Origin of the sequence: Pseudomonas mucoides (assembly GCF_015461845.1) — a bacterium.
Taxonomy (GTDB): Bacteria; Pseudomonadota; Gammaproteobacteria; order Pseudomonadales; family Pseudomonadaceae; genus Aquipseudomonas; species Aquipseudomonas mucoides.
This window is the reverse complement of record NZ_JACOPW010000006.1, coordinates 113,472-169,461: the sequence shown is the minus strand read 5'-3', so window position 1 is coordinate 169,461 and position 55,990 is coordinate 113,472. Positions and strand designations below refer to the sequence as shown.

At 60.1% G+C, this 55,990-nt stretch carries 55 protein-coding genes and 1 pseudogene (2 of these 56 only partly in view); 32 read left to right on the top strand and 24 right to left on the bottom strand.

Features of this window, described 5'->3' with window-relative positions; translation table 11 throughout:
* From H8F22_RS24085 to H8F22_RS24070, 4 genes are all read left to right on the top strand, one after another.
* Positions 1-1,325: the 3' portion of a hybrid sensor histidine kinase/response regulator gene (locus H8F22_RS24085; RefSeq protein WP_027924275.1), read on the top strand. 1,060 nt of this gene lie to the left of the window's left edge; only the last 1,325 of its 2,385 coding nucleotides appear in the window; the start codon falls outside the window, past its left edge; the stop codon is at positions 1,323-1,325.
* Positions 1,326-1,399: 74 nt separating this feature from the next.
* Positions 1,400-3,049: an acyl-CoA dehydrogenase family protein gene (locus tag H8F22_RS24080; protein ID WP_027924274.1), complete on the top strand. Its 1,650-nt coding sequence runs from the start codon at positions 1,400-1,402 to the stop codon at positions 3,047-3,049.
* A 104-nt stretch (positions 3,050-3,153) separates the two neighbouring features.
* Complete coding sequence (gene amn / locus H8F22_RS24075; RefSeq protein ID WP_172825928.1) at positions 3,154-4,653, top strand: AMP nucleosidase; 1,500 nt, start codon at positions 3,154-3,156, stop codon at positions 4,651-4,653.
* 68 nt (positions 4,654-4,721) lie between these two features.
* Positions 4,722-5,357: a pseudouridine synthase gene (locus H8F22_RS24070; protein WP_027924272.1), complete on the top strand. Its 636-nt coding sequence runs from the start codon at positions 4,722-4,724 to the stop codon at positions 5,355-5,357.
* On the opposite strand, the gene H8F22_RS24065 is transcribed toward H8F22_RS24070, so the two are convergent.
* On the bottom strand, positions 5,352-5,561 hold the full coding sequence (locus H8F22_RS24065) for a DUF2788 domain-containing protein (RefSeq protein ID WP_027924271.1): 210 nt from the start codon (positions 5,559-5,561) through the stop codon (positions 5,352-5,354). The genes H8F22_RS24070 and H8F22_RS24065 overlap by 6 nt on opposite strands.
* A gap of 200 nt (positions 5,562-5,761) precedes the next feature.
* Positions 5,762-6,241 carry an Lrp/AsnC family transcriptional regulator gene (locus H8F22_RS24060; protein ID WP_007894448.1) on the bottom strand — a complete coding sequence of 160 codons (480 nt, stop codon included), beginning with the start codon at positions 6,239-6,241 and terminating at the stop codon, positions 5,762-5,764.
* A gap of 435 nt (positions 6,242-6,676) precedes the next feature.
* Between H8F22_RS24060 and H8F22_RS24055 the strand changes: the two genes are divergently transcribed.
* Positions 6,677-7,741: a DUF6515 family protein gene (locus tag H8F22_RS24055; RefSeq protein ID WP_027924270.1), complete on the top strand. Its 1,065-nt coding sequence runs from the start codon at positions 6,677-6,679 to the stop codon at positions 7,739-7,741.
* On the opposite strand, the gene H8F22_RS24050 is transcribed toward H8F22_RS24055, so the two are convergent.
* Positions 7,726-8,631: a cation diffusion facilitator family transporter gene (locus H8F22_RS24050; RefSeq protein ID WP_027924269.1), complete on the bottom strand. Its 906-nt coding sequence runs from the start codon at positions 8,629-8,631 to the stop codon at positions 7,726-7,728. The two genes, H8F22_RS24055 and H8F22_RS24050, sit on opposite strands and share 16 nt — an antisense overlap.
* A gap of 29 nt (positions 8,632-8,660) precedes the next feature.
* Entirely contained in the window at positions 8,661-9,080 is a 420-nt protein-coding gene (locus tag H8F22_RS24045; protein ID WP_027924268.1) for a hypothetical protein, read from the bottom strand.
* Positions 9,081-9,441: 361 nt separating this feature from the next.
* On the opposite strand from H8F22_RS24045, the gene hrpB reads away from it, so the two are divergent.
* Positions 9,442-11,958, top strand: coding sequence for an ATP-dependent helicase HrpB (hrpB, locus tag H8F22_RS24040; RefSeq protein ID WP_194940766.1), 2,517 nt, complete (start codon positions 9,442-9,444; stop codon positions 11,956-11,958).
* A gap of 170 nt (positions 11,959-12,128) precedes the next feature.
* On the opposite strand, the gene H8F22_RS24035 is transcribed toward hrpB, so the two are convergent.
* Entirely contained in the window at positions 12,129-13,049 is a 921-nt protein-coding gene (locus tag H8F22_RS24035) for a LysR substrate-binding domain-containing protein (protein ID WP_027924266.1), read from the bottom strand.
* Positions 13,050-13,274: 225 nt separating this feature from the next.
* Between H8F22_RS24035 and H8F22_RS24030 the strand changes: the two genes are divergently transcribed.
* The 5 genes from H8F22_RS24030 to H8F22_RS24010 all read left to right on the top strand — a co-directional run bounded on the left by H8F22_RS24030 (position 13,275) and on the right by H8F22_RS24010 (position 19,188).
* Positions 13,275-14,768, top strand: coding sequence for an aldehyde dehydrogenase (locus tag H8F22_RS24030; protein WP_194940765.1), 1,494 nt, complete (start codon positions 13,275-13,277; stop codon positions 14,766-14,768).
* A gap of 31 nt (positions 14,769-14,799) precedes the next feature.
* Positions 14,800-16,170, top strand: coding sequence for an aspartate aminotransferase family protein (locus tag H8F22_RS24025; protein WP_059182109.1), 1,371 nt, complete (start codon positions 14,800-14,802; stop codon positions 16,168-16,170).
* A gap of 394 nt (positions 16,171-16,564) precedes the next feature.
* Positions 16,565-17,551 (top strand): ABC transporter substrate-binding protein, encoded by a 987-nt coding sequence (locus H8F22_RS24020; RefSeq protein ID WP_027924263.1) that lies wholly within the window; start codon positions 16,565-16,567, stop codon positions 17,549-17,551.
* Positions 17,552-17,560: 9 nt separating this feature from the next.
* Positions 17,561-18,364, top strand: coding sequence for an ABC transporter permease (locus H8F22_RS24015; RefSeq protein ID WP_027924262.1), 804 nt, complete (start codon positions 17,561-17,563; stop codon positions 18,362-18,364).
* Positions 18,352-19,188, top strand: a complete 837-nt coding sequence (locus H8F22_RS24010; RefSeq protein WP_027924261.1) for an ABC transporter ATP-binding protein — start codon at positions 18,352-18,354, stop codon at positions 19,186-19,188. The genes H8F22_RS24015 and H8F22_RS24010 overlap by 13 nt, the downstream gene beginning before the upstream one ends.
* Before the next feature lie 122 nt (positions 19,189-19,310).
* Here H8F22_RS24010 and H8F22_RS24005 read toward each other — a convergent pair whose 3' ends face one another.
* Together H8F22_RS24005 and H8F22_RS24000 are read right to left on the bottom strand one after the other, a co-directional pair.
* Positions 19,311-20,387, bottom strand: coding sequence for an endonuclease/exonuclease/phosphatase family protein (locus tag H8F22_RS24005; RefSeq protein ID WP_194940764.1), 1,077 nt, complete (start codon positions 20,385-20,387; stop codon positions 19,311-19,313).
* 66 nt (positions 20,388-20,453) lie between these two features.
* On the bottom strand, positions 20,454-21,128 hold the full coding sequence (locus H8F22_RS24000) for a YciC family protein (protein ID WP_194940763.1): 675 nt from the start codon (positions 21,126-21,128) through the stop codon (positions 20,454-20,456).
* A gap of 179 nt (positions 21,129-21,307) precedes the next feature.
* On the opposite strand from H8F22_RS24000, the gene H8F22_RS23995 reads away from it, so the two are divergent.
* From H8F22_RS23995 to H8F22_RS23985, 3 genes are all read left to right on the top strand, one after another.
* On the top strand, positions 21,308-22,072 hold the full coding sequence (locus H8F22_RS23995; RefSeq protein ID WP_027924258.1) for a DUF2076 domain-containing protein: 765 nt from the start codon (positions 21,308-21,310) through the stop codon (positions 22,070-22,072).
* Between the two features lie 138 nt (positions 22,073-22,210).
* The gene (locus H8F22_RS23990; protein WP_007990686.1) at positions 22,211-22,690 is read left to right on the top strand and encodes a LabA-like NYN domain-containing protein; all 480 of its coding nucleotides are present in this window, start codon (positions 22,211-22,213) and stop codon (positions 22,688-22,690) included.
* 22 nt (positions 22,691-22,712) lie between these two features.
* Positions 22,713-23,324, top strand: a complete 612-nt coding sequence (locus H8F22_RS23985; RefSeq protein WP_027924257.1) for a 3'-5' exonuclease — start codon at positions 22,713-22,715, stop codon at positions 23,322-23,324.
* Positions 23,325-23,447: 123 nt separating this feature from the next.
* Here the strand turns inward: H8F22_RS23985 and H8F22_RS23980 are convergent, their stop codons facing one another.
* Positions 23,448-23,906 (bottom strand): Lrp/AsnC family transcriptional regulator, encoded by a 459-nt coding sequence (locus H8F22_RS23980; RefSeq protein WP_027924256.1) that lies wholly within the window; start codon positions 23,904-23,906, stop codon positions 23,448-23,450.
* Between the two features lie 163 nt (positions 23,907-24,069).
* On the opposite strand from H8F22_RS23980, the gene yedA reads away from it, so the two are divergent.
* Positions 24,070-24,996 carry a drug/metabolite exporter YedA gene (yedA, locus tag H8F22_RS23975; protein ID WP_059182111.1) on the top strand — a complete coding sequence of 309 codons (927 nt, stop codon included), beginning with the start codon at positions 24,070-24,072 and terminating at the stop codon, positions 24,994-24,996.
* Positions 24,997-25,074: 78 nt separating this feature from the next.
* Complete coding sequence (locus H8F22_RS23970; protein ID WP_027924254.1) at positions 25,075-26,409, top strand: DEAD/DEAH box helicase; 1,335 nt, start codon at positions 25,075-25,077, stop codon at positions 26,407-26,409.
* A 62-nt stretch (positions 26,410-26,471) separates the two neighbouring features.
* Here the strand turns inward: H8F22_RS23970 and H8F22_RS23965 are convergent, their stop codons facing one another.
* Both H8F22_RS23965 and H8F22_RS23960 read right to left on the bottom strand, forming a co-directional pair.
* A complete protein-coding gene (locus tag H8F22_RS23965; RefSeq protein ID WP_177339171.1) occupies positions 26,472-27,719 on the bottom strand; it encodes a TIGR03862 family flavoprotein in 1,248 nt (415 codons plus the stop codon).
* A gap of 280 nt (positions 27,720-27,999) precedes the next feature.
* Entirely contained in the window at positions 28,000-28,920 is a 921-nt protein-coding gene (locus H8F22_RS23960; RefSeq protein WP_194940762.1) for a histone deacetylase family protein, read from the bottom strand.
* A 74-nt stretch (positions 28,921-28,994) separates the two neighbouring features.
* Between H8F22_RS23960 and H8F22_RS23955 the strand changes: the two genes are divergently transcribed.
* The 3 genes from H8F22_RS23955 (at position 28,995) to H8F22_RS23945 (ending at position 31,133) form a co-directional block, all read left to right on the top strand.
* Complete coding sequence (locus H8F22_RS23955; protein ID WP_027924251.1) at positions 28,995-29,564, top strand: GNAT family N-acetyltransferase; 570 nt, start codon at positions 28,995-28,997, stop codon at positions 29,562-29,564.
* A gap of 109 nt (positions 29,565-29,673) precedes the next feature.
* Positions 29,674-30,543, top strand: coding sequence for an acyl-CoA thioesterase II (tesB, locus tag H8F22_RS23950; protein ID WP_027924250.1), 870 nt, complete (start codon positions 29,674-29,676; stop codon positions 30,541-30,543).
* Complete coding sequence (locus H8F22_RS23945) at positions 30,540-31,133, top strand: HAD family hydrolase (RefSeq protein ID WP_027924249.1); 594 nt, start codon at positions 30,540-30,542, stop codon at positions 31,131-31,133. The genes tesB and H8F22_RS23945 overlap by 4 nt, the downstream gene beginning before the upstream one ends.
* Positions 31,134-31,258: 125 nt before the next feature.
* Here H8F22_RS23945 and H8F22_RS23940 read toward each other — a convergent pair whose 3' ends face one another.
* The gene (locus tag H8F22_RS23940) at positions 31,259-32,218 is read right to left on the bottom strand and encodes an alpha/beta hydrolase (protein WP_194940761.1); all 960 of its coding nucleotides are present in this window, start codon (positions 32,216-32,218) and stop codon (positions 31,259-31,261) included.
* Positions 32,219-33,112, bottom strand: coding sequence for a KPN_02809 family neutral zinc metallopeptidase (ypfJ, locus tag H8F22_RS23935; RefSeq protein ID WP_059182115.1), 894 nt, complete (start codon positions 33,110-33,112; stop codon positions 32,219-32,221). It abuts the gene before it with no gap.
* Between the two features lie 251 nt (positions 33,113-33,363).
* On the opposite strand from ypfJ, the gene H8F22_RS23930 reads away from it, so the two are divergent.
* Both H8F22_RS23930 and H8F22_RS23925 read left to right on the top strand, forming a co-directional pair.
* Positions 33,364-34,140: an IclR family transcriptional regulator gene (locus tag H8F22_RS23930; RefSeq protein ID WP_194940760.1), complete on the top strand. Its 777-nt coding sequence runs from the start codon at positions 33,364-33,366 to the stop codon at positions 34,138-34,140.
* Between the two features lie 119 nt (positions 34,141-34,259).
* Positions 34,260-35,138, top strand: coding sequence for a DMT family transporter (locus H8F22_RS23925; protein ID WP_027924245.1), 879 nt, complete (start codon positions 34,260-34,262; stop codon positions 35,136-35,138).
* A 49-nt stretch (positions 35,139-35,187) separates the two neighbouring features.
* Here H8F22_RS23925 and H8F22_RS23920 read toward each other — a convergent pair whose 3' ends face one another.
* The gene (locus tag H8F22_RS23920) at positions 35,188-36,504 is read right to left on the bottom strand and encodes an MFS transporter (RefSeq protein WP_228758936.1); all 1,317 of its coding nucleotides are present in this window, start codon (positions 36,502-36,504) and stop codon (positions 35,188-35,190) included.
* Positions 36,505-36,843: 339 nt separating this feature from the next.
* On the opposite strand from H8F22_RS23920, the gene quiC reads away from it, so the two are divergent.
* Positions 36,844-38,745 (top strand): 3-dehydroshikimate dehydratase QuiC, encoded by a 1,902-nt coding sequence (quiC, locus tag H8F22_RS23915; protein WP_194940759.1) that lies wholly within the window; start codon positions 36,844-36,846, stop codon positions 38,743-38,745.
* 102 nt (positions 38,746-38,847) lie between these two features.
* Positions 38,848-39,525 carry a TetR/AcrR family transcriptional regulator gene (locus H8F22_RS23910; RefSeq protein WP_027924242.1) on the top strand — a complete coding sequence of 226 codons (678 nt, stop codon included), beginning with the start codon at positions 38,848-38,850 and terminating at the stop codon, positions 39,523-39,525.
* A 49-nt stretch (positions 39,526-39,574) separates the two neighbouring features.
* On the opposite strand, the gene H8F22_RS23905 is transcribed toward H8F22_RS23910, so the two are convergent.
* From H8F22_RS23905 to H8F22_RS23895, 3 genes are all read right to left on the bottom strand, one after another.
* A complete protein-coding gene (locus H8F22_RS23905; protein WP_059182118.1) occupies positions 39,575-40,429 on the bottom strand; it encodes a shikimate dehydrogenase in 855 nt (284 codons plus the stop codon).
* A 5-nt stretch (positions 40,430-40,434) separates the two neighbouring features.
* The gene (aroQ, locus tag H8F22_RS23900) at positions 40,435-40,875 is read right to left on the bottom strand and encodes a type II 3-dehydroquinate dehydratase (protein ID WP_140669465.1); all 441 of its coding nucleotides are present in this window, start codon (positions 40,873-40,875) and stop codon (positions 40,435-40,437) included.
* Between the two features lie 141 nt (positions 40,876-41,016).
* A complete protein-coding gene (locus H8F22_RS23895; RefSeq protein WP_027924239.1) occupies positions 41,017-41,928 on the bottom strand; it encodes a LysR family transcriptional regulator in 912 nt (303 codons plus the stop codon).
* Between the two features lie 267 nt (positions 41,929-42,195).
* On the opposite strand from H8F22_RS23895, the gene H8F22_RS23890 reads away from it, so the two are divergent.
* Complete coding sequence (locus H8F22_RS23890) at positions 42,196-42,624, top strand: DUF4160 domain-containing protein (RefSeq protein ID WP_194940758.1); 429 nt, start codon at positions 42,196-42,198, stop codon at positions 42,622-42,624.
* Positions 42,621-43,067 (top strand): DUF2442 domain-containing protein, encoded by a 447-nt coding sequence (locus tag H8F22_RS23885; RefSeq protein WP_027924237.1) that lies wholly within the window; start codon positions 42,621-42,623, stop codon positions 43,065-43,067. Before H8F22_RS23890 ends, H8F22_RS23885 begins: the two co-directional genes overlap by 4 nt.
* A gap of 54 nt (positions 43,068-43,121) precedes the next feature.
* Here the strand turns inward: H8F22_RS23885 and trmA are convergent, their stop codons facing one another.
* Entirely contained in the window at positions 43,122-44,201 is a 1,080-nt protein-coding gene (trmA, locus tag H8F22_RS23880) for a tRNA (uridine(54)-C5)-methyltransferase TrmA (RefSeq protein ID WP_027924236.1), read from the bottom strand.
* Positions 44,198-45,493 (bottom strand): NCS2 family permease, encoded by a 1,296-nt coding sequence (locus tag H8F22_RS23875; protein ID WP_027924235.1) that lies wholly within the window; start codon positions 45,491-45,493, stop codon positions 44,198-44,200. The genes trmA and H8F22_RS23875 overlap by 4 nt, the downstream gene beginning before the upstream one ends.
* A 214-nt stretch (positions 45,494-45,707) precedes the next feature.
* On the opposite strand from H8F22_RS23875, the gene H8F22_RS23870 reads away from it, so the two are divergent.
* Positions 45,708-46,166, top strand: a complete 459-nt coding sequence (locus H8F22_RS23870; RefSeq protein ID WP_027924234.1) for a DUF4879 domain-containing protein — start codon at positions 45,708-45,710, stop codon at positions 46,164-46,166.
* Positions 46,167-46,233: 67 nt separating this feature from the next.
* Positions 46,234-46,785, top strand: a complete 552-nt coding sequence (locus tag H8F22_RS23865) for a DJ-1 family glyoxalase III (protein WP_027924233.1) — start codon at positions 46,234-46,236, stop codon at positions 46,783-46,785.
* 7 nt (positions 46,786-46,792) lie between these two features.
* On the opposite strand, the gene H8F22_RS23860 is transcribed toward H8F22_RS23865, so the two are convergent.
* The 3 genes and pseudogenes from H8F22_RS23860 to H8F22_RS23850 form a co-directional block, all read right to left on the bottom strand.
* The gene (locus H8F22_RS23860) at positions 46,793-47,080 is read right to left on the bottom strand and encodes a HigA family addiction module antitoxin (protein ID WP_059182122.1); all 288 of its coding nucleotides are present in this window, start codon (positions 47,078-47,080) and stop codon (positions 46,793-46,795) included.
* 13 nt (positions 47,081-47,093) lie between these two features.
* Positions 47,094-47,373 (bottom strand): annotated as a pseudogene (locus H8F22_RS23855) (type II toxin-antitoxin system RelE/ParE family toxin).
* Between the two features lie 84 nt (positions 47,374-47,457).
* On the bottom strand, positions 47,458-48,696 hold the full coding sequence (locus tag H8F22_RS23850) for an MFS transporter (RefSeq protein WP_027924231.1): 1,239 nt from the start codon (positions 48,694-48,696) through the stop codon (positions 47,458-47,460).
* A 484-nt stretch (positions 48,697-49,180) separates the two neighbouring features.
* On the opposite strand from H8F22_RS23850, the gene H8F22_RS23845 reads away from it, so the two are divergent.
* From H8F22_RS23845 to H8F22_RS23835, 3 genes are all read left to right on the top strand, one after another.
* A complete protein-coding gene (locus H8F22_RS23845) occupies positions 49,181-50,617 on the top strand; it encodes a cytochrome ubiquinol oxidase subunit I (protein ID WP_027924230.1) in 1,437 nt (478 codons plus the stop codon).
* Between the two features lie 3 nt (positions 50,618-50,620).
* Positions 50,621-51,628, top strand: coding sequence for a cytochrome d ubiquinol oxidase subunit II (cydB, locus tag H8F22_RS23840; protein ID WP_027924229.1), 1,008 nt, complete (start codon positions 50,621-50,623; stop codon positions 51,626-51,628).
* 70 nt (positions 51,629-51,698) lie between these two features.
* A complete protein-coding gene (locus H8F22_RS23835; protein ID WP_081743969.1) occupies positions 51,699-51,866 on the top strand; it encodes a DUF2474 domain-containing protein in 168 nt (55 codons plus the stop codon).
* A gap of 71 nt (positions 51,867-51,937) precedes the next feature.
* Here the strand turns inward: H8F22_RS23835 and H8F22_RS23830 are convergent, their stop codons facing one another.
* The gene (locus tag H8F22_RS23830; RefSeq protein ID WP_027924228.1) at positions 51,938-53,062 is read right to left on the bottom strand and encodes a methyltransferase; all 1,125 of its coding nucleotides are present in this window, start codon (positions 53,060-53,062) and stop codon (positions 51,938-51,940) included.
* A 177-nt stretch (positions 53,063-53,239) separates the two neighbouring features.
* A complete protein-coding gene (locus H8F22_RS23825; RefSeq protein ID WP_027924227.1) occupies positions 53,240-53,950 on the bottom strand; it encodes an autoinducer binding domain-containing protein in 711 nt (236 codons plus the stop codon).
* Between the two features lie 343 nt (positions 53,951-54,293).
* Between H8F22_RS23825 and H8F22_RS23820 the strand changes: the two genes are divergently transcribed.
* Positions 54,294-55,070: a ferredoxin--NADP reductase gene (locus tag H8F22_RS23820; protein WP_027924226.1), complete on the top strand. Its 777-nt coding sequence runs from the start codon at positions 54,294-54,296 to the stop codon at positions 55,068-55,070.
* 46 nt (positions 55,071-55,116) lie between these two features.
* On the opposite strand, the gene mscL is transcribed toward H8F22_RS23820, so the two are convergent.
* Positions 55,117-55,530: a large-conductance mechanosensitive channel protein MscL gene (gene mscL, locus H8F22_RS23815; protein ID WP_027924225.1), complete on the bottom strand. Its 414-nt coding sequence runs from the start codon at positions 55,528-55,530 to the stop codon at positions 55,117-55,119.
* Between the two features lie 284 nt (positions 55,531-55,814).
* On the opposite strand from mscL, the gene katB reads away from it, so the two are divergent.
* Positions 55,815-55,990, top strand: the 5' portion of a protein-coding gene (gene katB, locus H8F22_RS23810; protein ID WP_059182126.1) for a catalase KatB. Its footprint extends 1,366 nt past the window's final position; only the first 176 of its 1,542 coding nucleotides appear in the window; the start codon lies at positions 55,815-55,817; its stop codon lies off the right edge, out of view.

Genomic DNA, 55,990 nt, shown 5'->3' with positions numbered 1-55,990 from the left:
TGGGTTACCTGCCCAACGTGTTCCTGACCATGTATTCGAGCCAGATCGGTTCGGCGATTGAAGTCGCCTTGCTGTCGCTGGCCCTGGCCGACCGCATCAACGCCATGCGCGAGCAGCAGGCGCAAACGTTGTTTGATGCCGGCCAAAAGCTTGAAGTGCTGAACCAGCAACTGGCCCACAGTAACAAGCTCAAGGACGAATTCCTCGCCACCCTGACCCACGAATTGCGCACCCCCATGAACGGTGTGATCGGTTCTTTGGAGTTGATGCAGACCGTCGAGATGGACCCGGAACTGGAGCAATACCAGCAGACCGCCGCCGGTTCCGCGCGGGACATGATGCGCATGGTCAACGGCATCCTGACCCTGACCGAATTGCAGGCCGGCAAGCTCAAGGCCACGCCGGCAACGTTCAGCTTGCGCGGTGTGGTCGATGCCTTGCGGGCGCAGTTCGAGGGCAATGCCTCGAGCAAGTCGCTGGACTTCAAAGTCGACGTCACGTCGGGGCTGCCGGACCGCTTGCACGGCGACAGCACCAAGCTGGCGCAGTGCCTGGAATGCCTGCTGGACAACGCGATCAAGTTCACCCGGGTCGGCGGGCTTGCGCTGCGGGTGACCGGCAAACCGGTGGAAAACGGGCGGCTGTCGTTGTCGTTTGCGGTGATCGACACCGGCATCGGCTTCACCGATCTGGGTGAGGCGACGATGTATCAGCGTTTCTTCCAGCTCGACGGTTCGATGACTCGCGAGTACGGCGGCCTGGGCGTAGGCCTGGCGATTTGCCGGCAACTGGTCGAATTGCTCGGTGGCCGCCTGACACACCGTTCGGAGCCGGGCAGTGGCAGCCGGTTCCAGCTGGATGTCGACTTTGAAGTGCCCGTGGTAGAGCGCCCGCACGTGCCGTTGATGAGTGGTGATCCAGCGCGTTTGCGCCTGCCTCAGGATTGCAGCGTGCTGCTGGTCGACGACAACAGCGTCAACCAGTTGGTGATGCGCGGCATGTTGCTCAAGCTCGGGTTTCGGGTGCGTTCTGCGGACAACGGCGCGGCCGCGCTCGATCAGTTGCAGCGTGAAACCTTTGACGCGGTGCTGCTCGACTGCCAGCTGCCGTCTCTGAATGGCCTCTCGTTGTGCTGCCAGATCCGCGACTTGCCGGGTTGCGCCGAGTTGCCGGTGTTTGTGGTCGCACTCAGCGTCGATCGCGAACGCTGCCCGACCGGCGACATGATCGATTACCTGAACAAACCGGTGAAATTCGAAGACTTGCAGGCCGCCCTGTATCGGCGGGTGTTGTGCCCAAGGCAAGGCGAAAGCGCCGACAGTTAGGCGGATATGCCACTTTGTTCAGCCTCGGGGCAGTGCTTAACTGAATCCCTTGGCTGACCCAAAGGAGCCCCGTCATGAACCTGCATCAGTTCGCCGAAACCCACGAAGTCACCAACCAGCCACCGTCGCTGGACGGCACTAACCTCTACCGCATCGACCTGCCGTTGCAGGAGTGGTCGCGACGGTTCGGGGCCGGTTGGGCCGAGTCGCGGATCGACGCCTATGGCGCACTGGCCGGCGGGTCGCTGATGGAGGCCGGGTTCCTCGCCAATCAGAACAAACCGGTATTCGTCAGCCATGACCGTTATGGCCATCGCATCGATCTGGTGGAATTCCACCCGGCCTATCACCAATTGATGCGCACTGCCGTCGAGCACGGGCTGACGTCGTTGCCCTGGGCGCATCCACAGTCCGGTGCCCATGTGGCCCGCGCGTCCATGAGTTACTTGCACAGCCAGGCCGAGGCCGGCAGCGGTTGCCCATTGACCATGACCTTCGCCAGCGTCCCGGCGATGCGCCTGCAACCGGATCTGGCCGAGCAGTGGCTGCCGAAAATCCTCTCGACCGAATACGACCCGCGCAATGTCGGCATGGCCCACAAGGCCGGTGTGACCATCGGCATGGCCATGACTGAGAAGCAGGGCGGCACCGATGTGCGCGCTAACACCACCAAGGCCTATCCGGTCGGCGCCAGCGGCCCGGGCCAGGCTTACGAACTGGTGGGACACAAGTGGTTCTGTTCGGCGCCGATGTGCGATGCGTTCCTGACCCTGGCGCAGACCGATAAGGGTTTGACCTGTTTCCTGCTGCCGCGCCATCGCCCCGACGACACGCGCAATCAGTTCTACATCCAGCGCCTGAAAAACAAACTGGGCAATTGCTCGAACGCCTCCAGCGAAGTGGAATTCCGTGGGGCACTGGCGTGGATGATCGGCGAAGAAGGACGTGGCGTGCCGACCATCATCGAGATGGTTGCCATGACCCGCTTCGATTGCATGGTCGGTTCCAGCGCGCTGATGCGTCAGGCGCTGACCCAGGCCAGCCATCACTGCGCGCACCGCAGCGTTGGCGGCAAGCGGCTCAGCGAACAACCGTTGATGCAAAACGTGCTCGCCGATCTGGCGCTGGAAAGCGAAGCCGCCCTCGCGTTGAGCCTGCGCATGGGCAAGGCGCTGGATCATCTGGACGACAGCCATGAAGCGAAATTCGCCCGACTGGTAACGGCAGTGGGTAAATACTGGATCTGCAAACGAGCGCCCGCGATGATCAATGAAGCCGCCGAATGCATGGGCGGCGCCGGGTATGTCGAAGAAAGCATCCTGCCGCGCCTGTATAGAGAGGCGCCGGTCAATTCGACGTGGGAAGGTTCCGGCAACGTGCAGTGCCTGGATGTGTTGCGCGCTTTGTCGAAGGAACCGGGTGTGCTGGATGTGTTGTTCAGCGAACTGGGCGATGGTCATGGCGACAAACGCCTGGCCGCGCACATCAGCCAGTTGCAGGCGGCATTCAAGGACACCAGCGACATTCAGTACCGCGCGCGGCAACTCACCGAAGATATTGCATTGGGGCTCCAGGCCAAACTGTTGCTGGAGGCCGGCAATTCGGCGGTCAGTGATGCGTTTATTGCCAGTCGGCTAGGCTCGGCCGGGCGGGTGTATGGCGCGTTGCCGCGAGGGCTGGAAGTGGAAGCGATTGTCGCCCGCGCAACCCCGCAAGGTTTCTGAGCGCGATGAACACCACTGAGCCCGCTCCCACAGGTTCAGTGGTGTCTGAGAATTGCTGTACTGGCAACATTCCACTGTTCCCGTGAAGCGACGATGCAGGCAAGATGAAGGTCTGCAAGTCAGAACACAGGATGCTGATCGTGACCGAAGCTTTTATTGTCGTTCAAACCGCCGAGCAAGCCGTGGACCGGCTTGCGCTCTTGCACAATCGTGCAACCACCGCGCTGAACCAGGCGCTCAAGCGTTACCTCAAGGATCGTGTCGAGCCGGACGCCGAACAGCGTGCGATGTTTCGTTATCCTGAACTGCGTCTGACCTATCACTGCCAAGGCGAAGTCCCGCAGACCACGCGTGCCTACGCCAAGGTTCAACTGCCGGGGACCTACAGCGTCACCGTCACCCATCCGGCCGCTTTCCGTAAATACCTGCTGGAACAACTCGTGCCATTGATGCACGACTTCACCGTGACCGTCGAAGTCGGCGTCAGCCAGCAAAACATTCCTTATCCGTACGTGGTCGAGCAGGGCGATGAACTGGCCGGCTCCGGCGTGACCGCTGCGGTGCTGGCGCGGGTGTTCCCGAGCACCGATTTGTCGGCCGCCACCGATGGCATTGCCGATGGTTTGTACGATTGGGAAAACACCGACCCGCTGCCGCTGGCGCTGTTCGACGCCGCGCGGGTGGACTTTTCCCTGCGTCGACTGGTGCATTACACCGGCAGTGACTGGCGTCATGTGCAGCCGTGGATCCTGCTGACCAACTACCACCGCTACGTTGACCAGTTCATCGTCCATGGCCTGGAGCAATTGCGCAGCGACCCGCGTTTTGTGCGCATGATCTTGCCCGGTAACGTCATCATCGAAAAAAGCATGGACCACGGCGAAGCCTCGGCGATTGCTGCGGGCGTGGTCTGGCACCGTTACCAAATGCCGGCCTATCACCTGATCGCCAGCGATGGCCACGGCGTGACGCTGGTGAACATCGGCGTCGGCCCGTCCAACGCCAAGAACATCACCGACCACCTGGCGGTGTTGCGTCCGCATTGCTGGCTGATGATCGGCCACTGCGGTGGCTTGCGTCAGTCCCAGACCATTGGCGACTACGTGCTGGCGCACGCTTATATGCGCCGCGACGGGATTCTCGACCGGGTCGTGCCGCCGAACATTCCGATTCCGGCCCTGGCTGAAGTGCAGATGGCGTTGCAGCAAGCGGCGGCCAACATCACCGGCGAAAAAGGCGACGAGCTGAAGAAACGCCTGCGTACCGGCACGGTATTGACGTATGACGACCGTAACTGGGAATTGCGCTGGGCGCAGGAGCGTCCGTTGATCAACCTGTCGCGCGCTGTCGCAGTGGACATGGAAAGCGGCACTATCGCCGCCCAGGGCTATCGTTTGCGGGTGCCTTACGGCACGTTGCTGTGTGTCTCGGACAAACCGTTGCACAGCGAAATCAAGCTGCCGGGCTCGGCTAACGCCTTCTATGAGCGCGCGGTCAGCCAGCACTTGAAGATCGGCATCGAAGCGGTGGACCTGTTGCGCACCGAACTCAACTCGCTGCATTCGCGCAAACTGCGCAGCTTCGACGAGCCACCGTTCCGCTAACAGTCATGGTCATTTAACGGTCAGAGCACTAGCATTAGCAGCCCTGACCGTTAGATGTTTCTTTCCCCATGCCCCGTCCACCACGTCCCGCTCCTCGCCGTCCTGGCGCGAATACACCATCCTCAGCCCCGCGCCGTGTCGCCAAGGCGCCGCCGGCCGAGCCGAAGCTGATCCTGTTCAACAAACCGTTCGACGTGCTGACCCAATTCAGCGACGGCGAAGGGCGGGCGACGCTCAAGGATTACATCGAGATTCCCGGAATCTACCCGGCAGGACGGCTGGACCGCGACAGTGAAGGCTTGCTGCTGCTGACCAACGATGGCCAGCTCCAGGCGCGGATCGCCGACCCGAAACACAAACTGGCCAAGACCTATTGGGTGCAGGTGGAAGGCGAGCCGAGTGCCGAGCAATTGCAGCGTTTGCGTGATGGCGTTGAACTGAACGACGGCATGACGCTGCCGGCCGAGGCGCGGCAGCTTGAAGAACCGGAGCTGTGGCCACGCAACCCGCCGGTGCGCTTTCGCAAAAGCGTACCCACGAGTTGGCTGGAATTGGTGATTCGTGAGGGGCGAAACCGTCAGGTGCGGCGCATGACGGCGGCGGTCGGCTTGCCGACATTGCGGCTGGTGCGGGTCAGAATCGGCGACTGGACGATCGAAGGGCTCGATCAGGGCCAGTGGAAAGAAGTACCGGCGCGTTTATAACGTGCCGGATTCGATCAGGCCGATCACCACGCTTTTGATCACGAACGCGGCCACGCCCAGACCCAGCACAAAGAACAGAATCATCGAGCCAAAGCGCCCGGCCTTGGACTTCTTCGCCAGATCCCAGACGATGAAACCCATGAAAATGATCAGGATGCTGACAAGGCCCGTCATCATCCACTCTTCAAATACTGCAGGATCCATCGAACATCTCCAGCGCAGGCGCGGCTAAAAGGGCGCGGCGAGTATACGCCACGGGGGATTGGCGATGTATTGACCTGCGTCGGTGTGTCGCAGTCATTCGTCGCTTGTGCCGGCCCTATCGCGAGCAAGCTCGCTCCCACAGGGGATCTTTGGTGCTCAGAAGATCCCCTGTGGGAGCGAGCTTGCTCGCGATGGCGTCCTCAGCTGCGCAAATGAGTCAGCGGTAATTCAGTGCTATTGAGCACCTGATTCAATACAAAACTCGACCGCACACTCGTCACCCCTTCAATCCGGGTCAGGTGCCCCAGCAGCAGTTTCTGATAGTGATCCATATCGGGCACCACCACCTTCAACTGATAATCCGCATCCATCCCCGTCACCAGGCTGCATTCCAGCACCTGCGGCAAGGTACGAATCGCCGCTTCAAAGTTTTCGAACCGCTCGGGTGTGTGTCGGTCCATGCCGATCAGCACGTAGGCCGTCAGGCTCAAACCGAGCATTTTGCGGTCGAGCAGGGCGACCTGACGGGTGATGTAGCCGTCGTCTTCCAGCTGCTTGACCCGGCGCGAGCATGGCGAAGGCGACAGGCCAATGCGTTCGGCCAGTTCCTGGTTGGAGATGCGCGCGTCACGCTGCAATTCCGCCAAAATGCTCAGGTCGTATCGGTCGAGTTTGCTCATCAATCAGGCCTTTGTCGTAACTATTGCGGCAGATTATCTATCCAGGGTTAAAAATTGCGCAAGTGATGTTTATTTGAGCAATCTTAGCAATCCTCTGCCGGCGCCTCAGGCCTATCCTTATCACCAGAATCACTGCTCGGACAAACAGTCCACAGCGACTCGCCCAATCAGGCCAGTCGCGGCCGCCACCCCCACCGGGGATGTGCCGGCCCCCGAGCTACACACTGTCCAGAAGACGGCGTGAGGTGAGCCGGCGTCATAAGCGTCGAGCACGGACGAAGTTCTCAAAGGGAGGCCGACGGGTCTCCCTTTTCTTTTGCCCGCGATTTCTCTTCTGCCCTCAATAAATAAGTTTCGCGACTGATAACCTGTTGCAGAACCGGTCTGTGCTTTTCCAGTCTTACGTACAGGCCCTAACCCGCAGTGAGGAAAAGCATGAAGTCGCGCATCTGGCGTTTGGCCGGTGTTGGTTTGCTGTGTGTTGGTGTCGCTGCACAATCGCTGGCCGATGATCAGCAAAACCGTGGAAACGATGGCGGGCAGCATGGGCCGGATGGCCATCAGGGCAACGGTCAGGGGCATGGCAACAATCAGCAACGCCCGCAGAACAATGAGCAGAATAATCAGCCCCGTCCGCAGAACAACGAGATCATTCGTGGCGAAAACAGCCGCCAGTTTGAACATAACGGCCAAAACCAAAACAACGGTCAATGGCAGAACCAGAACCAGCCACGACCGCAGCACGACTACAACAACCCGGTTCGCTCGCCGCCACCGCCGCCGCAATTACCCGCCAATGACCTGCCGATTCAGGGCCGGCCCGATACCGTGCGCCAGACCCAGCAGCCGCAGCGTGGGTACTATCAGGACAATCCGCGCAACAACGGATACAACCAGCAGTGGCAAACCGGCGGTATGGGCGCACACCCCAATGATCATTACTGGGCAGGGCGCCCGAATGGTCACGGCAACGGTTGGGGACCCGGTCCGCAGTATCGGCCCGGTCAGGTGATCGATCGTTTCCCGGATCGCGATTACCGCGTGCCTTACGGCGGTCGGGATTACTTCTATTCCGGCGGCTACTGGTATCGCCCGCAAGGCCCGCGTTACGTGGTGGTGCAGCCGCCGCGCGGGATTCGTGTGAGTTACTTGCCCGATTACGCCCGTGAAGTATGGATTGGCGGAGCGTTGTTGTTCCTGGCCGCAGGCTCGTATTACGCCTATCAGGAAAGCACTCAGGACTACGTCGTGGTCGAACCGCCCGTGCAAGCGCAGCCTCAGCCGACGAGCAATGGTTATGACGTCACGGCCTATCCCGCCAACGGTCAGTCACCGGAGCAAGTCAGTCAGGACGGCTACGAGTGCTATCAATACGCGGTGCAGCAAAGCGGCTTCGATCCAAGAACCGCCACCTACCAACCGGATCCTTCGGTGGTGCAAGCCTACCGCCAGGCCCAGGGCAATTGCCTCAGTAGTCGCGGCTATCAGGTTTCTTTCTGAGTCCTGGTGGCCAACGCCACTTCCTGCGGGTCGGCGTGCACCAGCACTTCGGCTCGCGGGTAGGCGGCGTGGATGGCATCGGCGGCTTGATCGCTGATGCCGTGGGCAACTGAAAGCGTCAAATCCCCCGGCAATTCCAGGTGCAGTTGCACGAACCACTGGTTACCGGAAATCCGTGTACGCAAATCATGCGCCCCCAGAACACCCGGCACGCTGCACGCCAGTTCCAGCATGTGCTGACTGACATCCGGTGGCAGTTCTGCATCCATCAACACCGTGAAGCTTTCCCGAGCGATCTGAATCGCGCTCCAGAGAATGTACGCGGCAATCCCCAGACCGAACCACGGGTCGACCTGATGCCAGCCAAACCCGGCCAGCACCAGCGCCACCAGAATGCTGCCATTGAGCAGCAGGTCCGAGCGGTAATGCAGCGAGTCTGCACGCACCGCGTTGGAGCCGGTGGCCTTGACCACGCGATGCTGCACCATCAGCAACGCCAGCGTCAGCACCAGGGAAAACACGATCACCCCGATGCTGATCCATGGCGCGCCGACTGGCTCCGGGTGTTGCAGCCGGTCAATCGCCTGCATGGAAATCAACACCGCACTGCCGCCAATGAACAACGCCTGGGCCATGCCCGCCAGCGACTCGGCCTTGCCATGCCCGTAACGATGGTCGTCATCGGCCGGGCGCAAGGCGTAATGCACTGCCAGCAGGTTGAGCAGCGACGTGACGCCGTCGAGCGTCGAGTCGGTCAACCCGGCGAGCATGCTCACCGAGCCGCTCAACCACCAGGCGATGGCCTTGGCGACGATCAGCGTACACGCCACCGCCACCGAGGCACGGGTCGCCAGCCGCAGCAGGCGGGCATGTTCGGAGCTGGAAATCATAGGGGCAGCTTTTCCTTTTGGTGCACCGATTACGCGGCGGGTTGCAGGCCGAGCAGGGCCAGTTGCTGGGTGCTGCCTTTGTGTTGGATCAGGCGTGGGTCGTCCAGCGGGAAGCTGCGGCCCAGTTCAGTTTCGAGAATAGTCTGCAACTTGTGGTTATCGACCTTGCCGTCCGCTCCGATCGCTTCCTTGAGCTTCTCCGGATCGACCTGAGCCGTCTTGCCAGGCTCGAAGTAAATCGCGCCGGTGGCGAAGTCGACCGCAAACGCGATCAGGCCGGGGATGATGTAGAACAACAGGCCCACGGCATCCAGCGCGGCGATGGCCGGGTCAATCTTGCCGTCGATTTGCCCACGGCGGTCGGGGTAGAAAATCGAGCCGCAAGCGGTCACTTGGGTGAGCAGGGTTGCAACCAACACACCGCCAATCAGGCGAAAGGGAACACGCATATGAAATCTCCTGGGTAATTTCAAAACGAAAAGGCGTCGGTATGAATTAGGACCCTTACGAACGCCTGGCAGTTCGCCGTTATACTCGCGCCGGCAGGGCGTGCCCACAGTAAATTGCGGCCGCGTCTCACCCCCATTGGGATAGTTGAGGATTGATGTTGTTTTTTTCAGATCGGCAACGCGCAACGGCTGATGAAGTTTTTCGGGGTTCGGCCCTCCGGGCTGAAGCTGTGGACGCGCCATGCTGCGTTGCGGGACTTGGCAAGGAAACGACCCTTACCTGCGTCCCGCGCCTTGCCTGGAACGTCCACAGCTTCAACGTGACTCACAATTTACTGTGGGCATGCCCTGGGGAGCCAGCATGATTTCTTTGCCGATTGATGAAGTTTTACCCGCGCTGCGTGACGCCTTGGCGATACGCCACGAAGCCGTGCTCGAAGCACCGCCCGGCGCCGGTAAGACCACCCGTGTTCCATTGGCCTTGCTCAACGAAGCCTGGCTGGCCGGGCAGACCATTCTGATGCTTGAACCGCGCCGGTTGGCAGCACGGGCGGCGGCGGAGCGGCTGGCCAGTGAAATGGGTGAGAAGGTTGGCGAAACGGTCGGGTATCGCATTCGCCTCGACAGCAAAGTCGGGCCCAAGACCCGTATCGAAGTGGTCACCGAAGGCATCCTCACGCGGCGCTTGCAGGACGACCCGGCGCTGGAAGGCGTTGGCCTGCTGATCTTCGATGAATTCCACGAGCGCAGCCTCGACGCCGACCTGGCGTTGGCCCTTAGCCTGAATGGCCGGGAGCTGTTTCGCGACGATCAACCGCTGAAAATCCTGCTGATGTCGGCAACCCTGGAGGGCGAACGCCTGGCCGGGTTGCTCGACGATGCGCCAATTCTGCGCAGCGAAGGTCGCATGTACCCGGTGGCGATGCGCTGGGGGCGGCCGTTCCAGCCCGGTGAGTTCATCGAGCCGCGAGTGGTGCAGACCATCCTTGAGGCCTTGAACGATGAAACCGGCAGCCTTCTGGTGTTCCTGCCGGGACAAGCGGAAATCCGTCGGGTCCATCAACAATTGGCTGATGCCTTGGGCGATAGCCCGCAGGTGCTGCTGTGCCCGCTGCACGGCGAACTGGACCTGAATGCCCAACGCGCGGCGATTGATCCAGCGCCGGCAGGCTTTCGCAAAGTGGTGCTGGCAACCAACATCGCCGAGACCAGCCTGACCATCGATGGCGTGCGCGTGGTGATCGACGCGGGGTTGGCGCGGGTACCGCGTTTCGACCCCGGCAGCGGCATGACCCGCCTCGACACCCAACGCATCTCCAAGGCCAGCGCCACGCAACGCGCGGGCCGGGCAGGGCGCTTGGAGCCGGGGGTGTGTTATCGCTTGTGGTCACAGGATCAGCATGAACAACTGGCGGCCTACGCCAGTGCGGAAATTCTCTCGGCGGACCTCGCCGGCCTGGCGTTGCAACTCGGTCGCTGGGGCGTGACGCCGGGTCAGTTGGTTTGGCTGGATGTCCCGCCGGCCGCCGCCTATGCCCAGGCTCAGGACTTGCTGGATCGACTGGGCGCATTGGACGGTGAAGCGCTGACCCGACACGGTCAGGCCATGGCCGAACTGCCGGCGCATCCGCGTATCGCGCATTTGTTGTTACGCGGCCAGGCGCTCGGCTTGGCCGACATGGCCTGCGATGTCGCGGCATTGCTCGGTGAACGCGATATCTTGCGCGGCGCGGGTGCCGATCTGCACAGTCGCTTGGTGCTGTTGTCCGGCGAAGAACGTGCCGCGCGCGGTGCTCAAGGTGGCGTTCAACGGGCCCGGCAACTGGCGCGGCAATATCGTGGTTATTTGCGTGGCAAAGCCTCGGAGCCGGTCAGCGATCCGGATCATCCGCGCTGGCTCGGCGCACTGCTGGCGCTGGCTTATCCCGACCGTGTTGCCCAGCAGCGCCGTGCCGGGGGGGCGGAATACCGCTTGGCCAACGGCCGCGCCGCGTTGTTCGCCGAGGCTGACAGCCTGATGAAACAGGCATGGCTGGTGATTGCCGATCTCGGCAGTCGTCAGGGCCAGCGGGAGGAAAGGATTTATCTGGCGGCGGATTTCGATCCGGCGCTGTTCGACTCGGTGCTCGCCGAGCAAGTGCGCATCGTCGATCAACTGGATTGGGATGAGCGCGAAGGTGTGTTGCGCGCCGAGCGTCAGCGCAAGGTCGGTGAACTGATCCTGAGCCGCGAACCGTTGACCGGTCTCGATGAAACTGCGCGCAGTCAGGCCTTGGTCAATCTGGTCCGGCGTAAAGGGCTGGAGCTGTTGCCGTGGACTCCGGAGCTGCGTCAGTGGCAGGCGCGGGTGGCCTTGTTGCGTCAGTTGGATATGGCCGGCAAGGGCGACAGTGAATGGCCGGACGTCAGCGATGCTGCGCTGCTCAAAAGCCTTGAACATTGGCTGATGCCGTATCTGGGCAAAGTCTCGCGGCTCAGCCACTTTGCCAACCTGGACCTGTCGAGCATCGTCCATAACTTGCTGCCGTGGCCGCTGCCGCAACGGCTCGATGAGCTGGCGCCGCATCATCTGAGCGTGCCGTCGGGGTCGTCGATTCGTCTGGATTACAGCGAGCAGCCGCCGATTCTGGCGGTGCGTTTGCAGGAACTGTTCGGCCTGGCCGAGACCCCGCGCATTGCCGGTGGCCGGCAAGTGGTCAAGCTGCATCTGCTGTCACCTGCGCGGCGGCCGGTACAGGTAACTCAGGACCTGGCGAACTTCTGGCGCAGCACCTATGCCGAGGTGAAGAAGGATTTGAAGGGGCGGTACCCGAAGCATTACTGGCCGGATGATCCATTGGTGGCCGAAGCCACCGCTCGGATCAAACCCCGCAAGTAACTCTTGGGGTAGAACACAAAAACTGTGGCGAGGGAGCTTGCTCCCGTTGGGCCACGAAGCGGCCCCATAATCGGCCGCCTGAATGTGTCAGATACACCGCATGCAATGGAGATGCGACTGCTGCGCAGTCGAACGGGAGCAAGCTCCCTCGCCACAGGATTTCACTTGGCTCATGTGCTTGCGCCGGCCTTGGCAGTGAGTTGCTCCCGGCAATAGTCGGCAAACAACTGCGCGGGTTTGGTCAGTTGCCCGCGCTTCAACCATGCCGCCACCAATCCCGAACCAGTGACCTCTTCGACGATATCCACGCACACCACTTTCTGCCCGTCGTAAGTGCATTCCGAATGCGGCCGCGTCACCAGGATCGAGAAGCCGAACCCTTGCCCGACCATCCCCCGCACCATCTCGATCGACGGTGAGCTGAAGGCAATGTTCGGCGACAGGTTCAATTCCTCGAACAGGCTGACGAAGTACGTCCGGCTCGGTTGCACGTCCAGCAGAATCATCGGCTCCAGGCACAGGTCGCGCAGCGATACCTGCTTGAGTTGGGCAAAGCGATGGTCTGCCGGCAGCAACGCATAGGGTCGCTGCGCCGGCATCAACGGTTCGGTCTGGATGGTGGCGTCGAGGTCGTGTTCGTACAGGATCGCCAGGTCGAAGGTGCCCGACGTCAGGCCTTGCACCAGCTCTTGTTGCTCGCCGTCGCGAATGCGGATTTTCACCCCCGGATACAGCGCCGAGAATCCGGCAATCAATTGCGGCAAGTACAGCGGCGCGACCGTTTCGAAGCAGCCGATGTCGATCTGTCCCGATACCACGTCATTGTCGGCCAAGGCGTTCTGTTCGAACTCCTTGGCCATGCGCAACAGCTCCTGGGCCTTGCGGTAGAAGCGCGCGCCGCTCGGCGTCAAGGACACGCCTTGGGCGTGATGACGGATCAGCAGTTGCACGCCGAAGCTGTCTTCCAGGCCTTTGATCGCCGTGGAAATCGCCGGCTGGGCGATGTACAGCTTGCGCGAAGCCTCGGCGACGCTGCCGCATTCGACGGTGGTGATGAAGTATTTCAGTTGACGCAAGTTGTAGGCAGCCACGGCAAACCTCGGGGTGGATGATCCAGACATCCAGGCAATATTCGCGCCGACTGCGTCCGTTCTGACGACGGTGTTGTTGTGCTTGAACAATAACCACATACCGCGCCACGGGGGAGGTTGGCTGCCCAGTTTTTTCATGGTCTGCGAAAACATTTTTACTATTTTTCGTGGACACGGGGCTGGGCCACCATCCAATCACAAGAAAAGCCCTTGGAGCATCTGAACGTGTTCGAGCTTGCATATTGGCAAAACAAAGCCGCAGCGCTGCAGTTTCCCGACCAGGCCGTGATCGACGGTAAACGCCGTTCGGCGCAGTCCGGCCAGACATTCGCCGCGATCAACCCGGCCACCGGGCAATGCCTGGCCAACGTGACTGCGTGTGGCGATGAAGAGGTCAACGCTGCCGTCAGCAATGCGCGGCAGGTATTTGAAGCCGGCACCTGGTCGGCGCGTTCGCCCGGTGAGCGCAAACAGGTGCTGCTGCGCCTGGCTGACCTGATCATGGTCAATCGTGAAGAACTGGCTCTGCTTGATTCGCTGAACATGGGCAAACCGGTGATGGACGCCTACAACATCGACGTGCCGGGCGCGGCCGGGGTGTTTCGCTGGTACGCCGAAAGCCTCGACAAACTCTACGACCAGATCGCCCCCAGCGCGCAAAACGTACTGGCGACCATCACCCGTGAAGCCCTCGGTGTGGTCGCGGCCGTGGTGCCGTGGAATTTCCCGCTGGACATGGCCGCGTGGAAACTCGCACCGGCCCTGGCCGCCGGCAACTCGGTGATTCTGAAGCCCGCCGAACAATCACCGTTTTCCGCCCTGCGTCTGGCTGAACTGGCGCTGGAAGCGGGTTTGCCGGCAGGTGTATTGAACGTGCTGCCGGGCCTCGGCGAGCAGACCGGCAAAGCCCTCGGTTTGCACCCGGATGTGGATTGTCTGGTGTTCACCGGCTCTACCGAAGTCGGCAAATACTTCATGCAATATTCTGCGCAGTCGAACCTCAAGCAGGTATGGCTGGAGTGCGGCGGCAAGAGCGCGAACCTGGTGTTCGCCGATTGTCAGGACCTCGATCTGGCCGCTGAAAAAGCCGCGTTCGGGATCTTCTTCAATCAGGGCGAAGTCTGCTCGGCGAATTCGCGATTGCTGGTGCAACGCTCGATTCATGGTGAGTTCGTCGAACGCCTCATGGCGCACGCGGAACGCTGGCTGCCGGGCGATCCACTGGACCCGTCGAGCGGCGCCGGGGCGATTGTCGACAGCCGCCAGACCGCGCGCATCATGAAGTTCATCCAGCAAGCGGAACGCCAGGGCGCGACAAAAGTGTGCGGTGGCCGGCAGTCGATTTTCAACGGCTCTGACAACTTCATTCAGCCGACGATTTTCACCGGCGTGACCCCGGACATGCCGCTGTTTCGCGACGAAGTATTCGGCCCGGTGCTGGCGGTTACCGCATTCGATGACGAGGCCAACGCTTTGCAACTGGCCAACGACAGCGTCTACGGTTTGGCTGCGTCGCTGTGGACCGATGACCTCAATCGCGCCCACCGTGTGGCGCGGCAATTGCGAGCGGGGACCGTATCGGTCAACAGCGTTGATGCACTCGACGTGACCGTGCCTTTCGGCGGCGGCAAACAGTCCGGTTTCGGCCGTGACTTGTCGCTGCATTCATTCGATAAATACACCCAGTTGAAGACCACCTGGTTTCAGCTGCGCTCATAACAGCCGCTAACAACAAAACGGAGAACTGGCGATGACCACACCACGTGAAACCCGCGACTACCAGGCCGCCGACGCTGCGCACCACATCCATGCATTCGTCGATCAGAAGGCACTCAATGACGAAGGACCCCGGGTGATGGTTCGTGGCGAACGCCTGCATCTGTGGGACAACGACGGTCGGCGCTACCTCGACGGCATGTCCGGGTTGTGGTGCACCAACCTCGGTTACGGTCGCAAAGACCTGGCGGCGGCAGCGACTCGGCAACTTGAGCAACTGCCGTACTACAACATGTTTTTCCACACCACTCACCCGCAGGTGATTGAGCTGTCGGAGCTGTTGTTCAGCCTGCTGCCGGGGCACTACAGCCACGCGATCTACACCAACTCCGGGTCTGAGGCCAATGAGGTGCTGATCCGCACCGTGCGGCGTTACTGGACGATTCTCGGCAAGCCCGAGAAGAAAATCATGATCGGTCGCTGGAACGGTTACCACGGCTCGACCCTGGCCGCGACGGCGCTCGGTGGCATGAAGTTCATGCACGAAATGGGCGGCATGATTCCCGATATCGAGCACATCGACGAGCCGTACTTTTTCGCCCACGAAGGCGACCTGACCCCGGCCGAATTTGGCCTGCGGGCAGCGCAGCAACTGGAAGCAAAGATTCTCGAACTGGGCGCGGACAAGGTCGCCGGCTTCATTGCCGAACCGTTCCAGGGGGCGGGCGGGATGATCTTTCCGCCAGAGAGTTACTGGCCGCAAATCCAGCGAATCTGCCGCAAGTACGACGTGCTGCTGTGCGCTGATGAAGTGATCGGCGGCTTCGGTCGCACTGGCGAATGGTTCGCCCACGAATACTTCGGTTTCGAGCCGGACACGCTGTCGATTGCCAAGGGTTTGACCTCCGGTTACATCCCGATGGGCGGGCTGATTCTGTCGAAGAAAATGGCCACCGTGCTGGTGGAACAAGGCGGGGTGTTTGCCCACGGCCTGACGTATTCCGGGCACCCGGTAGCGGCGGCGGTGGCGATTGCCAATCTCAAGGCGTTGCGTGATGAGGGCGTGGTGACGCGGGTCAAGGATGATATCGGCCCGTACCTGCAACAGTGCTTGCGCGAGGTGTTCGGCAACCACCCGTTGGTGGGGGATATTCAGGGTGTCGGCATGGTCGCGGCGCTGCAATTGGCCGAGGACAAAACCAGCCGCAAGCGCTTTGCCAACGAGAACGACATTGCGTGGCGTTGCCGCACGATTGGCTTTGAAGAGGGGGTGATTATTCGTTCGACGCTGGGGCGGATGATCATGGCGCCGGCGTTGATTGCCAGTCGTGAGGAGATTGATGAGCTGGTGGGCAAGACCCTGAAAGCAGTGGATCGTACTGCTCAGGAATACGGCCGACTCTAAGAGTGTCGGAAGGTCCTTCGGACCTTATCGCGGGCAAGCCCGTTCCCACAGGAATTGTGTCGGCCTCGTAATCCGGGCATGACACGGGACCTGTGGGCGCGGGCTTGCCCGCGATAGCTATCGTCCATTCACTACCGTTTTCCAATCGTGCACCCACCTCGGGCATCCCCGCCCACAGCGCTCTTTCGCGGTGCGCGCTACACAGCTTTTTCATCATTCGCCTCGACATATTTCCTAATTTTCCTTCTCCCCGCACTGGGCCAACATCGACTTCGCCAGTCAGCCCGATGCTGCCCGCCACAAGGTCCATCAGAGACCTGAGGTGACAGCTGATGTCCAGGGCCGCTGGCCGTACTGCCCATCAAAACTAAATCAACAGCTTTGGGAGTGCTCCATGATCAAGTCCTTGCTAACCCGCATCGCTCATCCATTGGCGATCACCGCCATCGCCGCCACGGTCGCCACCAGCGCCCAGGCCGGCACCCTCTCTATCGGTCACACCACCTGGGTCGGCTACGGCACCCTCTACCTGGCTCAGGACCTGGGCTACTTCAAGGAAAACGGCTTGACCGTCGAATTGCCCGTCGTCGAAGAGGCTTCGATGTACATGGCCGCGCAGGCCTCGGGCGAGTTGTCGGGCTCGGCGTCGACCATCGACGAAGTGCTGAAATACCGTCCGCAATTCTGCTTCAAGGCTGTGGCCGCGCTGGATGACAGCCATGGTGGCGACGGCGTGCTGGTGGGCAAGGACGTCAAGAGTCTGCAGGAGCTCAAAGGCAAAGCGGTGGCGGTGAACGAAGGGTCGACCTCGCAGTTCTGGTTGTCGTATTTGCTGAAGAAACACGGCATGACCATGAGCGACATCACCGTGCAGAACATGACAGCCGACGACGCGGCTACCGCGTTCATCGCCGGTCGGGTGCCGGCCGCCGTGACATGGGAGCCGCATCTGTCGATGGTGCGTGACAAGAAACAGGGCAAGGTGCTGATCGACAGTAGCAGCACGCCGGGTGTGATTGTCGATGTGGTCGCACTCAACTGCGCCGTCATCGAAAAGCAGCCGGAAGACGTCAAGGCCCTGGTCGCCGGTCTGTACAAAGCGGTCCAGTACACCAAGGACCATCCGCAGGAAGCCTACAAAATCATGGCCAAAGGCGTTGGTGGTTACCTCGCCGATCCGAAGGAACTGGCCGCCGCCGCGCAAGGCGTGCGCTTCTACGATCAGGCCATGAGCGAAAAACTCCTCGGCTCGCCAGGCAAGCCGGGCGACAGCGAACCGCTGATCAAACTGGCCAATGAAACCGCCAGTGAATTGCAGGGCAAACCCTACAACGTCAGCAATGACGATTTGATCGACAACCGTTTCGTCACCCCGCTGTAGGAGGTTTGCATGTTCAAGCGCAATTCATGGCTGAGCCGCTGCATCACGCCCAAGACCGGCCTGCCGGTGCAGGTGATCTGGAGCGCAAGCGGCTTGGCCTGGGTATTGTTGATCGGCCTGTGGGCGGGATTGTCCTATGGCGGCGTGGTGCCGGGCATGTTCCTGCCGACACCGGGTGCGGTGGCCGAAGCCGCCGTACGCCTGGGCCGCGACGGCACCCTTGGCCTGCATGTGTGGGCCAGTCTCGAAGTGGTGATGGTCGGTTTCATTGTCTCGTCGCTGGTGGCGGTGCCGCTGGGGTTGCTGATGGGCAGCTTCCGTATCGTCCAGGCGTTCCTTGAGCCGATGGTCAATTTCATCCGCTACCTGCCGGTCACCTCGTTCGTGCCGCTGTTCATTCTGTGGATCGGGATCGGCCTGGAGCAGCGGGTCTCGGTGATCATCTTCGGTGTGTTCTTCCAGCAACTGGTGATGATCGCGGACGTGTCCAAAGGCATCTCCAAGGATTTGATCAACGCGTCCTACACCTTGGGCTCGACCCGTCGCGACGCGGTGCTGCATGTGATCGCCCCGGCCTCTTTACCGGGTGTGCTCGACACCTTGCGCGTAACCATGGGCTGGGCCTGGACCTACCTGGTGGTTGCCGAACTGGTCGCCGCTTCCAGTGGCCTGGGTTACTTGAGCCTTAAAGCCATGCGTGGCTTTCAAGTGGATGTGATTTTCCTCGCAATCGCGATCATCGGCCTGTTGGGCCTGGTCACCGATCAACTGTTCCGTTTCCTACGTCTGAGGATCGCCGCATGGGCTCAGTAAGCGCCGTCAACCCTCGCTTCGTCACACCCTCGGCCGCCCCGGTGCAGGCCGCTCCAAGGCTGCAAGTGGACAAGGTCAGCCTGCGCTATCAGAAACCTGACGGCGGCATGTTCACTGCGCTGGAGCAGGTATCGTTCGAGGTGCCGGACCAACAATTCGCCGTGCTGGTCGGACCTTCGGGGTGCGGCAAGTCGAGTTTGCTGTACCTCACCGCCGGCCTCAACGAACCCACCGAGGGCGAGATCTACGTCGGTGGCCAGCAAGTGCAGGGGCCGGGTGCTGACCGCGGCATGGTGTTCCAGAGCTATACGCTGTTCCCGTGGCTGACCGTGCGCCAGAACGTCGAATTCGGCCTCAAGCGTCGCGGCATGGCGGCTGCCCAGCGCAAGGAGATCGTTGACTACTACGTCAATGAAGTGGGCCTGAGCGGGTTTGCCGATAACTACGCCAAGCAGCTGTCCGGCGGCATGATGCAGCGTGTGGCGATTGCCCGCGCGCTGGCCAATGATCCGCAGATCCTGCTGATGGACGAACCTTTCGGTGCGCTCGACAGCCAGACGCGCCTGCAAATGCAACAGCTGTTGTTGCGGGTCTGGGGCAACAGCAAGAAGACCGTGTTGTTCGTGACCCACGATATCGACGAGGCGGTTTTGCTCGGCGATCGGGTCTACGTGATGGGCGCCAGGCCTGGGCGGATCAAGCAGATTCTGGATGTGCCGATCGAACGCCCACGGACCCTGGACATGGTCATGGAGCGCTCGTTCATCGACATGAAGCGCAAGATCTTCGGGCTATTGCATGACGACCTGGAAGAGGTGCATTAACGCCGGCCCTGCACCCATCCCTGTAGGAGTGAGCCTGCTCGCGATTGCGGTGTTCCAGCTACATTGATCTCGACTGACACGACGTCATCGCGAGCAAGCTCGCTCTCACAGGTTTCGTATTGTCAGTTGGCAGGTAGCAGGAACCGCGCAATCACCGGCAAGTGATCAGAGATGCGCAACGTATCGTCCTGCCTCACCATCGCCTCGACCCGCTTGAGGCGCGGGCTGTAGAACAGGTAATCAACCGTGCGGTCCGGGCCGCTCAAGCTGGGGTCATTCGGGTAATGCGTCAACCACTGGGCCCGATCAGCGCCGCTGGCTTCGTTGTTGGTCGGGATCATCGGGTACTTGTCCCACAGCACATGCAGCGCGCTGTCGGCCGAGTAGGGCGTGCGTTGTTCCTCGGGCAGTCGGCGAAACTGCCCGAGCGGCAACAGATTGAAATCGCCACCGATCAACCACGGCGTGCCACGGCCTTCGAATTTGTCGAGGACCTTGGCAACAGCCGTTACTTGGGCTTGCAGGGTTTCGTCGGGCTGGATGAGGCGGTCCAGGTGGGTGTTGAGTACCGCCATCTGACCGCCGTCGTTGAGCGGCAGGTAAGACACCAACAAGGCGTTTTTCGGTTTGAACTGGCGGCTGATCAGGTTGGCCGGCGCGACTGGCAATTGCAGGCGTTCGGCATGTTCGATCTGGTAGCGGCTGAGCGTCGCCAGTTGCCGGCCGACGCTACCGAAGATATGCGGATCCGGCACGAAGTCTGCCTTCCAGTCGAAGGCGTAAGCGCTGCACGGATACAGGTCGGCGACCCGCTCTTGCAGCAGTTTGAACTGGTGTTGGTAATCGCTGGTCTTGGCGTTGTCATCGAGCTCCTGCAACAACACGATGTCGGGGTTTTCGTCGCGTATCACCCGCGCCACTTCGTCGAGGCTGAAGGCCATGTCTTCAGGGGTGGGGTTTTCATCGGCGCCCTGCGCGAGGTCGTTCCAGAACACATAGCGTTTACCCGCCAGGTACTGAACGTTCCAGGTCATCACTTTTAATGCCTGACCGGGTACCAGGGTGGGCGCTTGAGTCGTGCAACTGACCGGCAGCACTTCCTTGGGGTCGGGGCGCCAGGTCAGGTTGTAAATCAGCAATGCGATCACGCCGGTCACGATCAACAGGCTCAGCAGGGTGTAGCGCAGTAGACGGGTCATGGCTCGGCTTATAGCGTTACAAAAGGTGGCCCCGAGCATAACCGAGACCGGAGCCGAAGCCCACGGTCAGAGCGGCCCCTCAATTTTCTCGGGCGTATCGCCGATCAGCATGAACAAGCGGAACAACACCACGCTGGTGAACAGTTGCAGGAAGCTGTGGGCGCTGTCGATCAGCAGGGAAATCACCGGGTTTTGCGGGGCCGGGTACACCGCGAGGGTGGCGCCCTTGAGCACCCAAAGCGGACCCATCACACACAGGATGCACACCAGAATGCGCATGAAATGGCCGCGGGTCAGGCGCAGGCTTTCTTTCATGGCCGCCAATGGGGCCATGCCACGCAACACCAGCAGGTACTCGCCGAAGGCCAGGGTCACCATCAGATAGATACCGGGCAGGAAGTACAGCGACAGACCGAGCAGGATCAACAGGGTGTTAAGTGCCGTGAGCAGGGCGAAGCGCGGCCACAGGTACGCCGAACGTGTCAGCAGGTCACGGTTGCGCGGCGATTCACCGCGGCTGCGGGCGTCGAGAAACAGGATCAGGGCCGCGGTGTACAGCGGATAAACCAGCAAGCCGACGATGACACTGACGCCGGGAAAACTGTCCGGCTCGGTGGAGTGGTCGACAATTTGTTGCAGCAGCGCCTCGAAGATCACCAGCGGCAGGCACAGTTGCACGATCTGCCCCAGATTGCGTTTGAAGAAATACAAGGAGTCACGCAGTACATCGAACGGATTCATCAGTCGGTATCGCAGGTTGGAAGCAGTGGTCCACTTTAACCGATCAAACCCTTGGGGGCGCAAACGTAAACGTTAGGTAAAGCTCATTGAAACAACTTGTTTCAGCCTCCATTAAGGTCGAGCACCTTATCCTCTTTGGAAAAGGACAACGATTTTCCCCGGCAATCTACGAGGTCGCCATGAACAGCGAAGAACAAACCCTGATCGATGGACTGTTTTCCCGGCTGCAACAGGCCGAAACGGACTCAGCCCCGCGCGATGCCCTGGCTGAGGCGCGGATCAAGGAACACCTGACTCGCCAGCCTGCGGCCGGCTATTTCATGACCCAGGCGATCCTGGTTCAGGAAGCTGCCATCAAGAGCCTTGACGAACAGAACAAGCAACTGACCCAGCAAGTGCAGCAATTGCAGGCCGAACTGCAAGCGGCCAAGGCACAGACAGCGGCCCCGGCGCCAAGCGGTGGTGGCTTTTTGTCGAGCATCTTCGGTGGCAGTGCCCGCGATCCACAGCCCGCACCGACCCAGAGCGCCCCATCGTCCACGGGCGGCTGGCGTGAACCGGCACGGCCATCGTTCAATTCACAGCCACCGCAGCAGAATTTTGGTGCCGCGCCGCCCCAACAAAACTACGCCCCGCAGCAACAAGCTCCGGCGGCGGGCAGCAGTTTTCTCGGTGGCGCGCTGAAGACCGCGGCCGGTGTCGCGGGTGGCGTGATGCTGGCACAAGGCATCAGCAGCCTGTTCCATCACAATCAGCAGCCGGAAGTGGTTGAAGTGATCAAGGAAGAGCCGGCGCAGGTCAATGACCAGAGCAACGGCGGTTGGGGCGATGACCAGCGTATGGCTGACAACAGCACCAATGATCAGGGCGGTTTTGCCGACACTGATTACAGCGATGACAGCTCGTCATTTTTCGGCGGCGATGACGACGATTCCTTCGTCTAAGACGCCATTCGTCCGGGGCGCGACCGTGCCCCGGGGCGATTATTCGCGGAACAATCCTTCGGGCTGGCATACTGGGCGACTTTTCGGGCCAGGTGCCTGATCTCGCCTGCGCGCCTGTGCGCCAAGAGGAAACCCGCGGTGAAAAAAATCGCAGTGTTCGCCGATGTCCAAAACCTCTATTACACCGTGCGTCAGGCCTATGGTTGCCACTTCAACTACGCCGCGCTGTGGGCTGACATCAGCAAACAGGGCGAGATCGTCGAGGCCTACGCCTACGCGATTGATCGTGGCGACAGCAAACAGCAGCAGTTTCAGCAGATCCTGCGCAACCTCGGCTTCACCGTGAAGCTCAAGCCCTACATCCAGCGCAGCGACGGTTCGGCCAAGGGCGACTGGGACGTGGGCATCACCCTCGACATCATGGACGCCGCCGATCACGTCGACGAAATCGTGCTGGCCTCCGGTGACGGTGATTTCGACATGTTGCTGGAACGCATCATCAGCAAGCACGGGGTGCAAGCGGTGGCTTACGGCGTGCCGGGCCTCACGGCCAACTCGCTGATCCGCGCCGCCAGCCGCTACGTGCCGATCGAAGGCGCGTTGCTGCTCAAGAATTGATTTTTACGGAGTTGAAACAGGTTTGGAACGCATAGCAGTCATCGACTTTGAAACCACCGGGATCTCCCCGAGCAGCAGCTGCCGGGCCACGGAAATTGCCGTGGTGATTCTTGAACAGGGGCGCATCGTCGAGCGTTACCAAAGCCTGATGAACGCCGGCGTGCGCGTGCCGGCTTTCATCGAGCAACTCACCGGCATCAGCAATGCCATGCTGCGCACCGCGCCGTCGGCCGAGCAGGTGATGAACGAGGTTAATGAGTTCGTCGGCATCACGCCGTTGCTGGCGCACAACGCGGCGTTCGACCAGAAGTTCTGGGACTTTGAGCTGGGGCGGATCAAGCGCACGCGTTTGCAGAACTTCGCCTGCTCGCTGCTACTGGCCCGCCGCCTGATGCCCGCCGCGCCGAACCACAAACTCGGCACCCTCACCACGTTCGCCAACTTGCCCGATACCGGCAAGGCTCACCGGGCGATGGCTGACGCGGAGATGGCGGCGAATCTGACGACGCATTTGATGGAAGAGTTGCGGCGCAAGCATGGCTTGCGCGAGTTGTCCCATGATTTGCTGTGCGGCTTGCAGAAAGTGCCGGCGGCGAAGATCAACGAACACCTCAAGCGCCATCGCGGGTTCTAATACCACCGCAAACCCTCTGTAGGAATGAGCCTGCTCCCGATTGCGGTGTTCCAGCTACATTGATGTCGGCTGACACGACGCCATCGCGAGCAGGCTCGCTCCTGGAAGGGATCTCCTGCAGCTTTAGATTGTTTTGCCATTGCCTTCGATGTGCCCCAACGGCACGCGCTTCTCTATCGCACTCGACAGCACAATCGACGTCTTGCTGAACCCGAACTTGGCAATCCGGTTGATCAACTCCTCCAGCTCCGGCATCGAGCCCACTGCCGCTTGCATGATCACGCACGGATCGCCGGTCACCCGGTGGCATTCGGTCAATTGCGGGATTTTGATCAAGTCGTCGTAGGCCTTTTGATTGCCGTGCTGGTTCAGGCGCAGTTCGATCACGCACTGGATTGGCAAACCGAGCTTGGCCATGTCGACTTTCGCCTGGTAACCGGTAATCACGCCGCTGGCTTCCAGCTTGGCCACGCGTTCGGCCACGGCCGGGGCGGACAGGTTGACCTTGCGCGCGAGGTCGGCGTAGGACGCACGACCGTTTTCCAGCAGGGCGCTGAGGAGCATGCGGTCGTATTTATCCATCGGCGTACACCTTGAAAATGACTGACTTTCGAAAGCATGGTTTATAGCGCTGATCTCCGTGTTTTGAAAAGTGTACTGGCGCTATAAACAGGTTTTGTAACTTATTTTTAGCGTTTGGCCTTTCTAGAATAGCTGTTCACATTGTTCTGTCATCGAGCTGCCCATGCCTGGCTTACGTCGTTTTCCCTTACCCTTGATCGCTGCCTTTTTCGCGTTGTACGTGATTTGGGGCTCGACCTATCTGGTGATCCGCATCGGCGTTGAGTACTGGCCGCCGTTGCTGCTCGCCGGAATCCGTTTTGTGCTCGCCGGGACGTTGATGTACGCCTTCCTGCGCTGGCGTGGGGCGCCGGCACCGACGTGGGCGCAGTGGAAAGCGGCCGGCATGATCGGGATCTTGTTGCTCGCCTGCGGTAACGGCGGCGTCAGTGTCGCCGAACACATGGGGGTGGCCTCCGGTGTGGCGGCATTGGCGGTGGCGACGGTGCCCTTGTTTACTTTGTTGTTCGGCTATTTCTGGGGGGCGCGAAATACCCGTCTCGAATGGGCCGGGATTGCGCTCGGGCTGATCGGCATTGCCATGTTGAATCTCGGTTCGAACCTGCAGTCGAGCCCGTTGGGCGCGCTGTTGCTGGTGTTCGCGGCGGCCTCCTGGGCGTTCGGTTCGGTCTGGAGCAAACACGTGCCGTTGCCAGCGGGGGCGATGGCCAGCGCAGTGGAAATGCTGGTCGGCGGCGTGGCGCTGCTGATCGGCAGTGTCGTGAGCGGCGAGCATCTGCAAGCCATGCCGCCGATTGAAGGCTGGGCTGCCCTGGCGTATCTGACGTTCTTCGGCTCGATCATCGCGTTCAACGCTTACATGTACCTGTTGAAAAACGTGCGTCCCGCGGCGGCGACCAGTTATGCCTACGTCAACCCGGCCGTCGCGGTATTGCTGGGGATCGTGTTTGTGGGCGAGACCATAGGAATCGAAGAAGGGCTGGCGATGCTGGTGATCATCAGCGCTGTGGTGTTGATCGGATTGCCACAGTGGCGTCGGGCGCCTGTGCAGACGGCTGTAGTCGCGCCGACAGAATCCCGTGTGAATTAGGGTAAACTGCGCGCCATTGCATCTTGTTTTGCACACTTGTTTTGAAAAACCCGCGCTGAATTTTCCTACGGTAATCCCATGACTTTCGCCACCCTTGGCCTGATCGAACCCTTGCTGCGCTCTCTCGAGACGCTCGGCTACCAGACCCCGACGCCGGTTCAGGCGCAAGCCATTCCGGCGGTGCTGGCCGGTCGCGACCTGATGGCTGCGGCCCAAACCGGCACTGGCAAGACCGCCGGTTTCGCGTTGCCGCTCCTGCAATTGCTGGCCATGGAAGGGCCGAAAGTCACCGCCAACTCGGTGCGCGCACTGATTCTGGTGCCGACCCGCGAACTGGCGGAGCAAGTCCACGAAGCCGTGCGTCAGTACGCCGAGAACCTGCCACTGAGCACTTATGCGGTGTACGGCGGCGTCAGCATCAACCCGCAAATGATGAAGCTGCGCAAAGGCGTCGACCTGCTGGTGGCCACGCCGGGCCGTTTGCTCGACCTGTTTCGCCAGAACGCGCTCAAGTTCAATCAGCTGCAAACCCTGGTGCTCGACGAAGCCGATCGTATGCTCGACCTGGGCTTTTCCGAGGAACTGGGCAACATTTACAAGGCGCTGCCGAAGAAGCGCCAGACGCTGTTGTTCTCGGCGACGTTCTCCGATGCGATCCGCACCCTGGCCGGGCAGATGCTCAACGATCCGCTGAGCATCGAAGTCAGCCCGCGTAACGTGGCGGCCAACACGGTTAAGCAGTGGGTAGTGACGGTCGACAAGAAGCGCAAGCCGGAACTGTTCGTTCACTTGCTGCGTAAAAGCAAATGGAAGCAGGTGCTGGTGTTCGCCAAGACCCGCAACGGTGTCGACGCGCTGGTGGAAAAACTCCAGGGCCTGGGCATCAATGCCGACGGCATCCACGGCGACAAACCGCAGGCGACGCGTCAGCGCGCACTGGACCGTTTCAAGGCCAGTGAAGTGCAGATCCTGGTCGCCACTGACGTCGCGGCCCGTGGTCTGGACATCGAAGATTTGCCGCTGGTGGTCAACTTCGACCTGCCGATCGTGGCCGAGGATTACATCCACCGCATCGGGCGTACCGGCCGTGCGGGTAACACCGGGCAGGCGATTTCGCTGGTGTGCGCCGATGAAGTGAATCTGCTGTCGGCCATCGAGACGTTGACCCGTCAGACTTTGCCTCGGCAGATGGAGCATGACTTCGAACCTGAGCACCGCGTGCCGGACACCGATGCCAGCGGTCAGGTGGTGAAAAAACCGAAAAAGCCGAAGAAACCGAAGACTTCCAGTGGCGGTAAACGCAATTTGGGCAAGTGGGTCGAGAGCGGGGATGCTTCGGCGCCGGAGCCTTCGATCAAGCCTGTGCGTAAAGTGCCGGTGTTCAACACTGGGCCGCGCAAGCGTAAGCCTTAACAGCAGCTATAAGTTGCAAGCTACAAGCTGCAAGTTAAAAGCCATTAACTTGCAGCTTGTAGCTAAAACTTGGCGCTGCTTCTGAGCCATTCCACCATCCCCATCCCCGCCGCACGCCCACTGGCGAAACACGCGGTCAGCAGATAGCCGCCCGTCGGCGCTTCCCAATCCAGCATCTCCCCCGCGCAAAACACGCCAGGCAATTGCTTGAGCATCAAGCGTTCATCCATCGACTCGAACGTCACACCACCGGCGCTGCTGATGGCTTCGTCCAGTGGGCGGGTTTTCACCAGCGTCAGCGGCAGTGCCTTGATCGCTTTGGCCAGCAACGCCGGGTCGCTGAAGCAATCGGCCGGTGTCAGCTCGCGCAGCAACGCGGCTTTCACGCCATCAATGCCCAGCTGACTGTGCAGGTGTTTGGACATCGAGCGTGAACCGCGAGGTTTGCTCAGCGCGGCCTGCACTTTATCCACAGGCTTGCCCGGCAGCAGGTCCAGATGAATGGTCGCGGAACCGTTGAGGTTGATCGCCTCACGGATCGGAGCCGACAAGGCGTAAATCAGACTGCCTTCAATCCCGGTCGCGGTGATCACGCATTCCCCGAGCCGCGGCACGTCGTCATTGAGGCCGATAGCGATGTTTTTCAGCGGCGCGCCGGCGAATTTACTGACCATCAATTCGCTCCAGGCCTGCACCTCGAAGCCGCAATTACTCGGTTGCAACGGCGCAAGTCCTACACCGCGTTGTTCCAGCGGCAGCCTCCACGCGCCATCCGAACCGAGCCGCGACCAACTGCCGCCGCCGAGGGCCAGCAGGGTGGCGTCCGGTGTCAGGCTTTTTTCACCGTCGGGGCTCGACAGTTTCAGGCTGCCGTCGGCATTCCAGCCGAGCCAGCGGTGGCGGGTGTGGATAACTACGCCAGCGTCGCGCAGGCGTTTGAGCCAGGCACGCAGCAAGGGCGCGGCTTTCATGTCGGTCGGGAACACCCGGCCGGAACTGCCGACAAAAGTTTCGACGCCCAGGTCATGAATCCACTGGCACAGCGCGTCGGCGCCAAAGGCGCGCAGTAGCGGTGCAATCTGTGGCGCGCGCTCGGCGTAACGCGAGAGAAACGCCGGGTAGGCTTCGGAGTGGGTGATGTTCATGCCGCCAACCCCGGCCAGCAGGAATTTGCGGCCCACCGAGGGCATGCCGTCGTACAGGTCGACCTTGATCCCGGCCTGGCTCAACACTTCAGCCGCCATCAGGCCGGCGGGGCCACCACCGATGATGGCGACGTGAGGGGGGAGGGCGGTGGAGGATCGGGTCATGGAGTGCGCTGCGGTTTGGCGGGATAAGCGGCGCATTCTACCAGCACAGATCCCTGTGGGAGCGAGCTTGCTCGCGATAGCGGTGGGTCAGTCAGCGTAGTGTTTACTGATAATCCGCTATCGCGAGCAAGCTCGCTCCCAGAGGGGATTTGTTATGTGTTCAGGACCTGGTTAAAAAACAACCACCGCAGTGTAGGCTATGCGCCGTAAGGGCTGTAGGCCGTTTCACTCAGGTTATCCACAGGCAGTTCCACAGGCATTGTGGGTAAACACTCACGGTTCAATGACAACCTGATGACTGCCACACCCGTTGCGCGCTGTGATGCAGAATCCCGTGCCGCCGCGCCAACGCCTTGCGGTCCGTGCTGTAACCGCCGCCAATCACCCCGACCACTGGAATATCCCGGCCCAGGCAATGGCGCATCACGCTTTCATCACGCGCCGCCACGCCTTCGTCCGTCAGTTTCAAGTAACCCAGGGCGTCGTCCTTGTGCACATCGACCCCGGCGTCATACAACACCAGGTCCGGTTGATAGAGCGGCAGCAAATAGTTGAGCGCATCGTCGACCACTTTCAGGTAGTCGGTGTCGCCCATGCCCTTGGGCAACGGGATGTCCCAGTCACTTTCGGCTTTGCGTGCAGGAAAATTCTTTTCACAGTGCAGGGAAACGGTCACCGCGTCCGGGGTGTTGTGCAGGATCCGCGCAGTCCCGTCGCCCTGATGCACGTCGCAATCGAAGATCAACACCCGATTCACCCGGCCACTTTCCAGCAGGTAATGGCTGATCACGGCCAGGTCATTGAAGATGCAGAAGCCCGCCGGGTAGTCGTAATGCGCGTGATGGGTGCCGCCGGCCAGGTGACAGGCCAAACCGTGTTGCAGCGCCTGCTCCGCCGCCAGCAACGACCCGCCGACCGCGCGCACCGTGCGCCGGGCCAGGGCTTCGCTCCAGGGCAGGCCGAGACGCCGCTGGTCTTCACGGGACAACTCGCCACTCATATAACGTTCGATATAGGCAGCGTCATGGGCGAGGGCGAGAATCTCCGGGGGGCAGAGCTCCGGGCGCAGCAGATCGGCGTCCCGGGTCAGGCCGCTGTCCACCAGGTGATCGCGCAACAGGCGAAACTTGTCCATGGGGAAGCGGTGGTCCGCCGGAAACTCGGGGCTGTAGTCTTCGTGATAAATCAGCGGCAGCGGCATGATGATTTCATGTAGGAATGAGAGAAGGATCCTACCAGCGATGTAGACTTGCGGCATGGAAACGGGGGAACGCAATGGAGCCAATACTGCAACTCGAAAGTGCGCGACTGCTGTTGCGGCAGTGGCGCGACGAGGATTTGCCGGAATTTGCGGCGATGTGTGCCGATCCACAGGTGATGCGTTATTTTCCGGCGCCGTTGAGTCGTCTGGAAAGTGCCTCGCTGATCGGGCGCATTCGCGGGCATTTTGCCGAGCATGGTTTCGGCCTCTGGGCGCTGCAACGCAAGGACACCGGCCAGTTCATCGGGTTTACCGGGCTGGGTGTGGTGGGCTTCGATGCGCCATTCACCCCGGCGACCGAAATCGGCTGGCGCCTGGCCCGCGAGCATTGGGGCCTGGGGTATGCCAGTGAAGCCGCGTGGACCGCTCTGCGTTGCGGGTTTGACCGGTTGGGGCTGACCGAAGTCGTGTCCTTCACCACGCAATCCAACACGCCTTCCGAGAAAGTCATGCAGGCGATCGGCATGCACCATGATTCAGCCGATGACTTCGAGCATCCGAAGCTCGCCGCCGGCCATCCCCTGCGTCACCATGTGCTGTACCGCATCACCCGTGAACAATGGCTGCAAACCTTGCATGGATAAGCCGCCGCGGACGTTTACAATGGCCCCCATCTTATTGGCCCTGGCCAGAAACTGAATCGACCGTCGCAGCCAAGACTGCGCGGCAATGTTTTGCGTGAGGAGAGCCTGAATGAGCCAAGTGTTGGATGATCTGGTCGACCTGTTGACCCTGGAACCGATCGAAGAAAACCTGTTCCGTGGCCGCAGCCAGGACCTGGGTTTTCGCCAGTTGTTCGGCGGTCAGGTGATCGGTCAGTCGCTGTCGGCAGCCAGTCAGACGGTAGAAGAAGCGCGGCATGTGCATTCCATGCACGGGTATTTCCTGCGTCCGGGCGATTCAGCATTGCCTGTGGTTTATCAGGTGGATCGGGTGCGCGACGGCGGCAGTTTCAGCACGCGACGGGTGACGGCGATCCAGAAGGGCAATCCGATTTTTACCTGCAGCGCCTCGTTCCAGTACGACGAAAAAGGCTTTGAGCACCAGGCCCAAATGCCGGTTGTGGTCGGACCGGAAAACCTGCCTTCGGAACTGGAACTCACCCAGCAGCATGCGCACCTGATCCCTGAGCACATGCGCGAAAAACTGCTGTGCCCGAAACCGATCGAATTCCGCCCGGTGACCGAAAAAGATCCCTACAACCCGCTACCCTCTGACCCGGTCAAGTACGTCTGGTTTCGTGCCGACGGTGCCCTGGCCGACTCGCCGGCGCTGCACAAATACTTGCTGGCCTATGCGTCCGACTTCGGTCTGCTGGTGACTTCGATGCAGCCCCATGGCAAAACGGTCTGGAACAAGGACATGCAGGTCGCCAGCCTCGATCACGCGCTGTGGTTCCATCAGGATCTGCGCGCCGATGACTGGTTGCTCTATGCGATGGACAGCCCTTGGGCCGGTAATTCCCGTGGTTTTAACCGTGGCAGCGTGTTCAACCGTGCTGGACAACTGGTGGCCTCGGTCACTCAGGAAGGCCTGATTCGTCATCGCAAGGATTGGGCATGAGCCTGGCCGAGGTGCGTCATTGGGTGTTCGACATGGACGGCACCCTGACGGTGGCTGTGCACGACTTTGCGGCGATTCGCGTGGCATTGGCGATCCCGGCCGAAGACGACATCCTGACCCACCTCGCCGCATTGCCGGCCGATGAAGCGGCGGCTAAACATGCGTGGCTGCTGGAGCACGAACGTGATCTGGCACTGGGGTCGAAACCGGCACCCGGTGCGGTAGAGCTGGTGCGTGAGTTGGCCGGGCGCGGTTATCGCCTGGGCATTCTCACGCGCAATGCCCGGGAGCTGGCGCATGTGACGCTGGAGGCCATCGGCCTGGCCGACTGTTTCGCCGTGGAGGATGTGCTGGGGCGTGATGAAGCACCGCCCAAGCCGCATCCCGGTGGCTTGCTGAAACTGGCAGAGGCCTGGAACGTGCCGGCGAGCGAGATGGTGATGGTCGGTGATTACCGCTTTGATCTGGATTGTGGTCGCGCGGCGGGGGCGCGAACGGTGTTGGTGAATTTACCGGATAACCCGTGGCCGGAACTGACGGATTGGCATGCGGCGGACTGTGTGGCATTGCGGGAAATGTTGTTGGCTTGAGGGCCCCTTCGCGAGCAGGCTCACTCCCACAGGGGATCGCTATGGAATACAAAAACTGCGTCCGCTAGAGATCTACTGTAGGAGTTAGCCTGCTCGCGAAAGCGTCCGTTCAGGCATCAAAAAACTCACTGCCCAAACAAAGCCTTCTGCCCCTCCGGCGACGTCAACATCCCCTGCCCGTTATGCCCAACCCCCGGCACTTCCACCAGCCGCTGGTTCACCCCTCGCGGATTACGACGCAGCAAATAATCAAAGTAAAAATGCCCGCGAGCCAGCCGGTTAGTGCCTTGGGCTTCAGCCTCGCACCCCTTGTCCAGCGCCGGTTGCTGCGGGTCGCTGTCTTGCTGCCCGAGCAGATACGTCACGTCACGTTTGACGTAGTTGCCTTCAATCTGTGGTGCCGTTTGCCCACTGGCATAAAGGGGCAAATCCGTCAGGCCATATTTCCAGCGGTTGAAACCAGGGCATTTCGCGTGATCGAACGCCACGGGCCGTCGCTCATCGAAATACGCGTACGAGGAGGGGTTGGCGACCACATAAAGGACTTTCACGCCGGCAGCGCTAAGCGCGGGTTGATCGTGAGCCAGCAAGGCATAGCGTTGAACCACCTGGGCCCCCCCGGAGTGACCGGCGATGACGATTTGTTTCACGTCCGGAAACTGTTGGCGGTCGCTGACTCTCGCAATGATCTGATCCAGCGCCCCAAAGGAACTCAGTGCAAACGGGGCTGTGGATAAACCGCCGGCCATCCAATCGTCGCCCTGCCAGCGCAGGACGCTGTCCGCCACGGGGTGCAGGGCGACATCGGTTTCATTGAGAAACTGTGGGGCGATGACCAGCGTGGTCTGGCTTTGTCCTGCCAGTTCAGCCGCCTGCTCGGCGCTCTGGCGGTAGGTTCCAGCGTTGCGCAGACGGCCGTGGATGATGATCAGCACGCGTTCGATTTTGGCCGGCGCGGCGCCGAGGCTCACCGCCATCTCGCCTTCTTTGAGCAACAGCCGGCCGGGGCTGAGTTCTTTGACCGCATGTTCGGCGGCTTGGGTACTTGCGCAGGTAAACAGTACAGCTAACAGCCACTTATTCATTTACAGGTTTTTCGCCGCAAAGGTATCGCACTGGCCCACCTGGCCTTGTGCAAATCCGGTTTTAAACCAGCGCACCCTTTGCGCTGACGTTCCATGGGTAAACGAGTCCGGCACCACGCGCCCCTGACCTTGCTGTTGCAAGCGGTCGTCGCCGATGGCATTGGCGGCGTTCAGGGCTTCTTCGATGTCGCCTGGTTCCAGCCAGTTCAGACGCTTTTGTGCATTGTTGGCCCAGACTCCGGCCAGGCAATCGGCCTGAAGTTCCTGACGCACGAGTAACCCCCCGTCGCCTTCCATTTGGCGGCCTTGGGCGCGAGCGGTCTGAATTTTCGCCGATACGCCGAGTAAAGTCTGAACGTGGTGTCCGACTTCGTGAGCGATCACGTAGGCCTGGGCGAAGTCGCCGGCAGCGGAGAAACGTTGTGACATTTCCTGGAAGAATGCCATGTCCAGGTAGACTTTCTGGTCGGCCGGGCAATAGAACGGACCGGTCGCCGACGTCGCCAGACCGCAGGCGGAATTGACGCGATTGCTGAACAGCACCAGGGTCGGGTTCTTATATTGCTTACCGGCCTGCTGGAAAATCTGGCCCCAGGTGTCTTCGGTATCGCCGAGGATCGAGCGCACGAATTCGGCACCTTCATCATTGGCCGGTGGCGCCTTGCGCGTTTGATTGGTGGCGGGCGCCGACTGCTCGCTCATTTGGCCGGTGAGTTGTCCGAGGATCTGCAACGGATCCTGGCCGGTGATCCAGCCAATCCCGACAATCAGGATGATCGCGGTCAGGCTCAGGCCCTTGCCGCCACCAAAACGCATCCCGCCACCGCCGCCGCCGACATCATCACCACGGGCGTCCACCACGTTGTCGCTGCGTCGGCCTTTTTTCCATAGCATGTGGGAATCCTCTGATTGTCCGTGGGGATGAGTGTTGCTGGTGTGGCGGAGCGGCGCCAGTCCGATCGTCCGGGTTTCGGCTATTGCCGGCAATCGCCAGCCGTATTCCAGACTTGTATGAACGTGGACTCCCTATCGAATTCCGTCAGGCGCCGGGTTTTTATCGAATCAACCTGTCGATCGTCGAGTTCCAGATTTCGCATTACCGGGTTCGTCTTCTAGAATCAGGCAAATTGTATGTGGAACCTCCCATGGCCGGCAGTCAGATCGAACGTGTTTTCAGTGTGCTGGAAAGCCTTACCAGTGACCCTCGCGGTGTGCCGATGCAGGCGCTGGCGGAACAACTGGACATCCCGAAAAGCGCGACCCACCGCTTGCTTGCCGAGCTGGTACGGCTGGGCTATGTGCGACAGAATCCAGAGAACCTGCGCTATCACCTGACCACCAAACTGGTGGCGATGGGGTTTCGTTATCTCTCGGGCAGCGGCGCCGATATCGTGCAGCCAGTGCTGGATCGCCTCGCGCAGGAGACCGGCGAACTGGTGCGCCTGGGCGTCATTGAAGGCGAGCGGCAGGTCTGGATCGCCAAGTCGCAAGGTGCCCGGTCCGGCCTGCGTTACGACCCGGACATGGGCCGCGATGCGCCCTTGTTCTACACCGCGTCGGGCCACGCGTGGCTGGCGTGCATGAGCGATGCCGAGGCGTTGTCGCTGGTCGAACGCCAGGGCGGTGAGCGGCCCAAAGACCTGGGGCCGAATGCGCCGCGATCCAACATTGAGCTGCTGGAGCGTCTGCGTCTGGCGCGCGAGCAGGGTTATGCCTGGGTTGAAGAGAGTTCGGCGGTGGGCACCTCGGCGATCGCTGCCGTGGTGCGGCACCCGAGCGAGGGGCGGGTGATGGGGGTGCTGAGCATCGCCGGGCCCAGTGCGCGTATGCCGGGCGCACGGTTGCATGAATTGGCGCCGCTGTTGTTGAGGTATGCCGAAGAGTTGTCGGCGGCGAGCCTTGCTTCAGAGTTGTTCAGCTGATTTGGGATGTCTGTTCGTCCGGAAACCGTGCGATGTTCGAACACTTTCGGCCTATGCTTGTATGGGAATCTGGAACCAGGTTCTAAATTATTGGAATTCGCCAGGCACAAGGGAACCCCATGACCGTCAGCACTCCGCTCTCCGGCGTAAACCAGCCCTTCAAAGGGATTTTGCTGATCGTCGTCGCCACCTTTCTTTTCTCCAGTCACGATGCCCTGTCCAAATACCTCTCCGGTTTCTATCCGATCGTCATGGTGGTCTGGGCTCGCTATGTGGTTCACACCTTGTTGATGGCGGGAATTTTCCTGCCGCAATCCGGATTGCGCGTGCTGCGAACCAAACGGCCATGGCTGCAAGTGATGCGGGCGTTGTGCCTGTTGGGCACCAGTCTGTTTTTCACCACGGGTTTGCAATACATCCCCTTGGCTGAAGCCACGGCGGTCAACTTTCTTGCGCCGGTGCTGGTCACGGCGCTGTCGGTGCCGTTGCTGAAGGAACACGTCACCCGTGGCCAATGGATCGCGGTGATTTGCGGATTTGCCGGCGTGTTGATCATCGTCCACCCCGGCGGTGATCTGTTCACACCCGCGGTGCTGCTGCCGCTCTGCTCAGCGTTGTTTTTCTGCTTCTATCAATTGCTCACCCGCAAGCTCAGCAACATCGACAGCCCGACCACCAGCAACTTTTTCGCCGGCCTGTGCAACACCCTGGTGATGAGCGCGCTGGTGCCGTTCTTCTGGCAAGTGCCGAGCCTTGGGCATGGACTGATGATGGTGGCGCTGGGCGCGTGCGGGATGACGGCTCACTTGTTTCTGACTCAGGCGTTTCGCTACGCCGCGCCGGCGTTGCTGGCGCCGTTCGGTTATTGCCAGATTGTGTTTGCCGGTCTGCTGGGCTGGCTGCTGTTTGCCCACACGCCGACCCTGACCACGGTGGTCGGGATCGCGGTGATTTGCTGCAGCGGGTTGGCGGCGGCGTGGCAACAGAGTCGTCGGTAGGACAAACAAAAAGGCAGGCCTGGAATCAGGCCTGCCGGGGGAAGGGCTATTACTCGGTGACGGCAGGAATCTTGCGCGGTGCCATGAAGTACATCCAGGTCAGGGCAATGAAGTACATCGCCGGAATCAGGGTGAACAGCACGGTGTAGTTGTTGTGGGTGACGGTCAGGATGTGGCCGACCAACTGCGTCATGAACATCCCGCCGATGGCTGCGCACATGCCGCCAAAACCGAACACTGTGCTCATCATGTGTTTAGGCGTGTAGTCCATGACCAGGCTCCAGATGTTCGCGGTCCAGGCCTGGTGCGCGCCGATGGCCAGGGAGATGGCGAACACCGCGACCCACAGACTGCTCGAACCCGCCGCCATGATCACGCCGACGATGCAGCAGGCAAACAGGAACATCGACATCAGCCGCGCCTTGATCGGATTGACCCCGCGACCGATCAGGAACGAGGAGAGGATCCCGCCACCGACGCTGCCGAAGTCGGCGGTCAGGTAGATGATGATCAGCGGAATCCCCATCTGGGTCACGTTGATCCCCAGGTTGTATTGCTGATTGAGGAATGGCGGCAACCAGTACAGGTAGAACCAGAACACCGGCGCGGTCATTGAGTAGGCGAGGGCGAAGGCCCAGGTGCCGCGCATGCGCAGGATTTTCGAGAACGGCACGCGGGCTTGTTCCGGTTCGACTTCGTTCTGGATGTAGTCCAGTTCCGATTGTTTGACGCTCGGATGATCTTCCGGGTTGAAGTATTTCAAACCCCAGAACAGCAACCAGATCCCGCCCAGTGCCGACATGCACAGGAACGCGGCCTGCCAGCCCCATACGTGCAGGATCAGTGGCAGCAACATCGGGGTGAACATCGCGCCGACGTTGGTCCCGGCGTTGAAGATGCCGGTGGCCACGGCGCGTTCGCCGGCCGGGAACCACAGCCGCGTGGTCTTCACGCAGGCCGGGTAGTTGGCGGCTTCGGTCAAGCCAAGGATGAATCGGCAGACCATGAAGCCTACCGCCGACGTCGCGAGGCCGTGGGCACCGGTAGCGATGCTCCAGAGCAGCACGGCGCAGAAGAACACGCGCTTGACGCCGACCCGGTCGATCAACCGGCCTTGCAGCACGAAACCGATCGCGTAGCCGACCTGAAACCAGAAGTTGATGTTGGCGTAGTCCATCGCCGTCCAGCTCATTTCCTTGGCGAGGATGGGCTGCATGACGCCGAGGGCGGCGCGATCGATGTAGTTCAGGGTTGTCGCGAAAAACACCAGCGCCAGCATGCCCCAACGGGTTTTGCCGACCGCCATGGCGCCGCGGATCTTGTCGCCGATGCCGCCGCTGGCAGGAGTCATGGAGGCGTGCTCCATGGGAGAACTTTGAGAAGGAGTCATGTAGTCCACCGATTATTTTTATGTGGTGTTCTGTGTCTTTGGTAACCGAGCCCGACGATGCATGACCGGTCTCAATGTGGAGTCGATGTTGCGCAGTGGACAAAAAATCGTCAATTCACCAATGGCCATTGTGTTCGATAATCGAACACAAAACTAACCGGGTAGTACACTTTAAATTGCTGTGCGAGTTCGTCCAGCCAATAATTCCCCACAAGCTAAACGCAGACCCTGTAGCAGCTGGCGAAGCCTGCGGCGACATAAAGCGAAGCGTGCGATCTCGATAACAAGACTGTCTCCACCACCGGGAGTCGAAACATGCAGCGTTCCATTGCCACCGTGTCCTTGAGCGGTACCCTGCCGGAAAAACTCGAAGCCATTGCCGCCGCCGGTTTTGACGGGGTGGAGATTTTCGAGAACGACCTTCTCTACTACGACGGTAGCCCACGGGAAATCAAACAGATGTGCGCCGATCTCGGGATCGCGATCACGCTGTTCCAACCCTTCCGGGATTTTGAGGGATGCCGCCGTGAGCGGCTTTCGCGCAATCTGGAACGCGCCGAGCGCAAATTTGACTTGATGCAGGAACTGGGCACTGACCTGGTGCTGGTCTGCAGCAATGCATCTGCCGATTCCATCGGTGATGAACAAATCCTCGTCGATGACCTGCGCCTGCTGGCCGAAAACGCCGGTGCGCGCGGTCTGCGAATCGGTTATGAAGCGCTGGCCTGGGGCCGGCATGTGAACACTTATCAACAGGTGTGGAACATCGTCCGCCAAGCCGATCATCCGAGCCTCGGTGTCTTGCTCGATAGCTTTCACACCCTGTCGCTCAAGGGCGATCCGAGCGCCATCGCCGAGATTCCGGGCGACAAGATCTTCTTCGTGCAAATGGCCGACGCACCGATCCTCGCCATGGACGTGCTGGAGTGGAGCCGGCATTTCCGCTGCTTCCCGGGCCAGGGCGAATTTGATCTGTCGGGGTTCCTCGCGCCGATTATCAAGAGTGGCTACACCGGCCCGCTGTCGCTGGAAATCTTCAACGACGGTTTCCGTGCCGCGCCACCCCGGGCCAACGCCGCCGACGGTTTGCGTTCGTTGCTGTACCTGGAAGAGAAAACCCGCCAACGCCTGGCGCAGGAAGCTCAACCGGCACCCAGCCTCGACATCCTGTTCGAGACACCCACGGCCAGCGAATACAACGGCATCGAATTTCTCGAATTTGCCGTGGATGAAAGCCTCGGCGCCAAGCTCTCCCATTGGCTTGAGCGGCTGGGTTTCGTCAAGGCCGGGCAGCATCGCTCCAAGAGCGTAAGCCTGCTGCGTCAGGGCGATATCAACCTGATCCTCAACTCCGAACCGTATTCGTTTGCCCACAGTTTTTTCGAAGCGCATGGCCCCTCGCTGTGCGCCACCGCCGTGCGGGTCAAGGACAGCAGCAGCGCGCTAGCCCGAGCTGTGGCTTATAAAGGCCAGCCGTATCGTGGGCTGGTCGGGCCCAATGAACTGGAATTGGCGGCGGTGCGCGCACCGGACGGTAGCCTGATCTATTTGGTGGATCAGCAGGCCGACGTCTACGGCACCGACTTCAATCTGAACCCAGCGGCGGTGGCCAGCGGTGGCCTCAAGCGTATCGACCACATGGCCATGGCATTGCCGGCCGACAGCCTCGACAGTTGGGTGCTGTTCTATAAGAGCCTGCTGGATTTCGAAGCCGATGACGAAGTGGTTCTGCCCGACCCGTATGGCCTGGTAAAAAGCCGCGCACTGCGCAGCCGCGACAGCTCTATTCGCTTGCCGTTGAACATTTCCGAGAACCGCAACACCGCGATCTCACACGCGCTGTCGAGTTATCGCGGCTCCGGTGTGCATCACATCGCGTTTGATTGCGATGACATCTTTGCGCAAGTCAGCCGTGCGAAAGAGGCGGGCGTGCCGTTGCTGGACATCCCGCTCAATTACTACGATGACCTCGCCGCGCGGTTCGACTTCGATGACGAGTTCCTCAGCGAGCTGGCGTATTTCAACGTGCTGTACGACCGCGATGCCCTGGGTGGCGAACTGTTTCATGTGTACACCGAGCCGTTCGAAGGGCGGTTTTTCTTTGAAATCATTCAGCGCAAAAACGGCTATGCCGGTTATGGCGCGGCCAACGTCGCGGTTCGACTGGCAGCGATGGCCAAATCCCGCAGCGGTGCCATTCGTCAGGCCAAGTTGTAGCAAAATCGTAAACGCCGGGACAAACCGCTGCCGCGCGGCTTCCTTCACTGTGCGCAGCGGCCCATAATCGCCAGCTTGTGCAGTGATGGCCGTGAGCCCGCAATGACAATGACTTCAGAACGCTCCGCAGTGCCCGCCGAACTGATCGCCGAGCCCCGCAAGAGCCGCAAAAACAACCCGGAAAAGACCCGCGAGAATATCCTTCAAGAGGCGATTGTCGAGTTCGTCCAACAGGGGCTTTCCGGTGCTCGAGTCGATGCAATCGCCGAGCGTATCCACACCTCCAAACGCATGATCTATTACTACTTCGGCAGTAAGGAACAGCTCTACGTCGAGGTGCTGGAAAAGCTCTACGGTGATATTCGCAACACTGAAAACCGCTTGCACCTGACCGAACTGGGGCCGGTGGAGGCGATTCGTCGCCTGGTGGAGTTCACCTTCGACCACCACGATCACAACGTCGATTTCGTGCGTATCGTCAGCATCGAGAACATTCACAATGCCGAATACGTGAAGCGCTCCGATGCGATCAAGGCCATGAACAATACGATTCTCGACGCACTGGGCGAAATTCTGCGTCGCGGTGCCGAGGAGGGTTTGTTCCGTGCAGGGCTAGTGGCGCTGGATGTGCATCTGCTGATCAGTTCGTTCTGCTTCTATCGCGTGTCGAACCGTCATACCTTCGGGGAGATCTTCCAGATCGATTTGCCGGACGAAGCCATCAAGCAGAGGCATCGTGCGATGATTTGCGAGTCGGTGTTGCGTTACTTGCAAGCCTGATATCAGGTGAGGGGGCTTTCCCTTCACTGCAGCCCCTCACCGCATCCCCTCAGTCGTTCATGCTCTGAAAGTGCGCGAGCATTCGCTGCGCATCCGGCACCACGTTGCTGAACAATTCAAACGCCTTCACCGCCTGAAACACCGCCATGTTGCCGCCGTCCAGCGTGCGGCAACCGAGCGCGCGGGCGTTGCGCAGCAGTTCGGTTTCCAGCGGGAAGTAAACGATCTCCGCCACCCACAAGGCTGAGCGAAGCAACTCGACCGGCACTGGCATGCCCGGCAGTTTTTTCATGCCCATGGGCGTGGTGTTTACCAAACCATCAGCCAGGCTCAACGTGCTCGGCAGATCGTGCCCGGCCACCGCCCGGCCAGCCCCGAAGTGTTGATTGAGATTGTCTGCCAGCGCCTGCGCGCGGCTTGGTTCCACGTCAAAAATACTCAGCAGTTGTACGCCTTCGCTCAACAACGCGTGGGCCACTGCCGCGCCGGCGCCACCAGCGCCCATTTGTACGACGCGCTCACGGGCAGCGTCCTTCAAGCCACGGCGAAATCCTTCGGCAAAACCCAGGCAATCGGTGTTATGGCCGATGCGTTTACCGTCCTTCAACACCACCGTGTTCACCGCGCCGATGCCGCGGGCTTCCGGCGACAGTTCGTCAAGCAACGGGATGATGGCCTGCTTGCACGGGAAGGTGATGTTCAGCCCGGTGAAGTTCATTCGTTCGGCCGCCATCAACAGGTCGGGCAGGGCACTGCTGTCGAGCTTCAATTGATCCAGGTCGATCAGGCGATAGAGGTAGCGCATGCCCTGCGCTTCGCCTTCGTGCTCGTGCAGCGCCGGTGTGCGCGAGGCTTGAATCCCGGCGCCGATCAGCCCGGCCAATACAGTGTTGTGCTGAGCCATCGTGTTCACCCCTTCAATTTCAGACTGAAATGTTCCAGCGCCAGGCGATAGCCGTGGCTGCCGAAACCGGCCATCACCGCGGTGGCGATGGCCGAGACAAACGAGTGATGCCGGAAAGGCTCGCGAGCATGGACGTTCGACAGGTGGACTTCGATCACGGGCAGTTCGCTGGCGACGAGGGCGTCGCGAATCGCCACCGAGGTGTGGGTCCACGCGGCTGGATTGATGACAATCCCGGCGCAACGACCGCGAGCGGCGTGAATCCAGTCGAGCAATTCACCTTCGTGGTTGGTCTGGCGGAACTCCACGGCCAGGCCGAATTCTTCAGCAGCGCGTGCGCACAGCGCCGAAATGTCTGCCAGGGTTTCGTGGCCATAAGTCGCCGGTTCACGGGTGCCGAGCAGGTTCAGGTTCGGGCCGTTGAGCACCAGAACGATAGGGGGCATCGAGGGTCTCTCCACTTATTATTTTTGGAATCGGCTCTAGGTTTCAGCCTGTGGAGACAAATTGTACTAGCTGGTTAATTAGGTCAATTGAAGAGACGTCTCGAAGGGGATTTGTGTGCGGTGATCGGACGATTTCGCTGTTTATCGCGGCAGATGCTCCACCAGGAAATCGATAAAGGCGCGCAACCTCAGGGGCACATGACGGCTTTGCGGATACAGCAACGTGAACGGTCGCGAGCGGCCGCTGTAAGGCTTCAATACTTCCACCAGCGAGCCATCGGCCAGTTCGTTTTCGACGATAAACCGGTACGTCTGAAACAACCCCGCCCCGTGTTTGGCCAGGGTCACGCCACCCAGCACATCGTCAGAGCAACTGAGACTGCCCTCGGCCAGAATCTCCCGAGGTGTGCCGTTGTCATTGAACAGCCAGGCGATCCGCCGACCGCTGCTGGGCAGTTCGTATTGGATGCATTCGTGCTGCGCCAAGTCTTCGAGTGTTTGGGGGACACCTGCACGCTTGAGGTAATCGGGACTGGCAATCATCACCAGCGCGGCGTCCTCCAGATGCCGGGCGATCAGGCCGGAGTCCGGAATGGCCCGTACGCGAATCGCCATGTCGTAACCTTCGCCGACGAAATCAATATTGCGATTGCTGATGTGCGACTCGACCTTCACGTCGGGAAAACGCGCCCGAAAGGCTGGCAGCAACGGCAAGATCCGGTGGTGCGCATACGTCGTGGGAATGCTGATGCGCAAGGTGCCAGACGGTTGCTGCTGCTGGCCCATGACCTCGCGCTGAGCCTCGACCAGCTGCGCCAGAGCCTGACGACATTCTTCGTAGTAACGACGACCGCTGTCGGTCAACTTCACACTGCGGGTGGTACGCGCAAACAGCCGCACGCCCAGACGCTCTTCCATGCGCGATACCGAGCGGCTGACCGCGGCTGGTGTCACGCCCGCCACCAGTGCGGCGGCCGTAAAGCTGCCGGCCTCGGCGGCGAGGCAAAACAGCTCGATGCTGCCCAACTGAAGATCATCGAAGACACGCTGCATGATTGATTACACCGGGGATCAAATGAGGACTGAATGGCGTCACTGTAGATGAAATCGCCGTGGCAGTGCTTGACCGGCGTAGGCGGCTTTTTTTTGTGAGAGCAGTGAAAGGATTGCTTACTATTTTGCCGCCGTCATAGGCGAGTCAAAAAACGTTCAAGGGCTAGGCTCAAAACCGAGTCGATCGTCAAACGGATCAATCGCCAATTGCCGGGTTCTTCAAGGAATGGAGAATCTTTGCACTCTATAACCTAACGGATGGGTTGCATGAACGTATGTCGCTTTAAGGACTTTTCATTGGTCATCATGTTGCGCGATCAACATTGCCCGCCGCATGTCCATGTCGATGCACAGACATGGAGCGCACGCTTCAAATTCAGTTTCTGGCACAACGGCGTGGAGCTTTGGGACGTCGTTCCTCATTCGCAGCGCCCCCCTTCAGCAGTGCTGGAAGGATTGCGCCAGGCGCTGCGGCAACCGGCGCATTTACAGCGAGCGCGTGGCCTCTGGTGGCGAAAATTGTGCACCGCCTGCCTCGATAATCAGTTGTGGGATTGGGAGAGCAATGAAGTGGTCGTGATGAAACGACTCGCCAGCACGACTTACCTGATTGACTCGGCCAGTTACGAGCCCGAAGTTAACAAGACGCTGTTATCCCTGACGGGGGCTGCCGAGGGAGTGGAAATCGAATTATGAAAACCATACAGGCGAGCATTCAGGCGGATCGCCCCGTCACCGAAGAAACATTGGAACAGGCCATTGAGCGAGGCGAGTTGAGCCGTCGCAGCGGTTTGAATGCGAGAGCCGTGAGCTGGACCGGACATTGCCTGGTCATCAGTTTTGAGGACGGTAGTGGCGTGCTCCTGCCGGCGAAGAACTACCCGGAGTTTGATGGCTTTGACGATGAGGATTTCGCCGACTTGAGGGTTGGCTTTGCGGGAACCGCGCTCTGCCATGAAGGCAGTGATTTGCAGGTGTCCATCGCCGGCCTGATTTCAGCGAGCAAGCCATTGATGGACATGGCGTCTTCGGTCATCGCCTCACGCAATGGGCGCCAGAGCAGCGTCGCCAAGGCCGAGGCTGCGCGGGCCAATGGCAAAAAGGGCGGGCGACCGCGCAAGGTAGATGCGGCACTTTGATTCGCCTACAAAAAAGCCGTCGTCATGACGGCTCATTTGTATCGGCAACAGCTCTCAACGACGGGTCAACAACACCCCGGATTCCATGTGATGGGTCCACGGGAACTGGTCAAACATCGCGCACTGAGTGATGCGATGCGTGTCGTGCAACTGGGCGATGTTCGCCGCCAGCGTTTCCGGGTTGCAGGAAATGTAGAGGATGTTGTCGAAACGTCGGGTCAGCTCGCAGGTGTCCGGGTCCATGCCGGCGCGGGGCGGGTCGACGAACACGCTACCGAACTCGTAGCTCTTGAGGTCGATGCCATGCAGGCGGCGGAACGGGCGGACTTCGTTCAGCGCTTCGGTCAGCTCTTCGGCGGAGAGTCGCACCAGGGTGACGTTATCCACCGCGTTTTCGCTGAGGTTGCTCAGCGCTGCATTGACCGAGGTCTTGCTGATTTCGGTGGCCAGCACTTTGCGTACGCGGGTCGCGAGCGGCAGGGTGAAGTTGCCGTTGCCGCAGTACAGTTCGAGCAAGTCGTCCGGGCGATCACCCAACGCGTCGTAAGCCCAGTTGAGCATCTTCCGGTTCACGGTGCCGTTGGGCTGGGTGAATGCGCCTTCCGGCTGGCGATAGCTGAAAGTACGGCCGCCGACTTCGAGCTGTTCAACCACGTAATCGTGACCGATCACTTCGCGTTTGCCTTTTGAGCGACCGATGATGCTCACGTTCAGGTCCGTGGCCAGTTTCGTGGCCGCCGCATGCCAGTGCTCGTCCAGCGGGCGGTGATAGCACAGGGTGATCATCGCATCGCCGGCCAGGGTGGTCAGGAACTCCACCTGGAACAACTTGTGGCTCAGGGCCGCACTGGCTTTCCAGGCGGCTTTGAGCTTCGGCATCAGTTCGTTGATGCGCAGGCTGGCGATCGGAAACTCTTCGATCAGGATCGGCGTACGTTTGTCTTCCTGGGAAAACATCGCGTAGTGCCGCTCACCACCTTCACGCCACAGGCGGAATTCAGCGCGCAGGCGGAAGTTTTGCAGCGGAGAGTCGTACACCGCAGGTTCTGGCGCATCGAACGGGGCCAGGAGGTCACGCAGGCGCGTGACCTTTTCTTCGAGCTGAACGGCGTAGGCCTGGGAATCAAAAGTCATGCGTTGAACCAACCCAACTTGATCACGAACAGAATCGACAGGATCACCAGCGCCGGGTTCAGCTCACGGCCACGACCGGACATCAGCTTGATGGCGGTCCAGGAAATGAAACCGAAGGCGATGCCATTAGCGATCGAATAAGTGAACGGCATGGCCAGCGCGGTGATCACCACCGGTGCGGCAACGGTGATGTCGTCCCAGTCTATTTCGGCCAGGCCGGAGGTCATCAGTACGGCGACGAACAGCAGTGCCGGTGCCGTGGCGAAGGCCGGGACGCTGGACGCCAATGGCGAGAAAAACAGTGCCAGCAGGAACAGGATCGCCACCACGACGGCGGTCAGGCCGGTGCGGCCGCCCGCACTCACGCCGGCTGCGGACTCGATGTAGCTGGTGGTGGTCGAGGTGCCCAGCAGCGAACCGGCCATGGCCGCGGTGCTGTCGGCGATCAGGGCGCGACCCATTTTCGGCATGTGGCCGTTCTTGTCCATCAGGCCGGCGCGTTTGGCGACGCCGATCAGAGTGCCGGAGTTGTCGAACAGATCGACAAACAGGAAAGCGAAAATCACGCTGACCAGACCGATGTCCAGTGCGCCTTTGATGTCCAGTTGCATGAAGGTTGGGGCCAGCGACGGTGGCATCGACATCACGCCGCCGAAAGGGGTGAAGCCCATCAAGATCGAAATGATGGTCACCGCCAGAATGCCGATCAGCACGGCGCCGCGTACGGCCAGGGCTTCGAGGGCAACGATCAGGGCAAAACCCAGGGTCGCGAGGATCGGGGCTGGTTGTTTCAGATCACCGAGGCCGACCATGGTCGCCGGGTTGCTGACCACGATGCCGGCGTTGTGCAGGGCAATCAGCGCCAGGAACAGGCCGATACCGGCGGCAATCGCCGAGCGCAGCGGCAGCGGGATGCTGTTGATGATCCATTCACGGATACGGAAGATCGACAGCATGAAGAAGCACACCGCCGAGATAAACACCGCACCCAGCGCCACTTGCCAGGTGTGGCCCATGTGCAGGACCACGGTATAGGTGAAGAAGGCGTTCAAGCCCATGCCCGGCGCCAGCGCGATCGGGTAGTTGGCGATCAGGCCCATGATCGTGGAACCAATCGCCGCGGCCAGACAGGTGGCGACGAACACCGCGCCCTTGTCCATGCCGGTTTCGCCGAGAATGCTCGGGTTGACGAACAGAATGTAGGCCATGGCCAAGAAAGTCGTGACGCCCGCCAGAATCTCGGTCCGCACGTTGGTGTTGTGTGCCTTGAGTTGAAACAGCCTTTCCAGCATGTCTGCTCCCCGTGGCGCGCCCGGCGCCGTGAATGTATCGACCTCAACAGCAAAGCACAGACCACTGAACGCGCCTGGGAAATTACTGTGGGCCGGAAAAAGCCGCGCATCATACCAGCCGCGTGGGGTTATGGCTGCTGATGGCTGCGATCGTCGTCGATGTTTTGCCGTCAAGCGAAGTGAGCCATACTGCGCGCTGGTTTTGGGGGTCGTTATGTATTGCATGAAAACGCGTGTGATTGCCGTCATTGGCGTCGTGATGGCCTTGTTGCTGGGGGCACAAAACGCCTCGGCTGCGATGGCGCCGCGATTGAGCCAGTTGAAAGTGGTTAAGGTTGAATCGCCGGTCTGTGGCTTTGAAAACATTGCCGAAGGGCAGACCGAGACGCGTTGCGATCATAGTGGTCCGAGCATCAAGGTCTATGTGCTGGAAATCGGTTACGGCAGTAATAGTCCACATGTCGCGCTGGATGGTTTTGAAGTGGACGGCACCCGGTCGCCGGTATGTGCCTTTCAGACCGGCAACCTGACTGATTGCACACCCGGGGCAAAAACGGTCGGTTATCTGTATATCTTCAATCTTGCGGGCAAGCAGGACGGGACCTTCACGTTCAGCAACACCTCGATTAATGCGCCGAGCGATAAGATGTCGACCCAGCTTTACATCAAGTAACGGCTGCACTCGAACAAGCGTCAGGAAAGCTGACTACGCTTTAAAGATCACCCTGTGGACTGTCCCCATGACCTTTAGAGCTTTGATTACCCTCGCCGAGGGCATCGACGACCTGCAAACAGTGACCCTGATCGATGTGTTGCGCCGCGCCAACGTTGAAGTGGTGGTGGCCAGCATCGAGGGGCGGCGCATGCTCACCTGCGCCCGTGGAACCCGGCTGACGGCCGATGCCATGCTGGTGGACTTGCTGGCCCAGCCGTTCGACCTGATCGCCCTTCCGGGCGGCGCCGTGGGCGCGCAACACCTGGCGGCCCATCAACCCCTGCAACAACTGATCAAGGATCAGGCCGCCGCCGGGCGCCTGTTCGCCGGCATCGCTGAAGCCCCGGCGGTCGCGCTGCAGCACTTCGGCGTATTGCGTCAGCGACGCATGACCTGCCTGCCCTCCGCCAGTCATCAGTTGTCAGGTTGCAACTTCATCGACCAACCGGTGGTGGTCGACGGCAACTGCGTGACCGCCCAGGGTTCCGGGGCCGCTTTGGCATTTGCCCTGACGCTGGTGGAACAACTCTGCGGCAAGGCCACGCGCATGGCGGTGGCGGGGGAGATGCTGGCGTGAGGATATGTCAGGCGTGGATGGCGATGGGCTTGATCGCCGGCTGTTCGCGCTGTTCTGCTTGCCAGAGATCGTAATCAGTCTGAACCCCTAGCCACATGCGAGCCTTGCCAATCCCCGCCCGCTCCAGACGCACGGCCAGATCCGGGCTGATGGGGGCGTGGCCATGCAGAACCCGAGAAAGGTGCGGTCGTGCAAAACCCAGATGGCGGGCGAGTTCCGTGACGCTGATGCCGAGTTCGGGTAACACATCCATCAAGAGTGTTTCGCCAGGGTGTGGCGGGTTGTGCATGGGCATTGCCTGCCTCCTGTCAGTGGTAGTCCAGATAGTCGACCAGTTCGATATCTGAACCGATAAACCGAAAAACAACTCGCCAGTTCCCTGAAACAACTCAGCGACCAGAATTCGGCCAACTCTCCTCTGAGTGGATGCAGTCGCCATCCCGGAAGGTCTAGATCGCCGGGTAGCGTTGCGCGGTCCATGAACTGAAGTATCCGAGACAGACGCTTTGCATGGTCTACACGAATCCTTCGAGTCGAACCTGTTTCATAGAGGCCACGAAGGCCCTTGTGCCGAAAGGATTTGATCATGGGGCAAGTGTAAGGCGATACATTACACCTGTTGCGGTATCTAGTTAGTGCACCTGGTCGGCAAATTTGTGCCAGGCACCTGCTTCAGACCTTCACTTCCTCCAGCGGCACATGCATGCGGTCGCGATTGGCCAAGGTGGGGAACAGTTTCACCCAGGCCCCGGTTACCACCAGTGTGCCGATCCCGCCCATGACCACCGCCGGCACAGTACCGAACCAGTGGGCGGTCAGCCCGGATTCGAATTCGCCCAACTGATTTGACGCACCGATGAACAGGCCGTTCACGGCGCTGACCCGGCCGCGCATTTCGTCCGGGGTTTCCAGCTGCACGAACGAGGCGCGGATCACCATGCTGATCATGTCGGCCGCGCCCAGCACCACCAGCACTGCAAGCGAGAACCAGAACGAGGTCGACAGGCCGAAGGCGATGGTGGCGACGCCGAACACACCGACGGCGGTGAACATCACCCGTCCGACGTTGCGCTCAACCGCAAACCGCGCCAGGAACAGCGACATCAACAGCGCGCCGACGGCCGGCGCAGACCGCAGCAGGCCAAGCCCCCACGGGCCGGTCAGCAGGATGTCCTTGGCAAACACCGGCAGCAGCGCCGTCGCGCCGCCGAGCAAGACCGCAAACAGGTCCAGAGAAATTGCCCCGAGAATGTCCGGGCGACTGCGAATGAAGCGGATACCCGCCAGCAGCGAATCCAGCGTCGCCTTGCCCTTGTTCAACGGCGTTTGCCGGGCCGGCAAGTTGAGCATCAACCCGCAGGCAACGATGTAGAGGATTACGGTCGGGCCATACACCCAGACGCTGCCGAAGGCGTAGAGCAAACCGCCGAGCGCCGGGGCGACGATAGTGGCTGACTGCTGCGCGGATTGCGCGGCGGCCACCGCACGGGGAAACAGCGCGCTGGGCACGATGCTCGGCAACAGGGCTTGAGTGGTGGGCATTTCGAAGGAGCGCGCAGCACCGAGCAAGAACGCGAGGATGAAGATCATTTCCCGGGTGACATGATCGGTGGCGCTGCCGATGGCCAGCGACAGGGCGATCAACGCTTGCAGCGACTGGCAGATCGCCGCGACTTTGCGCCGGTCATAGCGGTCCGCGACGTGCCCCGTGTGCAGCATGAACAGCACGCGCGGGGCAAATTCCACCAACCCCACCAGGCCCAGATCGAGCACGTTGCCGGTTAACTGGTACAGGTTCCAGCCAATGGCCACGGTGAGCATCTGAAAACCGCTGGCGGTAAACACCCGAGCCAGCCAGAACGCGATGAAGGGGCGGTGATGACGTAACAGCAAGGGCTCTTGGCTGGGCATCTGCGGGGAAATCTGGGAGAGGGGAAGGGCGAGGTTATCACCAACCTGTAACCAGAAGTTGCAGCCGCAGAAAATATACTTAGCTAGACATCGATCGTAAAAACACCTGATTCCTCTGTGGGAGCAGGCTGCTCGCGATGGCGGCCTATCCCTCGATACCGAGCTGCCTGGCACACGCGCTTCGCGAGCAAGCTCGCTCCCGCAGGGGAAATGTATCTGCCTGTAACGATAGCCATGAGGCAACTTGTCACGCGGCAAAAGACCACGCGGTTCATCCCCGGAAATGGGACTACTCTTTCAACGTTGATTGATCCAGATCAAAACCCCACCAGGAATTGATCCGGCGGCCATCAGGCCAGACTTCCCTGCGTTGTGAGGCTTTCAATAAAAAGAACGAATTCGAATTCGCCGCACTCCATACCCGTGGGGGCCGTTGGGTGCAGGCTTCCAGCCAGCAGCCGTATTAACTGACAGAGGAAGACTTATGTTCGGTTTAGAGGCACTTGATCTCGCCCGAATGCAGTTCGCGTTTACCATCTCGTTTCACATCCTGTTCCCGGCCATCACCATTGGCCTGGCGAGTTACCTGGCGGTACTCGAAGGTCTGTGGCTGAAAACCCATAACGACACCTACCGCGACCTGTATCACTTCTGGTCGAAGATCTTTGCCGTCAATTTCGGCATGGGGGTGGTCTCCGGGCTGGTGATGGCGTATCAGTTCGGCACCAACTGGAGCCGTTTTTCGGACTTTGCCGGATCGGTTACCGGGCCGTTGCTGACCTACGAGGTGTTGACGGCGTTCTTCCTCGAAGCCGGTTTCCTTGGGGTCATGCTGTTTGGCTGGAACAAGGTCGGGCGCAAGCTGCACTTCTTTGCCACGGTCATGGTGGCTATTGGCACGCTGATCTCGACCTTCTGGATCCTCGCCTCGAACAGCTGGATGCAGACGCCGCAGGGTTTCGAAATCGTTAACGGTCAGGTGATCCCCACCGACTGGCTGGCGGTGATCTTCAACCCTTCGTTCCCGTACCGCCTGATGCACATGGCGACGGCGGCGTTCGTTGCCACCGCCTTCTTCGTCGGCTCTTCGGCGGCCTGGCACTTGCTGCGCGGCAAGGACAACCCGGCGATCCGCACCATGTTGTCGATGGCCATGTGGATGGCCTTGATCGTTGCGCCGATTCAGGCGGTCATCGGTGACTTCCACGGCCTCAACACGCTCAAGCATCAGCCGGCGAAAATTGCCGCGATCGAAGGTCATTGGGAAAACATCGGCGACGAACCGACCCCGTTGATCCTGTTCGGCTGGCCGGACATGAAAGCCGAGAAAACCCGATTTGCCGTCGAGATTCCGTATCTGGGCAGCCTGATCCTCACCCACTCGCTGGACAAACAAGTCCCTGCGCTCAAGGAATTCCCGCCTGAAGACCGGCCCAATTCGACCATCGTGTTCTGGTCGTTCCGGATCATGGTCGGCCTGGGTTTCCTGATGATATTCACCGGGTTGTGGAGCCTGTGGCTGCGCAAGCGCGACAAGCTCTATACCTCGCGACCGTTCCTTTACCTGGCGTTGTGGATGGGGCCGTCGGGCCTGATCGCGATCCTCGCGGGTTGGTTTACCACTGAAATCGGCCGTCAGCCGTGGGTGGTCTACGGGCTGATGCGCACGGCGGATGCTTCTTCCAACCATAGTTTCATGCAGATGAGCATCACGTTGATTCTGTTTGTGGTGGTGTATTTCGCGCTGTTCGGTGCCGGCCTGGGCTACATGATGCGCCTAGTGCGCAAAGGGCCGAAGATCGACGAAGGCAAGGAAACCAGCGAAGGTGGGCCTGGCAAGAAACGCACACCGGCCCGTCCGCTGTCCGCCGCTGACGATGATGACGCCGACAGTGACCACAGCCTGACCAAGGAGATTTGAGTCATGGGTATTGATCTTCCGCTGATCTGGGCCGTGATTATCATCTTCGGCATCATGATGTACGTGGTCATGGACGGCTTCGACCTGGGGATCGGGATTCTCTTCCCGTTCATCCCGGGCAAGACCGACCGTGATGTGATGATGAACACGGTCGCCCCGGTCTGGGACGGTAACGAAACCTGGCTGGTACTGGGCGGCGCCGCGTTGTTTGGTGCCTTCCCGCTGGCCTATTCGGTGGTGCTTTCGGCGTTGTACCTGCCGCTGATCCTGATGCTGATCGGGCTGATCTTCCGGGGCGTGGCTTTTGAGTTTCGCTTCAAGGCCAAGGACCACAAGCGCCACCTCTGGGACAAGGCTTTCATCGGAGGCTCCCTCACCGCGACCTTCTTTCAGGGGGTGGCGTTGGGCGCCTTCATTGATGGATTGCCGGTGGTCAATCGCCAGTTTGCCGGTGGTTCGCTGGACTGGCTGACACCGTTCACTCTGTTCTGCGGCGTGGCACTGGTGGTGGCGTATGCACTGCTTGGTTGCACGTGGTTGATCATGAAGACCGAGGGCAAGCTGCAAGAGCAAATGCACAACCTGGCACGGCCGCTGGCCTTCGTGGTGTTGGCGGTGATCGGTATTGTCAGCATCTGGACACCCTTGGCCCACGCTGAAATCGCCGCCCGCTGGTTCACGCTGCCCAATCTGTTCTGGTTCATGCCGGTGCCGATTCTGGTGCTGGTGACCATGTATGGCTTGATCCGCGCCGTCGCCCGCAATGCGCACTACACGCCGTTCCTGCTGACGCTGGTGCTGATCTTCCTCGGCTATAGCGGTCTGGGCATCAGCCTGTGGCCGAACATCGTGCCACCGTCGATCTCGATCTGGGACGCCGCCGCACCGCCGCAAAGTCAGGGCTTCATGCTGGTGGGCACGCTGTTCATCATCCCGTTCATCCTGGGCTACACCTTCTGGAGCTACTACGTGTTCCGCGGCAAGGTCACCCACGAAGACGGTTATCACTGACACTGTAGGAGCGAGCGTGCTCGCGATGGCGCCCTCACTGGCGCCATCGATCTACCTGAGGATTGTTGTAATGACCGGTAAACATTCCCTGCACGACATTGAAGAAGCCGAAAAAAAACCGCTGTTGCAGCGGCTTGGATGGCTGGTCCTGATCTGGGTCGGTAGCGTCGGCGCCCTGTTTATCGTGGCCAGTCTGATGCGCATGTTCATGAATGCGGCAGGCCTGACTACACACTGAAGATCCCATCCCGTCGCCTTGGAGGCACGGATTCACAACCCTCCTGCGTGGAGGGTTTTTTTTGCCCCGGTTTATTTGCGGGCTTTGAGAATCACGAATTTTGGCGTGGCAGCCACTTGTTCGACGCCGCGGAACAGCCGTGCGAGCTTGCTGTGGTAACCCAGGTGACGATTGCCGACGATATACAGCGCGCCACCCACCACTAGCGCCTCGCGGGCCTGCTGGAACATGCGCCAGGCGAGAAAGTCGCCGACGACCTGTTGTTGATGGAACGGCGGATTGCACAACACCACGTCCAGGGATTGAGCTTCCTGCCCGGCCAGCCCGTCGCCGGCCCGCACAATGACCGCTCTGTCGCCCAGCGCCGCGCGCCAGTTTTCGGCAGCCGATTGAACCGCCATGAACGACTCGTCCACCAGCGTGTACTGCGCCTCGGGGTTTTGCAGCGCACTGGCAATGGCCAACACGCCGTTACCGCAACCGAGATCGGCGACTCGCGCGGTGCCGAGGTTTTTTGGCAGGTGCGGCAGAAAGGCCCGGGTGCCGATGTCCAGCCCTTCGCGGCAGAACACATTGGCGTGGTTCAGCAGTTCAATGGCCGGCTCATCAAGCTGATAACGCGAAGGGTAGGGGGACACGACCGGGTCTTTTGCTTCAGGTGTGGCGATCAATAGCCGGGCCTTTTTCACTGCCAGGGAGGCCTGTACCGGGCCGACGTAGCGTTCCAGCAGATCACCGGCAGCACGTGGCAGGTGCTTGATCATCGCCGCGGCAATCACCTGCGCGCCTGGCGCCAGTTGGCCTTGCAGGCGAATCAATTGTTCTTCCAGCAACGCCAGGGTTTTCGGCACCCGGATCAATACCCGGTCAAACGGGCCGCTGAACACGTCGCTGGCGGGCACGCTCGGTACGGCGTCAAACGCCTGGCCGTTACGGATCAGATTTTTTTCCAGTCCCTGAAAGGCGAGGAACGAATCACCACTGCTGATCACCCGGACCTTGCCCGCGAGGCTGGCGGCCAATGCACCAAAACTGTCGTTCAACACCAGTACCCGAGTTTCGGCCGAGGGCTGTTGTTCGGCCAGGTGGTTGAGCAGGTATTCGTCGGCGGCATCGAACGCTTGCAGCGGTTCGTTCTGCTGTTCTGGCTGACGGATCAGGTCGAGTTGGGCGAAGGGTGTTTCGAGCAGGGGCATGAGGCGGGGCTCTGGGTAGTCAACGGGTGTGGTGTCCCACGGCCGGAGGCGTTGTAGCAGGCGGGACCGGCCGAGTGCACGGCGTCGTGAAGTTATATACGACATCACTCAGGGGGCCGCAAATGGTACGTTTTTTTCGGTTGGATTACCCGTGGGTTTTCTTCGTACTGATTGGATTCAGATAGCGCCGACCCTCACAGCCTTTATCACGGCTGCAATCTTGTTGTTCACCCCAAATTTATGGATGCAGCTTTGCACATGATAATTGATGGTGCGTTCACTGATGCTCAGGATTTTGGAACATTCATAGGCCGTCTTGCCGTCGGCCGACAATTTCATGATTTCGATTTCACGCGTCGACAACCGGGGTGTGCATGCAATCGCCAGGCGGTGATCCAGCTTTTTTGCCACGAGCCCATGCAAATGGCGGTTGATTAAAATGGCGTAGGCCAGATGTGCATACCATTCATCGGCAGTGATCGGGCTGTTGCTTCTGGCCAGGCTAAACATGCTGCGCAGACCGCTGTCGTCATGAATCGATTGTGACCAACCATACTGCAAGCCTTGTTGTTTTTGCGCCTGCCTCAGCTGAGGGACCTTTGAGAAGAGCTCATCCTCCCAAAGAATTGGCAACTCTGAATGATTGCAATGAGCCAGTATTGGGTCTGTGTCACCTAATTGGTCATGTTCATATGCCGTGTTCCAATCGACGGGGTAATTGTTAAAACTTACCGTGTCATGATTAAGCAAAACTGCGGGGGATGTAATTGAAAAAGCACAGAAATTGAAGCCAAGATCCTGAGCCAGTATGAGCGAAGTCTCATAGGCGGGCTTAACTTCCTTGGCTTCAAGTATCTGTTTTAGCTGTGACTCCTTCCACATCTTCATTGCAGCAACTCCATGCGGCTATCTTGGGGGTGCAAATTGGATCCAGGATCCAACACGCCCAGAGTGTAGGAGTAATCCTACAAATGTGCTGCAATTTTTTTGCTCTTTAACATTATCGAAAGTGCATATCTGGTTCTTAGCTGCTCAGGCTCATGAAACTCTTTTCGCGGGGCGTATATCATTCTATGCATTGTTTTTTGTACAAGTTTTAGTCATGTCATCGACAATATAAAAGCAGCTGTACAACTAACGATGGATCTAATACCAAAGACACTACAAATCGTCGGTGTTTACATCGCCTGCTTTGCGCGACACTGGTGATATCAGTTCAATGGAGCGTCCCATGACCGCCAGTGCCGAAAAATACACTCGCCAAACCTTGCTCGACGTCCAGCCGTTGACCCCAAACCTGTTTACGCTGCGAGCCACGAGAGATCCGGGCTTTCGCTTCAGGGCCGGGCAGTTCGCCCGGCTAGGTGTCACCAAGGCCGATGGCACTACGGTCTGGCGAGCCTATTCAATGGTGTCGTCACCCCATGACGAATTTCTCGAGTTCTTCTCCATCGTGGTGCCAGGCGGTGAGTTCACCAGCGAGCTGAGTCGACTGAAGGTGGGTGATACGTTGCTGGTGGACCGCCAGGCCTTTGGTTATTTGACCCCGGACCGCTTTGTCGATGGACGTGACCTCTGGTTGTTATCCACAGGCACCGGCATTGCCCCGTTCCTGTCGATCCTGCAGGACTTCGAGGTGTGGGAGAAATACGAACGCATTATCCTCGTCTACAGCGTGCGTGAGGCCCGGGAATTGGCGTATCAGGCGTTGATCGCCGAGTTGGGACAGCGCGATTATCTGGCCGAAAACGCTCACAAATTGCAGTTCATCGCCACCGTCACTCGCGAACAACACCCAGGCGCCCTGAACGGACGAATCACCACGCTGATTGAAAATGGCGAGCTGGAGCGGGCAGCAGGCGTGGCGCTGACGCCCGAGCATTCGCGGGTCATGCTCTGCGGTAATCCGCAGATGATCGATGACACGCGCAAGCTGCTCAAGCAGCGGGACATGCACCTGAGCCTCAGCCGACGCCCAGGCCAGGTGGCGGTGGAAAACTTCTGGTAAAAAAAAACGGCGCCTCAAGGGCGCCGTTTCTGTGTGCAACCCGCCTTCAAGGCCGATCGTTCTGGGCCTTGAGCAGATCGCGGATCTCGCTCAACAACTCTTCTTCCTTGGTCGGAACCGGCGGCAGCGTCGGGGCCGCGGCCTCTTCGCGCTTCAGTTGGTTGATCGCTTTGATCCCCATGAAAATCGCGAACGCGACGATGATGAAGTCAATCATGCTCTGGATGAATTTGCCGTAGGCCAGCACCACGGCCGGGGCATTGCCTTCGGCAGCCTTGAGCGTAATGGCCAGATCACTGAAGTCCACGCCGCCGATCAGCAAGCCAATGGGCGGCATGACCACGTCGCCGACAAACGACGTCACGATCTTGCCGAAGGCGGCGCCGATGATGATACCGACGGCCATGTCGATCACATTACCTTTGACCGCGAAGGCCTTGAACTCACTTATCACGCCCATAGGTTATTCCTTGTTACAGATGAGGTTGGTGAACGCAGTGTAATTCAGCAAAACGGCTCTTGCTCGAAACACCTCATTACAATGCTCGTGACTATCGACCTGTCTGCCGGCAATTAGTTTGCAAAGTGCCAGCAATCGCGCGCGAAATACGCGCTAACTGACTGATTAGCGACATAAATATCTGAATCATCACGTTGCGTTTTTTCTATTTAAGTTTTGCCGGTTCGGCCTCTAGCCTCGGTTCAGCGCACTGGGAGTGCGCCTTGAAAACAGAGGAACCTGATATGACTTCTACACTTGGCCTTGGGGCTTTTCCCCATTGGCGTACGCTTGGCGTTTTAACCGCCAGCCTGCTGTCCTTCTCCGTCCATGCTGCCAACTTGACCCGTGATAATGGCGCTGCCGTGGGCGATAACCAGAACTCACAAACGGCAGGTGCCACAGGCCCGGTGTTGTTGCA

Excerpts from the sequence above, each read along its gene's own strand:
- H8F22_RS23920 (WP_228758936.1), bottom strand. The coding sequence starts at position 36,504 with ATGGAGCACGCCTCCATGACTCCTGCCAGCGGCGGCATCGGCGACAAG.
- quiC (WP_194940759.1), top strand. The coding sequence starts at position 36,844 with ATGCAGCGTTCCATTGCCACCGTGTCCTTGAGCGGTACCCTGCCGGAA.
- amn (WP_172825928.1), top strand. The coding sequence starts at position 3,154 with ATGAAGGTCTGCAAGTCAGAACACAGGATGCTGATCGTGACCGAAGCT.
- H8F22_RS23825 (WP_027924227.1), bottom strand. The coding sequence starts at position 53,950 with ATGAAGATGTGGAAGGAGTCACAGCTAAAACAGATACTTGAAGCCAAG.
- H8F22_RS23865 (WP_027924233.1), top strand. The coding sequence starts at position 46,234 with ATGACCTTTAGAGCTTTGATTACCCTCGCCGAGGGCATCGACGACCTG.
- H8F22_RS23995 (WP_027924258.1), top strand. The coding sequence starts at position 21,308 with ATGAACAGCGAAGAACAAACCCTGATCGATGGACTGTTTTCCCGGCTG.
- H8F22_RS23925 (WP_027924245.1), top strand. The coding sequence starts at position 34,260 with ATGACCGTCAGCACTCCGCTCTCCGGCGTAAACCAGCCCTTCAAAGGG.
- mscL (WP_027924225.1), bottom strand. The coding sequence starts at position 55,530 with ATGGGCGTGATAAGTGAGTTCAAGGCCTTCGCGGTCAAAGGTAATGTG.
- H8F22_RS23965 (WP_177339171.1), bottom strand. The coding sequence starts at position 27,719 with ATGACCCGATCCTCCACCGCCCTCCCCCCTCACGTCGCCATCATCGGT.
- H8F22_RS24045 (WP_027924268.1), bottom strand. The coding sequence starts at position 9,080 with ATGCGTGTTCCCTTTCGCCTGATTGGCGGTGTGTTGGTTGCAACCCTG.
- H8F22_RS23945 (WP_027924249.1), top strand. The coding sequence starts at position 30,540 with ATGAGCCTGGCCGAGGTGCGTCATTGGGTGTTCGACATGGACGGCACC.
- H8F22_RS23895 (WP_027924239.1), bottom strand. The coding sequence starts at position 41,928 with ATGCAGCGTGTCTTCGATGATCTTCAGTTGGGCAGCATCGAGCTGTTT.
- H8F22_RS23820 (WP_027924226.1), top strand. The coding sequence starts at position 54,294 with ATGACCGCCAGTGCCGAAAAATACACTCGCCAAACCTTGCTCGACGTC.
- H8F22_RS24010 (WP_027924261.1), top strand. The coding sequence starts at position 18,352 with ATGGGCTCAGTAAGCGCCGTCAACCCTCGCTTCGTCACACCCTCGGCC.
- H8F22_RS24060 (WP_007894448.1), bottom strand. The coding sequence starts at position 6,241 with ATGAGCAAACTCGACCGATACGACCTGAGCATTTTGGCGGAATTGCAG.
- H8F22_RS24080 (WP_027924274.1), top strand. The coding sequence starts at position 1,400 with ATGAACCTGCATCAGTTCGCCGAAACCCACGAAGTCACCAACCAGCCA.
- H8F22_RS23850 (WP_027924231.1), bottom strand. The coding sequence starts at position 48,696 with ATGCCCAGCCAAGAGCCCTTGCTGTTACGTCATCACCGCCCCTTCATC.
- aroQ (WP_140669465.1), bottom strand. The coding sequence starts at position 40,875 with ATGCCCCCTATCGTTCTGGTGCTCAACGGCCCGAACCTGAACCTGCTC.
- H8F22_RS23885 (WP_027924237.1), top strand. The coding sequence starts at position 42,621 with ATGAAAACCATACAGGCGAGCATTCAGGCGGATCGCCCCGTCACCGAA.
- H8F22_RS23955 (WP_027924251.1), top strand. The coding sequence starts at position 28,995 with ATGGAGCCAATACTGCAACTCGAAAGTGCGCGACTGCTGTTGCGGCAG.
- H8F22_RS23940 (WP_194940761.1), bottom strand. The coding sequence starts at position 32,218 with ATGAATAAGTGGCTGTTAGCTGTACTGTTTACCTGCGCAAGTACCCAA.
- H8F22_RS23870 (WP_027924234.1), top strand. The coding sequence starts at position 45,708 with ATGTATTGCATGAAAACGCGTGTGATTGCCGTCATTGGCGTCGTGATG.
- cydB (WP_027924229.1), top strand. The coding sequence starts at position 50,621 with ATGGGTATTGATCTTCCGCTGATCTGGGCCGTGATTATCATCTTCGGC.
- H8F22_RS24055 (WP_027924270.1), top strand. The coding sequence starts at position 6,677 with ATGAAGTCGCGCATCTGGCGTTTGGCCGGTGTTGGTTTGCTGTGTGTT.
- H8F22_RS24005 (WP_194940764.1), bottom strand. The coding sequence starts at position 20,387 with ATGACCCGTCTACTGCGCTACACCCTGCTGAGCCTGTTGATCGTGACC.
- H8F22_RS23980 (WP_027924256.1), bottom strand. The coding sequence starts at position 23,906 with ATGGATAAATACGACCGCATGCTCCTCAGCGCCCTGCTGGAAAACGGT.
- H8F22_RS23830 (WP_027924228.1), bottom strand. The coding sequence starts at position 53,062 with ATGCCCCTGCTCGAAACACCCTTCGCCCAACTCGACCTGATCCGTCAG.
- yedA (WP_059182111.1), top strand. The coding sequence starts at position 24,070 with ATGCCTGGCTTACGTCGTTTTCCCTTACCCTTGATCGCTGCCTTTTTC.
- H8F22_RS23890 (WP_194940758.1), top strand. The coding sequence starts at position 42,196 with ATGAACGTATGTCGCTTTAAGGACTTTTCATTGGTCATCATGTTGCGC.
- H8F22_RS23905 (WP_059182118.1), bottom strand. The coding sequence starts at position 40,429 with ATGGCTCAGCACAACACTGTATTGGCCGGGCTGATCGGCGCCGGGATT.
- H8F22_RS24000 (WP_194940763.1), bottom strand. The coding sequence starts at position 21,128 with ATGAATCCGTTCGATGTACTGCGTGACTCCTTGTATTTCTTCAAACGC.
- H8F22_RS24015 (WP_027924262.1), top strand. The coding sequence starts at position 17,561 with ATGTTCAAGCGCAATTCATGGCTGAGCCGCTGCATCACGCCCAAGACC.
- H8F22_RS23960 (WP_194940762.1), bottom strand. The coding sequence starts at position 28,920 with ATGCCGCTGCCGCTGATTTATCACGAAGACTACAGCCCCGAGTTTCCG.
- tesB (WP_027924250.1), top strand. The coding sequence starts at position 29,674 with ATGAGCCAAGTGTTGGATGATCTGGTCGACCTGTTGACCCTGGAACCG.
- H8F22_RS24025 (WP_059182109.1), top strand. The coding sequence starts at position 14,800 with ATGACCACACCACGTGAAACCCGCGACTACCAGGCCGCCGACGCTGCG.
- H8F22_RS23930 (WP_194940760.1), top strand. The coding sequence starts at position 33,364 with ATGGCCGGCAGTCAGATCGAACGTGTTTTCAGTGTGCTGGAAAGCCTT.
- H8F22_RS23860 (WP_059182122.1), bottom strand. The coding sequence starts at position 47,080 with ATGCCCATGCACAACCCGCCACACCCTGGCGAAACACTCTTGATGGAT.
- hrpB (WP_194940766.1), top strand. The coding sequence starts at position 9,442 with ATGATTTCTTTGCCGATTGATGAAGTTTTACCCGCGCTGCGTGACGCC.
- H8F22_RS23910 (WP_027924242.1), top strand. The coding sequence starts at position 38,848 with ATGACAATGACTTCAGAACGCTCCGCAGTGCCCGCCGAACTGATCGCC.
- H8F22_RS24065 (WP_027924271.1), bottom strand. The coding sequence starts at position 5,561 with ATGGATCCTGCAGTATTTGAAGAGTGGATGATGACGGGCCTTGTCAGC.
- trmA (WP_027924236.1), bottom strand. The coding sequence starts at position 44,201 with ATGACTTTTGATTCCCAGGCCTACGCCGTTCAGCTCGAAGAAAAGGTC.
- H8F22_RS23970 (WP_027924254.1), top strand. The coding sequence starts at position 25,075 with ATGACTTTCGCCACCCTTGGCCTGATCGAACCCTTGCTGCGCTCTCTC.
- H8F22_RS23875 (WP_027924235.1), bottom strand. The coding sequence starts at position 45,493 with ATGCTGGAAAGGCTGTTTCAACTCAAGGCACACAACACCAACGTGCGG.
- H8F22_RS23835 (WP_081743969.1), top strand. The coding sequence starts at position 51,699 with ATGACCGGTAAACATTCCCTGCACGACATTGAAGAAGCCGAAAAAAAA.
- H8F22_RS24070 (WP_027924272.1), top strand. The coding sequence starts at position 4,722 with ATGCCCCGTCCACCACGTCCCGCTCCTCGCCGTCCTGGCGCGAATACA.
- ypfJ (WP_059182115.1), bottom strand. The coding sequence starts at position 33,112 with ATGCTATGGAAAAAAGGCCGACGCAGCGACAACGTGGTGGACGCCCGT.
- H8F22_RS24020 (WP_027924263.1), top strand. The coding sequence starts at position 16,565 with ATGATCAAGTCCTTGCTAACCCGCATCGCTCATCCATTGGCGATCACC.
- H8F22_RS24050 (WP_027924269.1), bottom strand. The coding sequence starts at position 8,631 with ATGATTTCCAGCTCCGAACATGCCCGCCTGCTGCGGCTGGCGACCCGT.
- H8F22_RS23845 (WP_027924230.1), top strand. The coding sequence starts at position 49,181 with ATGTTCGGTTTAGAGGCACTTGATCTCGCCCGAATGCAGTTCGCGTTT.